This is a genomic window from Dongia sp. (assembly GCF_041905885.1).
GTDB lineage: Bacteria > Pseudomonadota > Alphaproteobacteria > Dongiales > Dongiaceae > Dongia.
Window position 1 is genome coordinate 220,798 of record NZ_JAYRKD010000004.1, and the last position, 57,381, is coordinate 278,178.

At 66.5% G+C, this 57,381-nt stretch carries 48 protein-coding genes and 1 tRNA gene (1 of these 49 only partly in view); 34 read left to right on the forward strand and 15 right to left on the reverse strand.

The genetic code is table 11. The annotated features are described in order from the left end of the window. The first annotated feature begins 189 nt into the window (after nt 1–189). From ACH2CY_RS05955 to ACH2CY_RS05965, 3 genes are all read left to right on the forward strand, one after another. Nucleotides 190–777, forward strand: coding sequence for a LemA family protein (locus ACH2CY_RS05955; RefSeq protein ID WP_395017033.1), 588 nt, complete (start codon nt 190–192; stop codon nt 775–777). Between the two features lie 72 nt (nt 778–849). Then, entirely contained in the window at nt 850–1,878 is a 1,029-nt protein-coding gene (locus ACH2CY_RS05960; protein WP_395017036.1) for a M48 family metallopeptidase, read from the forward strand. Between the two features lie 245 nt (nt 1,879–2,123). Beyond that, entirely contained in the window at nt 2,124–2,780 is a 657-nt protein-coding gene (locus ACH2CY_RS05965; RefSeq protein WP_395017038.1) for a flavin reductase family protein, read from the forward strand. A gap of 340 nt (nt 2,781–3,120) precedes the next feature. Here the strand turns inward: ACH2CY_RS05965 and polA are convergent, their stop codons facing one another. Together polA and ACH2CY_RS05975 are read right to left on the reverse strand one after the other, a co-directional pair. After that, on the reverse strand, nt 3,121–5,982 hold the full coding sequence (polA, locus tag ACH2CY_RS05970) for a DNA polymerase I (protein ID WP_395017041.1): 2,862 nt from the start codon (nt 5,980–5,982) through the stop codon (nt 3,121–3,123). A gap of 1 nt (nt 5,983) precedes the next feature. Further along, on the reverse strand, nt 5,984–6,166 hold the full coding sequence (locus ACH2CY_RS05975; protein ID WP_395017044.1) for a zinc-finger domain-containing protein: 183 nt from the start codon (nt 6,164–6,166) through the stop codon (nt 5,984–5,986). 146 nt (nt 6,167–6,312) lie between these two features. Between ACH2CY_RS05975 and ACH2CY_RS05980 the strand changes: the two genes are divergently transcribed. Then, nucleotides 6,313–7,269 carry an ABC transporter ATP-binding protein gene (locus ACH2CY_RS05980; protein WP_395017046.1) on the forward strand — a complete coding sequence of 319 codons (957 nt, stop codon included), beginning with the start codon at nt 6,313–6,315 and terminating at the stop codon, nt 7,267–7,269. A gap of 25 nt (nt 7,270–7,294) precedes the next feature. On the opposite strand, the gene ACH2CY_RS05985 is transcribed toward ACH2CY_RS05980, so the two are convergent. Together ACH2CY_RS05985 and ACH2CY_RS05990 are read right to left on the reverse strand one after the other, a co-directional pair. Continuing rightward, the gene (locus ACH2CY_RS05985) at nt 7,295–8,092 is read right to left on the reverse strand and encodes a M55 family metallopeptidase (RefSeq protein WP_395017047.1); all 798 of its coding nucleotides are present in this window, start codon (nt 8,090–8,092) and stop codon (nt 7,295–7,297) included. 9 nt (nt 8,093–8,101) lie between these two features. Continuing rightward, nucleotides 8,102–8,395, reverse strand: coding sequence for a DUF3572 domain-containing protein (locus ACH2CY_RS05990; RefSeq protein WP_395017050.1), 294 nt, complete (start codon nt 8,393–8,395; stop codon nt 8,102–8,104). A 132-nt stretch (nt 8,396–8,527) separates the two neighbouring features. Between ACH2CY_RS05990 and ACH2CY_RS05995 the strand changes: the two genes are divergently transcribed. From ACH2CY_RS05995 to ACH2CY_RS06040, 10 genes are all read left to right on the forward strand, one after another. Then, complete coding sequence (locus ACH2CY_RS05995) at nt 8,528–9,100, forward strand: TIGR00645 family protein (RefSeq protein WP_395017051.1); 573 nt, start codon at nt 8,528–8,530, stop codon at nt 9,098–9,100. 83 nt (nt 9,101–9,183) lie between these two features. Further along, a tRNA-Arg gene (locus ACH2CY_RS06000) sits at nt 9,184–9,260 on the forward strand. Between the two features lie 104 nt (nt 9,261–9,364). Further along, nucleotides 9,365–10,450 (forward strand): alpha/beta fold hydrolase, encoded by a 1,086-nt coding sequence (locus ACH2CY_RS06005; protein ID WP_395017053.1) that lies wholly within the window; start codon nt 9,365–9,367, stop codon nt 10,448–10,450. Between the two features lie 81 nt (nt 10,451–10,531). Continuing rightward, nucleotides 10,532–11,551 (forward strand): Ldh family oxidoreductase, encoded by a 1,020-nt coding sequence (locus ACH2CY_RS06010; RefSeq protein WP_395017055.1) that lies wholly within the window; start codon nt 10,532–10,534, stop codon nt 11,549–11,551. A gap of 80 nt (nt 11,552–11,631) precedes the next feature. After that, a complete protein-coding gene (locus tag ACH2CY_RS06015; RefSeq protein ID WP_395017057.1) occupies nt 11,632–12,945 on the forward strand; it encodes a PQQ-dependent sugar dehydrogenase in 1,314 nt (437 codons plus the stop codon). A 253-nt stretch (nt 12,946–13,198) separates the two neighbouring features. Then, entirely contained in the window at nt 13,199–13,501 is a 303-nt protein-coding gene (locus ACH2CY_RS06020) for an HU family DNA-binding protein (protein ID WP_395017059.1), read from the forward strand. 269 nt (nt 13,502–13,770) lie between these two features. Beyond that, entirely contained in the window at nt 13,771–14,784 is a 1,014-nt protein-coding gene (locus ACH2CY_RS06025) for an alpha/beta hydrolase (protein ID WP_395017061.1), read from the forward strand. 12 nt (nt 14,785–14,796) lie between these two features. Further along, nucleotides 14,797–17,028, forward strand: a complete 2,232-nt coding sequence (locus tag ACH2CY_RS06030) for a propanediol/glycerol family dehydratase large subunit (RefSeq protein WP_395017063.1) — start codon at nt 14,797–14,799, stop codon at nt 17,026–17,028. After that, nucleotides 17,018–17,443: a diol dehydratase small subunit gene (locus tag ACH2CY_RS06035; protein ID WP_395017065.1), complete on the forward strand. Its 426-nt coding sequence runs from the start codon at nt 17,018–17,020 to the stop codon at nt 17,441–17,443. The genes ACH2CY_RS06030 and ACH2CY_RS06035 overlap by 11 nt, the downstream gene beginning before the upstream one ends. A gap of 50 nt (nt 17,444–17,493) precedes the next feature. Beyond that, nucleotides 17,494–18,006 (forward strand): hypothetical protein, encoded by a 513-nt coding sequence (locus ACH2CY_RS06040; RefSeq protein ID WP_395017066.1) that lies wholly within the window; start codon nt 17,494–17,496, stop codon nt 18,004–18,006. Here the strand turns inward: ACH2CY_RS06040 and ACH2CY_RS06045 are convergent, their stop codons facing one another. The 6 genes from ACH2CY_RS06045 to ACH2CY_RS06070 all read right to left on the reverse strand — a co-directional run bounded on the left by ACH2CY_RS06045 (nt 18,007) and on the right by ACH2CY_RS06070 (nt 27,136). Next, nucleotides 18,007–18,351 (reverse strand): cupin domain-containing protein, encoded by a 345-nt coding sequence (locus ACH2CY_RS06045; protein ID WP_395017068.1) that lies wholly within the window; start codon nt 18,349–18,351, stop codon nt 18,007–18,009. A gap of 2 nt (nt 18,352–18,353) precedes the next feature. Continuing rightward, a complete protein-coding gene (locus ACH2CY_RS06050; RefSeq protein WP_395017071.1) occupies nt 18,354–20,321 on the reverse strand; it encodes an NAD(P)-binding protein in 1,968 nt (655 codons plus the stop codon). Continuing rightward, entirely contained in the window at nt 20,318–22,396 is a 2,079-nt protein-coding gene (locus tag ACH2CY_RS06055; RefSeq protein WP_395017073.1) for an FAD-dependent oxidoreductase, read from the reverse strand. The genes ACH2CY_RS06050 and ACH2CY_RS06055 overlap by 4 nt, the downstream gene beginning before the upstream one ends. Nucleotides 22,397–22,468: 72 nt before the next feature. After that, on the reverse strand, nt 22,469–24,076 hold the full coding sequence (locus ACH2CY_RS06060; RefSeq protein WP_395017074.1) for an MBL fold metallo-hydrolase: 1,608 nt from the start codon (nt 24,074–24,076) through the stop codon (nt 22,469–22,471). Continuing rightward, nucleotides 24,073–25,563: a thymidine phosphorylase family protein gene (locus ACH2CY_RS06065; protein ID WP_395017076.1), complete on the reverse strand. Its 1,491-nt coding sequence runs from the start codon at nt 25,561–25,563 to the stop codon at nt 24,073–24,075. Before ACH2CY_RS06065 ends, ACH2CY_RS06060 begins: the two co-directional genes overlap by 4 nt. A gap of 145 nt (nt 25,564–25,708) precedes the next feature. After that, nucleotides 25,709–27,136 carry an APC family permease gene (locus ACH2CY_RS06070; RefSeq protein WP_395017077.1) on the reverse strand — a complete coding sequence of 476 codons (1,428 nt, stop codon included), beginning with the start codon at nt 27,134–27,136 and terminating at the stop codon, nt 25,709–25,711. Nucleotides 27,137–27,396: 260 nt separating this feature from the next. On the opposite strand from ACH2CY_RS06070, the gene ACH2CY_RS06075 reads away from it, so the two are divergent. The 9 genes from ACH2CY_RS06075 to ACH2CY_RS06115 all read left to right on the forward strand — a co-directional run bounded on the left by ACH2CY_RS06075 (nt 27,397) and on the right by ACH2CY_RS06115 (nt 36,299). Next, nucleotides 27,397–27,972, forward strand: coding sequence for a MarR family winged helix-turn-helix transcriptional regulator (locus tag ACH2CY_RS06075; RefSeq protein ID WP_395017079.1), 576 nt, complete (start codon nt 27,397–27,399; stop codon nt 27,970–27,972). A gap of 111 nt (nt 27,973–28,083) precedes the next feature. After that, nucleotides 28,084–29,547 (forward strand): aldehyde dehydrogenase, encoded by a 1,464-nt coding sequence (locus ACH2CY_RS06080; protein ID WP_395017081.1) that lies wholly within the window; start codon nt 28,084–28,086, stop codon nt 29,545–29,547. Next, the gene (locus tag ACH2CY_RS06085) at nt 29,540–30,436 is read left to right on the forward strand and encodes a hypothetical protein (protein ID WP_395017084.1); all 897 of its coding nucleotides are present in this window, start codon (nt 29,540–29,542) and stop codon (nt 30,434–30,436) included. Before ACH2CY_RS06080 ends, ACH2CY_RS06085 begins: the two co-directional genes overlap by 8 nt. Before the next feature lie 13 nt (nt 30,437–30,449). Continuing rightward, nucleotides 30,450–31,304 (forward strand): fumarylacetoacetate hydrolase family protein, encoded by an 855-nt coding sequence (locus ACH2CY_RS06090; protein WP_395017087.1) that lies wholly within the window; start codon nt 30,450–30,452, stop codon nt 31,302–31,304. 4 nt (nt 31,305–31,308) lie between these two features. Further along, entirely contained in the window at nt 31,309–32,100 is a 792-nt protein-coding gene (locus tag ACH2CY_RS06095; RefSeq protein WP_395017088.1) for an acetoacetate decarboxylase family protein, read from the forward strand. A gap of 17 nt (nt 32,101–32,117) precedes the next feature. Next, nucleotides 32,118–33,380, forward strand: coding sequence for a cytochrome P450 (locus tag ACH2CY_RS06100; RefSeq protein ID WP_395017090.1), 1,263 nt, complete (start codon nt 32,118–32,120; stop codon nt 33,378–33,380). Nucleotides 33,381–33,428: 48 nt separating this feature from the next. Continuing rightward, on the forward strand, nt 33,429–34,715 hold the full coding sequence (locus tag ACH2CY_RS06105; protein ID WP_395017092.1) for a hypothetical protein: 1,287 nt from the start codon (nt 33,429–33,431) through the stop codon (nt 34,713–34,715). Between the two features lie 16 nt (nt 34,716–34,731). Then, nucleotides 34,732–35,049 (forward strand): 2Fe-2S iron-sulfur cluster-binding protein, encoded by a 318-nt coding sequence (locus tag ACH2CY_RS06110; RefSeq protein ID WP_395017093.1) that lies wholly within the window; start codon nt 34,732–34,734, stop codon nt 35,047–35,049. After that, nucleotides 35,049–36,299: an NAD(P)/FAD-dependent oxidoreductase gene (locus tag ACH2CY_RS06115; RefSeq protein ID WP_395017096.1), complete on the forward strand. Its 1,251-nt coding sequence runs from the start codon at nt 35,049–35,051 to the stop codon at nt 36,297–36,299. Before ACH2CY_RS06110 ends, ACH2CY_RS06115 begins: the two co-directional genes overlap by 1 nt. Before the next feature lie 87 nt (nt 36,300–36,386). On the opposite strand, the gene ACH2CY_RS06120 is transcribed toward ACH2CY_RS06115, so the two are convergent. Continuing rightward, nucleotides 36,387–37,628, reverse strand: coding sequence for an ATP-binding protein (locus ACH2CY_RS06120; protein WP_395017098.1), 1,242 nt, complete (start codon nt 37,626–37,628; stop codon nt 36,387–36,389). A gap of 676 nt (nt 37,629–38,304) precedes the next feature. On the opposite strand from ACH2CY_RS06120, the gene ACH2CY_RS06125 reads away from it, so the two are divergent. The 6 genes from ACH2CY_RS06125 to ACH2CY_RS06150 all read left to right on the forward strand — a co-directional run bounded on the left by ACH2CY_RS06125 (nt 38,305) and on the right by ACH2CY_RS06150 (nt 46,331). Continuing rightward, nucleotides 38,305–38,394, forward strand: coding sequence for a K(+)-transporting ATPase subunit F (locus ACH2CY_RS06125; RefSeq protein WP_395017100.1), 90 nt, complete (start codon nt 38,305–38,307; stop codon nt 38,392–38,394). A 28-nt stretch (nt 38,395–38,422) separates the two neighbouring features. Continuing rightward, nucleotides 38,423–40,153, forward strand: coding sequence for a potassium-transporting ATPase subunit KdpA (gene kdpA, locus ACH2CY_RS06130; RefSeq protein WP_395017101.1), 1,731 nt, complete (start codon nt 38,423–38,425; stop codon nt 40,151–40,153). 60 nt (nt 40,154–40,213) lie between these two features. Then, nucleotides 40,214–42,241: a potassium-transporting ATPase subunit KdpB gene (gene kdpB, locus ACH2CY_RS06135; RefSeq protein WP_395017153.1), complete on the forward strand. Its 2,028-nt coding sequence runs from the start codon at nt 40,214–40,216 to the stop codon at nt 42,239–42,241. A 10-nt stretch (nt 42,242–42,251) separates the two neighbouring features. Further along, nucleotides 42,252–42,824, forward strand: coding sequence for a potassium-transporting ATPase subunit KdpC (gene kdpC / locus ACH2CY_RS06140; protein ID WP_395017104.1), 573 nt, complete (start codon nt 42,252–42,254; stop codon nt 42,822–42,824). Between the two features lie 76 nt (nt 42,825–42,900). After that, on the forward strand, nt 42,901–45,642 hold the full coding sequence (locus ACH2CY_RS06145) for an ATP-binding protein (RefSeq protein WP_395017105.1): 2,742 nt from the start codon (nt 42,901–42,903) through the stop codon (nt 45,640–45,642). Further along, complete coding sequence (locus ACH2CY_RS06150) at nt 45,639–46,331, forward strand: response regulator (RefSeq protein ID WP_395017107.1); 693 nt, start codon at nt 45,639–45,641, stop codon at nt 46,329–46,331. Before ACH2CY_RS06145 ends, ACH2CY_RS06150 begins: the two co-directional genes overlap by 4 nt. Here the strand turns inward: ACH2CY_RS06150 and ACH2CY_RS06155 are convergent. The 4 genes from ACH2CY_RS06155 to ubiG form a co-directional block, all read right to left on the reverse strand. After that, complete coding sequence (locus tag ACH2CY_RS06155) at nt 46,328–46,834, reverse strand: PAS domain-containing protein (protein WP_395017110.1); 507 nt, start codon at nt 46,832–46,834, stop codon at nt 46,328–46,330. The genes ACH2CY_RS06150 and ACH2CY_RS06155 overlap by 4 nt on opposite strands. Then, the gene (gene betC / locus ACH2CY_RS06160; protein ID WP_395017112.1) at nt 46,831–48,327 is read right to left on the reverse strand and encodes a choline-sulfatase; all 1,497 of its coding nucleotides are present in this window, start codon (nt 48,325–48,327) and stop codon (nt 46,831–46,833) included. Before betC ends, ACH2CY_RS06155 begins: the two co-directional genes overlap by 4 nt. A gap of 97 nt (nt 48,328–48,424) precedes the next feature. After that, on the reverse strand, nt 48,425–49,105 hold the full coding sequence (locus ACH2CY_RS06165) for a lipid-binding SYLF domain-containing protein (protein WP_395017114.1): 681 nt from the start codon (nt 49,103–49,105) through the stop codon (nt 48,425–48,427). Nucleotides 49,106–49,230: 125 nt separating this feature from the next. Next, nucleotides 49,231–50,007, reverse strand: a complete 777-nt coding sequence (ubiG, locus tag ACH2CY_RS06170; protein ID WP_395017116.1) for a bifunctional 2-polyprenyl-6-hydroxyphenol methylase/3-demethylubiquinol 3-O-methyltransferase UbiG — start codon at nt 50,005–50,007, stop codon at nt 49,231–49,233. 229 nt (nt 50,008–50,236) lie between these two features. Between ubiG and ACH2CY_RS06175 the strand changes: the two genes are divergently transcribed. The 5 genes from ACH2CY_RS06175 to ispG form a co-directional block, all read left to right on the forward strand. Then, complete coding sequence (locus tag ACH2CY_RS06175; RefSeq protein ID WP_395017119.1) at nt 50,237–51,511, forward strand: aspartate kinase; 1,275 nt, start codon at nt 50,237–50,239, stop codon at nt 51,509–51,511. Between the two features lie 14 nt (nt 51,512–51,525). Next, nucleotides 51,526–52,578 carry an NAD(P)H-dependent flavin oxidoreductase gene (locus ACH2CY_RS06180; protein WP_395017120.1) on the forward strand — a complete coding sequence of 351 codons (1,053 nt, stop codon included), beginning with the start codon at nt 51,526–51,528 and terminating at the stop codon, nt 52,576–52,578. Between the two features lies 1 nt (nt 52,579). After that, nucleotides 52,580–54,850, forward strand: a complete 2,271-nt coding sequence (gene ptsP / locus ACH2CY_RS06185) for a phosphoenolpyruvate--protein phosphotransferase (protein ID WP_395017122.1) — start codon at nt 52,580–52,582, stop codon at nt 54,848–54,850. 95 nt (nt 54,851–54,945) lie between these two features. Next, nucleotides 54,946–56,118 carry a helix-turn-helix domain-containing protein gene (locus ACH2CY_RS06190; RefSeq protein WP_395017124.1) on the forward strand — a complete coding sequence of 391 codons (1,173 nt, stop codon included), beginning with the start codon at nt 54,946–54,948 and terminating at the stop codon, nt 56,116–56,118. 160 nt (nt 56,119–56,278) lie between these two features. After that, nucleotides 56,279–57,381, forward strand: the 5' portion of a protein-coding gene (gene ispG, locus ACH2CY_RS06195; RefSeq protein ID WP_395017126.1) for a flavodoxin-dependent (E)-4-hydroxy-3-methylbut-2-enyl-diphosphate synthase. It continues 34 nt past the right edge of the window; the window shows 1,103 of its 1,137 coding nt (coding positions 1–1,103); the start codon lies at nt 56,279–56,281; the stop codon falls past the right edge of the window.

Consider the following 57,381-nt stretch of genomic DNA (forward strand, 5'->3'; position numbering starts at 1 on the left):
CGGAGAATCAATGGCCAGTTAGCGCCCAAACAGTGAACAGGGCGTTACCGCGCCAAACCGAATCAACCCGTTTTTAGACAAACCCTGCCGATCCCGGCGGAAGTATGACGCCGGCCACTGCGCGCCGCCTTGCGGCACCGCGCGCTTTCCGGCACCCTTCGCCGTGGGGAACATCAGGGGGAAGCACCCATGACCGCGCTCATCGTCATCGTCGTACTCGTCGTCCTGATCATCGGCTGGGTGATCATGACCTATAACCGGCTGGTCGCCTTGCGCACCCAGGTGGCGAATGGCTGGGCCCAGATCGACGTGCAGCTGAAGCGCCGCTATGATCTCATCCCCAACCTGGTTGAGAGCGTCAAGGGCTACATGGGCCATGAGCAGGACACTTTGCGCCAGGTGATCGAGGCCAGGAACAAGGCCGCATCGACCAACGCGGGCGTTCCTGCAACGGGTGCCACGGCGGCGATGATCTCAGCCGAGACCGCGCTCAGCGCCTCGCTCGGCAAGATGTTCGCCCTGGCCGAGGCCTATCCGGACCTCAAAGCCAACCAGTCGGTGCAGCAGCTGATGGAAGAGCTGAGCTCCACCGAGAACAAGATCGGCTTCGCGCGGCAGTTCTACAACGACGCGGCCACCAACCTGAACACCGCGGTGCAGAGCTTCCCCGGCAATCTCATCGCCGGCCAGTTCGGCTTCCAGAATGCCGAGCTCTGGCGCGTCTCCGAGGCCGAGCGCGCCGCGGTCGAAGTCGCGCCCAAGGTCAGCCTGCGCTGAGCCATGAAGGGTCCCTGGGACCAGGCTGAAGAGGCGCACTCGCAAGCCGCGCCAGTGGAAGCCGCACCTGCAGTGCCGGAGGCGCCACATGTCCCGGTCACCGAGGCGCGGGTCAACGGCACCGACTTCCTGGCCGCGCAACGCGACAACCGCGCCAAGACCTGGGTGCTGATCCTCTCGCTGATCATCATCGGCTTCCTGCTCGGCTATGTGCTGGGCTGGGCGCTCGAGGCCTGGAGCACCGATGCCAGCCGATTCAATCTCTTCGCGGTCAGCGGTCTCGGCGTGCTCGGCGGCGCGGGCTTGGCCGGCATCGGCGTGATCTCGGCCGGCGTCACGCTCGCCTTCGGCGACAAGGTGGTGCTCTCGATGAACGGCGCCCGTGAGGTGACGGCGGAGCAGGAGCCGAAGCTCCACAACGTGGTCGAGGAGATGGCGATCGCCGCCGGTCTGCCGAAGCCCAAGGTTTACGTCATGGAGAGCGAGGCTTTGAACGCCTTTGCCACCGGGCTCTCGCCGCAGAAATCGGCGATCGCCGTCACCCGCGGCTTGATGAAGGCGCTGAACCGCGAGCAGCTGCAGGGCGTGGTCGCGCATGAGATGGGTCATGTGCTCAATCTCGACACCCGCTACATGGTTGCGGTCGGGATCATGGTCGGGCTGATCGCCCTGGTCTCCGACCTGGTGCTGCGCTCCTTCCGCTTCGGCGGCAGCAGCAGTTCCAGCAGCTCGCGGCGCAGCAGCAGAGACAGCAAGGGCGGCGGCGGCGCGGCGATCATCGTCGTCGTCATCATGGTCGTGTTCCTGATCCTGGCGCCGATCGCCGCGCAGCTCGTCCGCTTCGCGGTCTCGCGCCAGCGCGAATACCTGGCCGACGCCACCTCGGTGCAGCTGACGCGCAACCCGGTCGGACTGATCGGCGCACTGGAGAAGCTCGGCGGCGGCAACACCAAGGCGCCGGAAATCGGCAACCGCGCGACCCAGCATCTCTTCATCGTCAACCCGCTGAAGAACTTCGGCGAACACGCCAGCGCGCTCATGGCGACGCACCCCTCGATCCAGGAACGCATCGAGAGGCTGCAGAATTTGGGCAAAGTGTAGCGCAACCGGCGCCGCCTCAAGCAGCGTCAAGACCCTCACCCCGGCCCTCTCCCTCCGGGCGAGGGAGCGCAGCGAGACGGAAGGCTCGTGCCACAGCGTTCCTTCTCCCGTAGGGAGAAGGACAGGATGAGGGGCTTGACGCTGCGTGAGGCGCCTCAGGAAAACCCATCGCGCTCCCAGCTTTTTCAGATGTGCGTGCCTTTGCGTCAGCACCTAGGCTGGTCCCCACCAGCGAGGAGCGCCCCATGCACTACAACCCATCGACCGACCGCCACGGCCTCAAATTCAATCCGTTCAAGAGCTGCACGGTGCCGCGGCCGATCGGCTGGCTCAGCAGCGTCAGCCCCGAGGGCATCTGCAATCTCGCACCCTACAGCCAGTGGCAGAACCTGACCTTCGATCCGCCGATGGTGATGTTCGCCGCCAACCAGTATCCCGATGGGCGGCGCAAGGACACGGTGCTGAATGCCGAGCGCTCCGGCTGGTTCGCCTGGAACATGGCGACCTACGATCTGCGTGAAGCGGTCAACATCAGCGCGAGCGCGGTGGCCACCGAGATCGACGAATTCGATCTCGCCGGCGTCACCAAGGCCGCCTGCATCGATGCGCCTTGCCCGCGCGTCGCCGAGTCACCCATTCACTTCGAATGCCGGTATCTCAGCACGCACCGGCTCCAGGGCAACTCGCCGGAAGGCACGGTCGACATCGTCTTCGCCCGCGTCGAGCGCATCCATATCAAAGAGGAGGCGATCGGCGCCGACGGCAAGATCGACGTGAAGAAACTCCGCCCGATCGCGCGGCTCGGCTATTACGACTACACGGTGGTCAACGAGATCTTCGAAATGAAGATGCCCGGCGCCACCGCTGCCGAACTCGCGGGCCTGGAAGGGACGCCGCGTTAGGCTTCGCGCCTGACTAGCAGCGCTGTTTGTGGTATCATCGCTCTGCTGTTTGAATTCGTGAATCTTGAGTCGAACTTGCGCGCTCTCTGATGCCGTCTGTGCTGCGCTGCATCGCAGACCGGACGCAGACCGGAAATTTTTCTGCGCACCGCGCACCGCCGTCTGTGCTGCACTGCATCGCGGACAGGACCCGGACGAAACACCAAATCCGCCACCCGGCGACGGCGGGAAAGATTTTCACCACCAAAGGCTTGAGCGATTCTGCGGCGGCGAGGCGTCCGCTTCGAGATGCTGCACCTGCAACACGGACCGGACGCGGACAGAACGCAGACGACCGCGGCTAATGCGCCTCGGCCCAGTTGTCGGCGATGCCGGCTTCGGCGATCAGCGGCACGGAGATCTGCCGCGCCGGCAGGGCGGCGCCTTCCATCACCTTGCGGGCGAGGTCGGCGGTTTCCTCGGCCTGTGACTCCGGCGCTTCGAACACCAGCTCGTCATGCACCTGCAGCAGCATGCGGGCGTCAAGCTTGGCCTTGGCGAAGGCTTCCGGCATGCGGACCATGGCGCGCTTGATGATGTCGGCGGCGGTGCCTTGCAGCGGCGCGTTGATCGCCGCCCGCTCCATGAAGCTCTTGCGGGCCGGGTTCTTGTCGTTGATGCCGGGCACATGGCAGCGGCGGCCGAACAGGGTGGTGACGTAGCCCTGCTCGCGCGCGATCTGCTTGGTGCGCTCCATGTAGTCGCGGATGCCGGGGAAGCGGCCGAAATAGGCGGCGATATAGGCCTTCGCATCCGCCTGCGGAATGCCGAGCTGGGCCGCAAGCCCGAACGGCGAGATGCCGTAGATGATGCCGAAGTTGATCGCCTTGGCGCGGCGGCGGACCATCGGGTCCATGCCCTCGATCGGCACGCCGAAGACCTGGCTCGCGGTCATGGCGTGAATGTCGAGATTGTCCTGGAAGGCCTGTTTCAATGCCGGGATGTCGGCCATCTCGGCGGCGAGGCGCAATTCGATCTGCGAATAGTCGACCGAGATCAGCTTCATGCCCTTCTCGGCCACGAAGGCATGGCGGATCTTGCGCCCTTCCTCGGTGCGGATCGGGATGTTCTGCAGGTTGGGATCGTTGGAAGAGAGGCGTCCGGTCGAAGTCGCCGCCAGCGCGTAGGAGGTATGGACGCGGCCGGTCCTCGGGTTGATCTCGTCCTGCAGCGCGTCGGTATAGGTGCTTTTGAGCTTGGTGAGCTGGCGCCAGTCCAGCACTTTCTGCGGCAGCGGATGGCCGGAGGTCCCGGCCAGCTCTTCGAGGATGTCGGCGCCGGTCGAATAGGCGCCGGTCTTGCCCTTCTTGCCGCCGTCGCCCAGCTTCAGCTTCTCGAACAGGATGTCGCCCAGCTGCTTGGGCGAGCCGATGTTGAACTCGGTGCCGGCAAGCTTGTGGATCTCGCTCTCGAGCTCGGCGCAGCGCCCGCCGAAATCGTTGGAGAGCCGCTTCAGCTCCGCGACGTCGACCTTGATGCCGGCCAGCTCCATCGCGGCGACGACGGAAATCAGCGGCCGCTCGATGGTTTCGTAGACGGTGGAAAGATGCTCGGTCACCAGCCGCGGCTTCAGCATATGGTGCAGCCGGAGCGTGACGTCCGCATCCTCCGCGGCATAGTCGCGCGCCTTCTCCACCGGCACCTTGTCGAAGCTGACCTGCGCCTTGCCGGTGCCGGTCACGTCCGCATACTTGATGGTGTCGATGCCGAGATGGAGGCTGGCCAGCTCGTCCAGGTTATGGGCGTGCAGCGCGCCTTCCAGCACATAGGAGATCAGCATGGTGTCGTCGATGGGGGCCAGCTTGATGCCGTGCTTGGCCATCATCGCGACGTCGTATTTGATGCTGTGGCCGACCTTGAGGACGCCCGGATCCTCCAGCAGCGGCTTCAGCATCTCCAGGACCCGCCGCAGCGGCAGCTGTTTCGGCGCCGCGGCGCCGCCGCCCAGGAGATCGCCCTCGGTGCCGGTATGCCCGACCGGGATGTAGCAGCCGTCGTTGGGCGCGATCGAGAGCGAGATGCCGACCAGCTCCGCGCTCGCCACCTGTTTCGCGGTGGTCTCGGTGTCGAAGGCGACCTTCCGCGCGTAAGTCGCATCGGCGATGCAGCGCGCCAGGGCGGCCTCGTCGGTGATGAGCTGGTAGTTCTCGCGGCTATGCGCCTGCGGCTCGGCCTTCTCGGCGACCTGGTTCTTGATGATCTTCACGACCGGGGCCGGGCGCGGGGCCGCGCCTTGCACCACCTGCACCCCGCCGCGCTCGGCCAGCTTCTGCTGCACGCGGGTCAAGGTGGTGCGGAACTCGTTGTGGCGCAGGAAGCCGAACAGCGTCTCCGGGTCGAAGCCGCGCTTGGCGAAGCCGGAGAGCGGCTGCTCGACCGGCACGTCATGCTTCAGCGTCACCAGCTGCTTGCTGATCCGCGCCAGCTCGGCGTTGGTCTCGAGGGTCTCGCGGCGCTTCGGCTGCTTGATCTCGCCGAGCGAGTCGAGCAGCTTCTCGAGCGTGCCGTAGCTGTTGATGAGCTCGGCGGCGGTCTTGACGCCGATGCCGCGGACACCCGGCACGTTGTCGGTGGAATCGCCGCACAGCGCCTGGACGTCGATCACCTTGTCCGGCGTCACGCCGAACTTCTCCTGCACTTCCTCGGGACCGATCGGGCGGTTCTTCATCGGGTCCCACATCTTGATGCCGGGACGGATGAGCTGCATCAGGTCCTTGTCGGAGGAGACGATGGTGACGTCGGCGCCCTGCTCAACCGCATGGTCGCCGTAGGTGGCGATGAGATCGTCGGCCTCGTAGCCGTCCATCTCGATGCAGGGCAGGTTGAACGCCTTCACCGCCTCGCGGATCAGGGGAAACTGCGGGATCAGGTCTTCCGGCGTCTCGGTGCGGTTGGCCTTGTATTCCTTGTAGATCGCGTCGCGGAAGGTCTTGCGCGAGGCGTCGAAGATGACCGCGACATGGTCGGCATCGGTCTCCTCCAGCAGCTTCCACAGCATGTTGGTGAAGCCGAGCACGGCATTGGTCGGCGTGCCGTCGCTCCGCGTCAGCGGCGGCAGCGCGTGATAGGCGCGGAAGATATAGCCGGAGCCATCGACCAGATAGACGTGGCGCGGTTTCGTGGCCGCGGCGCTCTCGGCAGCCGGCGTGCTGGATTTTGCCAAATCAGTGGGCCGCGGCTTTGGCGCCGGCTTTCAGCACAAAGCGCTTGCCGCAATAGGGGCAGTCGATCGCCCCATCCTTGGCGAGGTTCAAATAGACCTTCGGATGGCCGGCCGCACCCGGTCCGCCGTCACAGGCGACGCTGGCGGTGCTGACTTCGACGGTTTCCACGGGTTGGGAAGACATGGCAGGCATAACCCTCAAGAGGATGCGGGGAATCGGCCTCGCAAGGGGCGGCCCGATTGACCCTGATGGGCCGCGATGATACCCATGCGCGGCGGCAAATCAACCGCGGCTAACCGCTTCAAAATCGAAGGCTTCTGGCCACTCCCATGCCCGACGACTCCCATCCGCCGCTGCCCGAGATGGCCGTCTCGATTCGCGGCCTGGTGAAGCGCTATGCGCAGAAGGGCGCCGCGCCGAAGCTGGCGCTGGACCACGTCGATCTCGACATCCCGCGCGGCGAGATCTTCGGCCTGTTGGGACCCAACGGCGCCGGCAAGTCCACGATGATCAACATCATGGCCCAGCTGGTGATCAAGACCGAGGGCAAGGTCGCGATCTGGGGCATCGACCTCGACCAGGATCCGCGGCACGTAGCCGCCGCGATCGGCATCGTGCCCCAGGAACTCAACATCGACCCCTTCTTCACGCCGAAGAAGCTGCTGGATCTCCAGGCCGGGATGTACGGCGTGCCGAAGCGCGAGCGCCGCACCATGGAGATCCTGGAAGCTTTGTCGCTGGCCGACAAGGCGGATGCCTATGCGCGCTCGCTGTCCGGCGGCATGCGCCGACGCCTGATGGTGGCCAAGGCGATGGTGCACAACCCGCCGATCCTGGTGCTCGACGAGCCGACCGCCGGCGTCGATGTCGAGCTCCGGCAGCAGCTCTGGGCCTACGTTCGCAGGCTCAACGAGAACGGCGTCACGGTGCTGCTGACCACGCATTACCTGGAAGAGGCGGAAGAGCTCTGCGACCGGATCGCCATCATCAACCACGGCAAGGTGATCGCCTGCGAGCCCAAGGCGAAGCTGCTGGGCCGGATCGACGCCAAGGAATTGCTGCTGACCCTGACACGCGATCTCACCGCGATCCCGGAGGCTCTGGCGCCGTTCAAGCCGGAGCTGACCAGTGCACGGCTCTTGAAGCTGCACTACCGGCCGAACCAGACGCCCTTCGCGCAGATCCTGAACGCGGTCGAGGAGGCGGGGCTGGAGATCGCCGATCTCTCCACCGTCGAGTCCGATCTCGAGGACATCTTCCTGCAGCTGACCCGGCGCAGCGCCTGACGCCACGCCTTTTATCAAGGGCGCGTCAGGCCATGAACTTGATGGCGCGCAGCACCTCGAAATAGTCGGTGGACAGGAACCGCACCACCCGCGGTTCCGTGAGCGTGGCGCCCGGATACCAGGAGGCGCGGTAGGCGTCGACCGGCGTGGTGAACTTGATCTCGAGTGTGAAGTGCTTCGGCAGCTCGATGTGGCAGGCGGCGTGATTGCCGCGGAGCGCGCGGGACGCGCCTTCGCGGATCTCCTTCAGCGCAAGGCTCGGCGCGATGCTCAAGGTCGAGGGCCCGATGCCGCGGCTGACCGGTACGGTGACGATGGCGGGCACCAGCTTGCGCGCGTCGGCGCAGATCCCGGCATCGCCGGAGAGGAAGATGCCGGGCACCTTCACCAGGGCCGCCGCGTAGGAATAGATCTGAAACTCCGAGGCGATCTCGCCGTTGATCGCGAGATGGGCGACACGTAGCCGCAGCGTGTGGGCCAGCGGGTTGTCGTCGCTGCCGGCCTTGGAATGATAGCCGACGAACAGCAAGGCATCGAAGCTCGCGTCCAACTCCTGCACCATGCTGAAGGGATGGCCGCTCCAGCCACGGATCAGCTTGGCGCAGTCCGGCAGGCGGCCGGCGATGATGTTGCGGCCGCTGTCATGGGCGTCCTTGATCAGGATCTCGGTGGCGCCGGCCTCGATCGCGCCCTCGCAGGCCGCGACCACCTCGTCGGTCATCCGCTCGCGGAACTCGGGGTAGGTGGCATGCGGCTTCTCGGCTTCGTCCCAGTGGGTGATGCCGGTGGTGCCTTCGATGTCGGCGCTGATATAGACCTTCATGATTCCTGCCTAGCTCGGGTCATAGTTGTTCTCGCCGCCCGGCAGCTTGCGCCGGGCGACCGCGATGCTCTCGGGCTTCAATTCTTGCGCTTCGGCAAATTCCAGCAGCAGCGGTTCCCAGCCGAGCAGGTAGTCGAGCACCGAGCCCAGTCCCGCCGGATCCTGCGCCAGGGCGCGGAGCTGGGCCGGGTCGATGCCGGTCAGGCCGATAAAGCGCTCCAGCCGGTCGTCGTCGCCGGCGATGAAGGCCAGGGCCTGGAGGGCCAGGGTCTCGGGATCGGGGGGCAGAATCTTGGGCGGCATCGCGCCAATCTATCCGGCCGCGCGCCGGCATCCCAGGCAAAAACCAGGGTGAAAATCCGCCGGAACGCCTTGCGGATCGGCCGGTTTTCCTTATCTAGAGCACCAGCCCTGCAATCCTTCGAAACGGTGTCCATGAGCAAAGAGCCCGTCGCCGGCCGCGCCCGCAGCCTCAATCTCCAGCCCTTGCCGGCGATCATCTTCGGCTCGCGCTGGCTGCAGCTGCCGCTTTATCTCGGGCTGATCGTGGCGCAGGGCGTCTATGTCATCCAGTTCCTCAAGGAGCTGTGGCTCCTGGTCAGCCATGCCACCAGCTTCACCGAGCAGCAGATCATGCTGGTGGTGCTCGGCCTCATCGACGTGGTGATGATCTCCAACCTGCTGGTGATGGTGATCGTCGGCGGCTACGAGACCTTCGTCTCGCGGCTGCGGCTGGAGGGCCATCCCGACCAGCCGGAATGGCTGAGCCATGTGAATGCCAGCGTGCTGAAGATCAAGCTCGCCATGGCGATCATCGGCATCTCCTCGATCCACCTGCTGCGGACCTTCATCGAGGCCGGCAGCGTCGGCACGGACGGGACCCGCTACACCGTCACCGGCATCATCCTGCAGACGGCGATCCACACCGTGTTCATCCTCTCGGCGCTGGGCATCGCCTGGATCGACCGGATCTCGCAGCCGCCGATCCCGGAGAAGGCGGCGGCCTGAGGCCCGTTGAGACTTTGACGCCCTTGGGGTTGAAGGCCCGGAACGGCTCCTGTATGGTCCCGCCCATTCGATCTGGCCCAAATGCACCCGTAGCTCAGCTGGATAGAGCGTTGCCCTCCGAAGGCAAAGGTCGTACGTTCGAATCGTATCGGGTGCGCCAGATTTCCCGCAGCGGACTGTCCGCTAAATTACTGAAATCTCTGTAAGATTTTGCGCGTCGTGGCAAGCGGGGCGGCCGCGGGCATGGCAATCGGGGGCTCGGTCATGGATGTCGCAGGCAGGCTGGTTCCCAACGCCAGGACAGGCGTGGCGCAGCTCGCGACCGGGATCGATTTGGCCTATCTCGAGGTCGGCCCCGCAGACGGTAAGCCACTCCTGCTCATTCACGGTCTGACCGACAACATCCGCTCCTGGTCGCTCGCCATGGCTGAGCTGCACCGGCTGGATCCGGCATTGCGCATCTTCGCGGTCGACCTGCGCGGCCATGGCGGGAGCAGCATGCCCGATGCGCGGCAATGCGCCCGGGCGCCGGAGCAAGGCTTCACCTTGGCGCGACACGCCGCCGATATCCTTGCCTTCATGGACCTGCACGGCCTCGCGACCGTGGATCTGGCCGGGCATTCCTTGGGCTCGTTCATCGTCCAGGAGATCGCGCTCGAGCATCCGGCGCGCGTCTCCCATGCGATCCTGGTGGCGACGGCGGCGAGCTCGGTCGGCAACGTCGCCCTCACCGACGCGATCCTGAAGGAACCGGTCGAAGGCGCCTGGAAGCGGAAGCTGGAAGCGGAAGGCAAGAAGTATCCCGATGACTTCTACGCGCTGACGCCGACCGATGCCGATCCCAATGTCGCCGACTGGCTGGCGCAATACTGGGTCGTCGATCCGACCGCCGATCCGGATTTCCTGAAGCCCTATCTTCCGGAGACGGCGCGCGTGAAGCTCGGCACCTGGATCGGCGCGACCAAGGCCCTGCTGGCGCAAGACAACGGCGAGCGGCTGAAGCGGCTTTCCGTGCCGACGCTGATCTTGTGGGCGACGCAGGATTCGATCTACCTGAAGTCGGACCAGGACGCGATCATCGCTGCACTGACGGTTGCCGCAGCGAAGGGCAATGCGCGGCTCTATTGGAAGGAATACGGCGCCGCACCGTTGCCGGCATCCGGTGCGCAGGAAACCGACATCGGGCATAACATCCAGTGGGCCGCCGGCGCGATGGTCGCGGCGGATATCGACGCCTTCATCAAGACCGGCCAGCCGACAGCGGATTTGGTGCGCAGCGCGAGCGCAAGCCAGGTCGGGAAGCTGGTGGTCGAGCCGGGCAAGGCCGAGGTCATCCACCTGGGCCATTGAGCCCTTTCGGCGCGCGCCTCGATCCGCGCCGACGGGCGTTGTATCGTTGCACCGCCTTGTGTCCTGTCCGGGGAGCGCCGCGTGCCGTCATCCAATCTCAAGCTTTCGCCGAAGGCAGCGCGCCGGCTGATCTTCGCTGCCCTGACCGGTGCGGGAACCCGGCCGGCGAATGCGGAGTATTTCACCGACGCCATTCTCGATACCGAGCTCAGCGGGCTCGAGGGACATGGCTTCTATTGGCTGCAGTATTACTGCGAGCATGTGCGCAGCGGTAAGGTCGATGGCAAGGCGGTGCCCAAGGTGACGCGGCAATCGCCGGTCGCCTTCCGTGTCGATGCCCGGCGCGGCTTTGCCCATCCGGCGATCGAGAAGGGCTTCGGCAAGCTCGTTCCCGCGGCGCGGAAATACGGCATCGCCGCGCTCGCGGTGCACAACTCCTATAACGCGGCGACGCTCGGCTATCACACCGGCACCCTGGCGCGGCAGGGGCTGCTCGCCTTCGGCTTCACCAATGCGATGCCCGCGATCGCGCCGGTCGGCGGCCGCAAGCCGGTGATCGGCACCAACCCGATCTCCTTCGCGGTGCCGGGACCGAAAGAAAAGATCGCCTTCCTGATCGACCAGTCCGCCTCGGCGGTGACCTGGACGGCGGTGAAGCGCGCATCGGAGGAAGGGCGCAAGATTCCGCTCGGCTGGGCGCTCGATGCGGCGGGCAAGCCGACCACCGATCCCAGCCTGGGCCTGGCGGGTTCGATGGCGCCCGCCGGCGGCTATAAGGGATTCGGGATCGGCCTGATCGTCGAAGTCATGTGCGCCGCCCTGGCCGGCGCGCGACGCGGACCGGAGATGGGCTCCTTCATGGCGAATGACGGCAAGCCGATCGGCTGCGGCCAGTTCTTCATCGCGATGAATCCGGAAACTTTCTCCGGCGGCCAGTTCGCCAGGCAGATCGCCGCCCTTGCGCGCACGATCACCGCACAGCCCGGCGCCCGCCTGCCGAACGCCAAGCGGGCGGAGAACCAGAAGCGGCTGGCGAAGCAGGGACTGTCGATCGATCGCGCGCTGCACGATCGCTTGCAGGGCTTCGCCGCCGGTCGATAGAAGTCGCATCCCGCGCGCGCTCCGGTTCCAACGCCGGCGGGCTTCGACTAGACTGCGCCGCGCAGGCACAGGGAGACATCATGGGTTTATCGGATTTGTTCGCGCGGCTGGTCGCGCTGGTTGGCGCGGCGGCGATCTTCTGGCGGCGGCTGCAGGGCGGCGGCGCACATGCGCCGGCCATCGGCAGCAGTCCCGCAATCCCCGCGGCGCGGCCGCAGGGCAGCATCCCAACACTGAAGATGCCGACCGCCAGGGGCTGGAGGCCGGGGCAGACGCCGGTGGCCGCGCCCGGTCTCAAGGTCAACGCCTTCGCCGCAACCGGTCTCAAGCATCCGCGCTGGATCCACGTGCTGCCCAACGGCGACGTCACCGTCGCCGAGGCCCTGTTCCTGCCCGGCGGGATCAGCAATCTCTTCGACTACGCCATGGTCAGCACCATGAAACGCGCCGCCGCCGTGGGGGTCAGCCCCAATCGCATCACGCTGCTGCGCGACGCGGATGGCGACGGCGTGGCCGAGATCCAGGAGCGGTTCCTGGAAGACCTGAAGCAGCCCTTCGGCATGGCGCTGCTGAGCGACACCTTCTATGTCGGCAACACCGACGGCGTGGTGGCCTATCCCTACAGCAGTGGCGCCACGCGCATCACAGCGCCGGGCCGGCAGCTGAACACGCTGAAGCCCGGCGGCCATTGGACGCGCAGCCTGTTGCCGAGCGCCGACGGGCAGAAGCTGTTCATCGGGGTCGGGTCGTTGAGCAACATTGCCGACGAGGGCATGGCCGCCGAGGAGGGCCGCGCCGCCATCCACGAGCTCGATCTCAGCAGCGGCAAGACCCGCATCTTCGCCGGCGGCCTGCGCAACCCGGTGGGCCTGGCCTTGGAGCCCCGCACCGGCATGCTCTGGACCGTGGTCAACGAGCGCGACGGCTTGGGCGACGAGACGCCGCCCGACTACCTCACCTCGGTGCGCGAAGGCGGCTTCTATGGCTGGCCCTATTGCTACTGGGGACAGACGGTGGACGACCGGGTGCCACAGGATCCGGCCAAGGTGGCGACGGCGATCCAGCCGGACTATGCGCTGGGCGGGCATACCGCGTCGCTCGGCCTCTGCTGGCTGCCGGCCGGATTCTTCCCGGGATTTCCGGAAGGGATGGCGATCGGACAGCACGGCTCCTGGAATCGCAGCACGCTCAGCGGATACAAGGTCATCTTCGTGCCGTTCGAAAACGGGCGGCCGGCCGGGCCGCCGCGCGACATTCTCTCGGGCTTCCTGGCGCCGGACGAGCGCGAGTCCTACGGGCGACCGGTCGGCGTCACGATCGGCCCCGATCGTCGGTCGCTGCTGGTGGCGGACGATGTGGGCGACGTGATCTGGCGCGTGACCGCCGGGCTCTAGATCGTCGCGCGCGGCGGCGAATCACCTGCGACGGGTGGCTGTGGATAGTTGAACGGAAGGGCGCCGAATCGGCGCGGAATGGGCGTCCATGCGCTTTGCTGCAGGTCCCGGTCGAAAAAAATCGTGATTTGAAGCATGCGACTCGGGCGTTCACTCGCGGTAAGGCTTGAATTATCGCGCCTTCAGTGGCTCATTTGTTGGGCAACTTTCAACGAGCCGCGAGTCGCGGTTTAACCAGCTAAGGATAGGAAACATGGCAAAGGCTGCAGCCGCGACGCAGGTCGTCATCTCCCTCAAGCATCTCGCTGCCGAGGTCGCGGAAAAGCATGAGCTGCCCAAGAAGCAGGCCGAGGCGATCCTCGGCGACGTCGTCGCTTCGATCGGCAAGCAACTGAAGAAGGGATCGAAGATTCGCATCGCGGGTCTCGGCATCCTGCAGGTCCGCAAGCGGGCCGCCCGCATGGGCCGCAATCCGCAGACCGGCGAAGCGATCAAGATCAAGGCCTCGAAGAAGATCGCCTTCCGCGCCGCCAAGGAACTGAAGGACTCGATCTAACAAGCTGGCCTAGACCTCTAGCTTTCACGCCCCCGGGTCGGATCCCGGCCCGGGGGCGGACTAGCCTCTCCGATCCCCCGCCTTGCGCGCCCTGCTGACCAAAGCCACAGCCATCTGCTGATCGGCGTGCATACCTCGACCAGTCTGTTCGCGGGCGACTACCTTTTGCAATTCGACCTTGTCGCATTCGTGCCGCCGCAGCGCTGGCGAATTGCCCTTTATTTTCTCGAATGTTATCAAGTCGGTGTGGGGATTTCGCCGGGTCACGCATGCCACCAGTCAAGATCCTGTTCGTCGCGCTCCTGGCCTTAACCGGCTGTGCACCGCGACTCCAGGAGCTCGGCCCGGCCGTCGATGCGCCGTCCTTCAGCGATACGCTGTTCCACACCGCCGATGGCGTGGACCTGCCGGTCAAGACCTGGGTGCAATGGCATGGCGACGAATCGCGCGCGCCCGCCGGCATCATCCTGGCCCTGCATGGCTTCAACGATCACTCCGGCGGGCTGGCGCTGCCGGGCAGCGGCCTCTCGCGGCGCGGCTTCCGGGTCTATGCCTATGACCAGCGCGGCTTCGGCGAGACGCCGCAACGCGGCATCTGGCCCGGCAGCGAGCAGCTGATCGTCGATCTCAAGACCGCGGTGCGGCTGTTGAAGCAGCGCTTCCCGGACCAGCCGCTTTATGTGCTGGGCGAGAGCATGGGTGGCTCGGTGATGATGGCGGCCGCGGTCGAGCCGGATCCGCCGCCGGTCGACGGCATGATCCTGGTTGCGCCGGCGGTCTGGGGCTGGCAGACGCAGAACGGCTTCAACCGCAACGTCCTCGAGCTCGCGGCCCATGCGGTGCCCTGGATGACGGTGGTGCCGACTGGCCTTCGGCTGCGCGCCTCGAGCAGCAACCGCGCGCTGGTCGCCCTGGCGCGCGATCCGCTGGTGATCAAGCAGACCCGGGTCGATACGGCCTATGGCCTGGTCGATCTGATGACCCGCGCCTATGACGCGGCGGGCGTGCTGAAGGCGCCGCGCTGCCTGATCCTGTTCGGCGCCAACGAGGCGATCGTGAGCCGCAACGCGGTCTCGATGATGCTGGAGCGCCTGCCCGAGCTGCCGCCCAGCGAGTTGCGGGTGGCGCTCTACGCCAAGGGTTATCATCTGCTGCTGCGCGACTGGATCGCGCTCAGCGTCTATGACGACATCGCCGCCTGGATCCACGATCCCGCCGCGCCGCTGCCGAGCGGCGCCGACGTGAAGTCCAGCACCGGCGCCGACGTGATGCAGCCGGAATAGCGGAGGGCCTCCATGACACGGTCCAAGAGGTTCGAGAAGCGGGAGGCGCGCGCGGTCAACCGCGACACCTTCGTGCAGGAAGAGGCCAGCCTCGGCCTCATGGTCATGGACAGCCCCGACGATCCGAAGCCGAGCCTCCGCCTGGAAGCGGGCCGGGTGGTGGAGATCGACGGCCGGTCGGAAGCCGAGTTCGATGTCATCGACCGCTATATCGCGCGCTATGCGATCAACACGAAGAGCGCCGAGGAGGTGATGGCGACGGATTCGCTGGCGCTGGCCCGCATGCTGGTCGATATCAACACGCCGCGAGCGCGGCTGGTGCAGTTGCTCTCCGGCTGTACCCCCGCCAAGCTCTGTTCGATCGTCTCGCATTTGAACGTGGTCGAGATGATGATGGCGCTGCAGAAGATGCGGGCGCGCCGCCGGCCCGGCAACCAGGCGCATGTCACCAACTGGCGGGAGAACCCCGCCCTGATGGCAGCCGACGCCGCCGAGGGCGCCCTCCGGGGCTTCGACGAGCTGGAAACCACCTGCCGCGTCGCGCGGATGGCGCCGTTCAACGCGCTCGCGATTCTCATCGGCTCGCAGACGCCGCGCGGCGGCGTGCTCACCCAATGCGCGGTCGAGGAAGCGCTGAACCTGCGCCTCGGACTGAAGGGCATCACCTCCTATGCCGAGACCTTGTCGGTCTATGGCACGGATGAAGCCATGCAGGACGGTGACGACACGCCCTGGTCCAAAGGCTTCCTCGCCTCCGCTTATGCTTCGCGCGGAATCAAGATTCGCTTCACGTCGGGTACCGGCTCGGAAACCTTGATGGGCCACGAGGCCGGGCGTTCGATGCTCTACCTCGAGGCACGCTGCCTGATGATGACCAAGGGTGCAGGTGCCCAAGGCGTGCAGAACGGCTCGATCTCCTGCGTGGCCTTGCCGTCGGCGCTGCCGGGCGGCGTGCGGGCGGTCCTGGCGGAGAATCTGATCGCGGCTTCGCTCGGGCTGGAGGTCGCTTCCGGCAACGACGCGATGTCGTCGCATTCCGACATGCGCAAGGCGGCGAAGCTGATGCTGCAATTCCTGCCCGGCACCGATTTCATCACCTCGGGCTACAGCTCGATGCCGCGCAAGGACAACATGTTCGGCGGCGGCAATTTCGACGCCGATGATCTCGACGACTGGATGATCATCCAGCGCGACATGCGGGTCGATGCCGGAATCGAGCCGGTGCGCGAGGCGGAGGTGCTGGCGGCGCGCCGCCGCGCCGCGCAGGCGATCCAGGCGGTGTTCAAGGCGCTGGACTTCCCGGAGATCCGCGACGACGAGGTCGAGGCGGCCACCACCTGCTATGCTTCCGACGACATGCCGGAGCGGGACCTGGTCCAGGACCTGGCGGCGGCCGATGCCTTCCTCGACGGGCCGCTGACCGCGCTCGACGTGGCGCGGGCGCTGGACCAGGCCGGCTTCACCGACATCGCCGAGAATATTCTCGGCATGCAACGGGTGCGGGTCGCCGGCGAATACCTGCAACCGGCCGCGGTGCTGAACAAGGACTTCGCCACCGAGAGCGCCTTCACCGACGGCAACGACTATCTCGGTCCCGGCACCGGCTTTCGCCTGGAAGGCGAGGAGTGGCGCAAGATCGCCGCCATCCCGCAGGCGCGCTCGGCCGAGGAGATGGTGCCGATCTCCAGCGGCAAGGCCGGCATCCGGCTGCGCGAGAAGGGCGCGTCGAAGCCCGGCACGGAATCCGAAGTGGTGGTGGCGGTGGGGCCGGCCTTTGCGGCGGGCCTCGACACGACACTCTGCGGCCTCTCGCATGGCGACGTGTTGCGCGAGATCGTCGCCGGGATCGAGGCCCAAGGGACCAAGGCGCGGATCGTCAAGGTCTTCGCCACGGCGGATTGCGGCCTGATCGGGCATGAAGGCGCCAGGCTGAGCGGCTCCGGCATCGCCATCGGGCTGCAGTCCAAGGGCACCGCCGTCATCCAGCGCAAGGGGCTGGCGCCGCTGAACAACCTGGAGCTCTTCGCCCAGGCGCCGCTGCTCTCGCGCGAGGCCTATCGGCAGATCGGCTCGAATGCCGCGAGCCATGCCTTGCGCCGGCCGCCTTCGCCGGTGCCGGTCACGGTCGACAACATGGCGCGGCTGCGGATGATCGTGCACGCGCTGCTGATGCATAAGCGCGAGGTCGCGCATGTGCAACGCGACCGGGCCGCCTGCGACCTGGAGATCCTGCATGACGCGTGAGCCGGAGGAGATCGATCCGCGCCGCAAGGTATCGGGCGCCGATCCGGCGGCGCTGACCCTAGAGCGACTGCGCGCCGGCCAGATCGCGCCGGACGACGTCACGATCAGCCGCGAGACCCTGCTGGCGCAAGCCGCCCGGGCCGAGCAAGAGGGCTATCCGCAATTGGCGCGGAACTTTCGGCGCGCCGCGGAGTTGACCGCGATCCCGAACGAGGTGCTGCTGGAGACCTATGAGAAGCTCCGGCCCTATCGCAGCACCTATTACGCGCTGCTGGCGATGAGCCAGGAAATCTCCGCCCGCTACGACGCGCCGGAAACCGGCGAATACATCCGCCAGGCAGCGGAAGCCTATCGCGCCAAGGGGCTGCTGGCCGAGGAAAGCGATGACAAAGGCGTGACCAACGTCACGGAATGATTCTGCGTCTCGGTCGTTAAGACCGGGTGGCTGATTTCAGGTGAAGAAACATGCGACTGCTGCTGCCGGTTTTCGTCGGTCTGCTTCTCTCAGGGCTGTCCGGAATTGCGCCCGCCGCGGCGCAGTCAGAACCGGGCGCCGCGCCACCGGCCGGGCCGAGTGTTGCCGACATCGTCATCGACGAGGCCGCGCGGCACATCCTGCGCAACTACTATGAGCGCAATGCCAATGCCTGGGTGGTCGCCCATCCGGATGACTATGACAACGACGGCGGCAACGGCAACGGCAACAACAAGAAGAACAAGAAGAATAAGCAGAAGCACAAGGACATCCCGCCCGGCATCGCCAAGAAGGGCAGCCTGCCGCCGGGCATTTATAAGCAGCTGGTCCGCAATGGGCAGATTCCGCCCGACGTGCATTATCAAACCCTGCCGCCCGACCTGATCGTGCAGCTGCCGCCGCTGGCGCCGGCCTATCAGTATGTCATCGTCGACGATCGGGTGCTGCTGATCCAGGCCGCGACCCGAGCGATCATGGACGTGCTGCAGGTTCCGGCGCTCTAGTTAGCCGGGCAGCAGGACGTAGACCTTCCGCAAAGTCTCGGTCACGGTCCAGACCGTATGCTGGCCGGCATGCAGCCGGGCGACGGCGCCGGGCTCGAGGGTGATCTTGCTTCCGTCCTGAAACTCCACGACCGCCTTGCCGGCGAGCACGGTGAGGATCTCGTCCACCTCGACGTCGCGCATCACGCCCGGGGTCATTTCCCAGACCCCGACCACCGTGCCGCCGAATTTCTCGATCTGCACCGAGCCGGTCTTCGGCGCACCGCTGATGCGCTGCTCCGCAGTGACGTCGCTGAGCGGGATCTGGATCTCGCCGGCGGCGAGCTTCTGCCAATCTTCGAGCATGCTTAGAGTCCAATCTCTTCGCGCGGCGGGCCGGGGAAGTCGGCATAGGCCGGCAGGTTGCCCGGATCGCCCAGCAGTTCGCGCACCGCACGCGCCGCCTGGTCGATCGCCGAGTGGGCGTAGGCATAGGCGCCGGAATCGGAGTTGGCGATGGCGATCCGGCCCCAGGGCTTGCGCGCCTTCACGATCGGCAATTCGCCGTCGGGCCAGAACGGATCCCAGGGCCGCATGTATTCGTAGGCATAGCCGTGGGACCAGCGGTTGCAGGTGATCGCCTCGATGTCGCGGGCGGGGTCGAAGCCGCCCTCGGCCAGCGCGCGGCCGAGCATGTCGCGGATCTGCCGCTCCATCTCCTCGAAGCTGAGTTCGACCAGGCTGCGCCGCCCGGCCAGGGCCTGCTCGCGCGCCGAGACCCCGCGCTCGCCGGAGACCACGACCTTGGAGAGATGCAGCAGCACCGGATCATCCGGCGCCTGGGCGAACTTGTATTCGCCCATGCTGACCGGGTAGTCGATGGAAGCGCCTTCCCAGAAGCCGGAGGGCATTTCGAAGCTTCCGATGCCCAGTTTCTCGAAGGCGCGCCAGTTCTTGATCAGCACGCTGGTGTAGATCAGCGGCACCTTCTGCTGGTCCTGCAGCGCCGCGACCTGGTCCTCGCCGAGCTCGTCGGTGAGATAGGGGATGACCCGGTGCCAGCAGGCGAGCACGACATGCCCGGCCTGCACGGTCTTGAGCCTCTCGTTCTCGACATAGGTGACGGTCACCGACTTCGCCGCATCGGGCGCGCCGTCATGCTTCACCTTCACCACGGAAGCATTCAGGCGCAGCCGCACCGGATCGCCGGCGACGTCGAGCTTGTCGTAGAGCGCGGCGGTGGTGGCCAGGCTTTCCATGCCCGAGCCTGGCAAGGCGGCCGGAATCAGCGCCCGCACCAGCGCGCGGGCGAGACCGGCATTGCCGTCCGGGAAGTGATAGATGTACTCGTCGGGATCGGTGAGGGCGAGGCGGCCGCTGGGGCTCATGGTCTTGTAGGGCTGCTCGCCGAGATCCATGGCGTCGAAGCCGGGATTGCCGTTGCCCCAGGCATCCGCCGCCGTCACGCCGTCGATGCCGACGCCGAAATAGGCCTGGGTGGAAGACTGGAAGAACTCCACCAGCTGCCGGTCGTAGCCGCAGATCTCGGTCAGGAACTTCTCATAGGTGGTCTCGGAGAGAATCTTCAGGGCATCCTCGCGCGGCTTGCCGTCGAGATAGTCGCGCGGGTCGTCGAGCATCTCGATGAGATCGCGCTTGGCCTGGTCGTTGAGCGGCGTCTGCGGCACCCAATCCGCCGCCTTCTCGGTCATCTTCACCAGCTTGTCGACGCCGAACACTTCCTTGGAGAAGAACACCGCCTCGCCGAGGCCGCGTTCCTCGCTCCATCCGGCGTCATAGAAAGTCTCGAACTTGCTGGTCTCGATGCCGACATCCTTCAGCAGGGCTTGCACCGCCGGCGTGAAATAGCTTGGTGACTGCAGCGATTCCGAACCGCCATAGCCGATGAGTTTCGCACCATTGCTCGCGGTGAACTCGTTGCGCCGGGCATGACCGCCGAAATCGTCGTGGTTCTCCAGGATGAGGACCTTGGCCTTGCCGCCGGATTGCTGGCGATAGAGGAAAGCCGCGGCCAGACCGCTGATGCCGCCGCCGACCACCACCAGGTCATAGGATTCGCCGCTCACCTCCGCTGCCCCGGCCTTGTCCCAGAACGAGCCGTCGCGGATCGCGTGCATGACATTCATGGCGCCGAGGTTGTGGCCGCGCAGGCCGGTGAGCGATGGCGGATAGGCGGCACCCTCGGCCCGCGCCGCGCGGATACCGAGGCTGCCGGCGCCGATCGCCGCGACACCGAGCGCCACGCCGTCCAGAAAGTCGCGCCGGCTGATCTTGCGGTCCATGCCCAGGGCGCGGTCCTTCGGCGACATCGTCATGCTCTCACCTCCCCCTGTTCGAGCGCCATCAGCTCGCGCTTGAACGGCACTTCGTCGTTGCGCGGCGGCGCATCCATTTCCCTCGCGTAGCGATGACCGGAATAGACCGCCGCGGCGATGGTCGACGGCGACAGGCAATCGCCGATCCGCGTCAAGGACGTGATGCCGGCATCCTTCAGCCGCCCGGCATCCGCATCGAGTTCACGGTAGAGATCGTCATTCGGCAGCCGCATGGTGACCAGCACGAGCGAGGCACAAGGCAGTGACCGTTCACGGCCGCTGCCGGTATGGGTGATGCGGATCTCATTCCTGGCGGCGCCGGCGATTTCGTGCTTTTCGACCACATCGACGCCGAGCTCGTAGAGGCGGGCCTCGACCCAGGGCTGCTCCAAGGTGTTGGAGGCCCAGCTCGAGACATCCGAGGCCGGGGTCACCAGGGTGACATCCAGGCCTTGCTGGCGCAGCTGCTCGGCCAGGACGCCGCCCATATAATAGCGGTCGTCGTCGTAGATCACGACCGGGCCGGGGATGGGCCTGCCGGCGAAGACATCTTCCGGCGTGAAGACGGCGACCTGGTCGAGGCCGGGGATGGCAGCGTCATGCGAGCGGCCAATGCCGTCGCGCCGCCAGGTCGCGCCGGTCGCCAGCACCACGCGCGGAAATCCGTAGTCGAGGATGTCGGCCGCGGCGAGCGCACTCCCGAGATAGGTCTCGACATTGGGCATGCGCTGGATCTGCAGCACGCGGTAGTCGCGCACCCGGCCCCAGGTGGCGAGGCCGGCGAGGCGGCTCTCGTCATGCACCCGGCCGCCCAGCACGTCGCGCCCCTCGGCGAGCGTGACTTCGTAGCCGCGGTTGCCGAGCGAACGCGCCGCTTCCAGGCCGGAGGGTCCGGCGCCGACGATCAGCACCCGGTCGTCGGAGCCCTTGGCCGGGATGATCTCCGGGTGCCAGTCCTTGCGCCATTCCTCGCCGATGGTCGGGTTCTGGGTGCAGCGCATCGGCACCATGGTGAAGTCAGAGGTCACGCACATGTTGCAGCCGATGCATTCGCGGATGTCGTCCCGGCCTTTCTCGATCTTGCTTGGCAGGAAGGGATCGGCGATCGAGGGCCGCGCCGCGCCGATGAAATCGAGGATGCCGCGCCGAATCTGCGAGACCATGGTGTCGGGCGAGGTGAAGCGGCCGACGCCGACCACTGGCTTGGTGGTCAGCTTCTTCACGAAGGAGATGAACTCTTCCTGCGAGCCTTCCGGGCCGAAGCGCGAGGGCATGGAATCGCGCTGCCAGCCGCGGATGTTGACGTCCCAGAGATCGGGCAGCTCGGCCAGGGCCTCGACGATCTGGCGCGATTCCTCCATATCGGGCTTGCCGTCGGCGCCGATTTGCTCGTCGACCACGTAGCGGAGGGCCACGGCGACGGTGTCGCCGACCGCTTCATGGGTGTCCTCGATGACCTCGCGCAGCAGGCGCATGCGGTTTTCGAGACTCCCGCCGTATTCGTCGCTGCGCTTGTTCCGGCGGTTCAGGAAATCGCCGTTCAAGGAGCTGCCGGCATGGCAATAGATGGTGATGAGGTCGAAGCCGGCGCGCTTCGAGCGCAAGGCGGCCTCGCGGTGCCAGCGGCGGTAATTGCGGATATCGGCACGGTCCATCGCGCGGGCCTGGACCGGATAGTCGCCGGCCCAGACCGGCGTGTGATCGACGGCGAGCGGCACTTCCCGGCTGTAGAGGCAGGCATCGCGCGGCCCGGTATGCGAGAGCTCGATCCCGGCCAGCGCGCCATATTTGTGCACGCCCTCGTTCATCCGGGCGAAGACCGGGATGTCGTGGTCGTCCCACAGCCGGCCCTCGACCAAAGGCGACATGTCGCCGGAGGGGTGGATGTCGGTCTCCTCGGTGCAGATCACCGCCCAGCCGCCTTCGGCCTTCATGCGGCGCATCGCGGCCATCGAGCTTGGGAAGCTCATGCCCATGCCGTTGCAATGCGGGACCTGGAAGAAGCGGTTCTTGGCGGTGACCGGACCGATCTGCATCGGCTGGAACAGAATATCGTAGCGTGGATCGCGCGGCATGACTCCCCCGTAGCCGGATTCGCGGCCGCATCTTGGCGTATGGCGCGCGAACCCGCCAGAGCGTCCGACGCACTATTCTTTCAGCGCGTCGCGAAGCCGGCGGAGCAGGACCTGGCGGTTGCGTTCGTCCGCCGCCAGCGCCAGCCGGTCCTGCAGATCGATGAGGAAGCTCGCATAGTCGTTATGCCAGTCGCGGCCGGCGCGGATCGCATCGGTGGCCGCCCGGTCGAGCCGCGCCGGCTTCTCGGCCTCGGTCACGCGCGGCGTCTCCGCCGGGTGCAGGATGAAGGTCTGGTCCAGCTGCGGGATCACCACTTCGGCCTTCGGCAATCCCTTGGCCAGGATGCCTTCTTTCAGCGCGGCGAGCGCGGTTTCCTCGCCATGGGTGATGAAGACGCCGCGGGCGATCGGCAGCCGGGCCTCCAGCCAGGCCATGAGCTCGTTGCGGTCGGCATGGCCGGAATAGGTGTCGATGCTGCGGATCTTGGCCGCGACCTTGACCTCCTGGCCGTGGATGCGGACCGAGGCCACGCCGGATTTCAGCAGCGCCCCCATCGTGCCCGGCGCCTGATAGCCGACCAGGAGGACGGTGGCGTCGCTGCGCCAGAGATTGCTCTTCAGATGGTAGCGGATGCGGCCGGCATCGCACATGCCGCTGGCCGAGATGATGATGGCACCGCCGGCGATGCGGTCCAGCGCCATGCTCTGCTCGGCGGTGGTGACATAGTGGATGTGCGGCGCCTGGAACGGGTCGCTGACATCCGCCGGCAGGCGAAGCGCGCCGCGAAAGCGCCGGAACACCTGGGTCGCCCCGACCGCCAGCGGCGAATCGAGGAAGGTCGGCATGGCCGGAATCTCACCCCGCGCGGTCAGGGCGATGAGATCGGCCAGCAGCTCCTGGGTGCGCTCGACCGCGAAGGCCGGGATGATCAGGTTGCCGCCGGTGGCACGGGCCTGGTCGATGACGGACTTCAGCACCGCCCGCCGTTCGTCGTCGTTGAGGCGCGGGCGGTCGCGATCGCCGTAAGTCGCCTCGATGACGACATAGTCGAAGTTCTCGGATCCTTCCGGGCCGGAATGGAACGGCTTGATATCCGGCCCGACGTCGCCGGAGAACAGGATGCGCAGCATCCGCTGCTTGGGATCGTCGGTGACGACCTCGAGCTCGATCGAGACGGCGCCGAGGATATGGCCGGCGTCGCGGAAACAGGCGCGGACCCCCGGCATGACCTCCGACCAGCTGTCCTGCTCGAGCGCGCTCAGGCGCGGCAGCATTGCTTCGGCGTCGGCGCGGGTGTAGATCGGCTCGACCTCGGCGCGCCCGCGGCGGGCGTTGCGCTGGTTCAGGCGCTGCACCTCGCCTTCCTGGATCGCGCCGGAATCCGGCAGCATCCATTCGAGCAGGGCGTTGGTCTCCGCCGTGGCGATGATCCGGCCGGCAAATCCGGCGCTGCAGAGCTTCGGCAGCAGGCCGGAATGGTCGATATGCGCATGCGTCACCAGCACCACGTCGATCTTGGCCGGATCGAAGGGCAGGGTGCCGTAGTTCAGCTCGCGCAGCGTCTTCGGCCCTTGGAACAAGCCGCAGTCGATCAGGACGCGGCCGCGCGGATGGGTCAGCAGATAGCAGGATCCGGTCACGGTGCCGGCGGCGCCGCAGAACTTCAGGGAGATCGTCATGATGCCGTGCTCAGGGTGAAGCCGGAATCCTGGCCGGCCATCTCGGTTGCGAAGTGGAAGTCTGTCGCATGCTCCGCATGGATGCGGTAGAGCGGCTCGCCGGCCTCGACCGGGCTGCCGACCTTCTTGAAGAGGTCGACGCCGGCGCCCTTGTCGGTCGGCGCCCCGGCGATCCGCGCGACCCGCGCGATGCGGTAGCAGTCGATCCCGGTGACCACGCCGGAATGCGGCGCCAAGACGTCCTCGACCATCGCCCCGGGGGCGACATGGGGTGAGGGACCTTGCGCCGCGATGATGCGCTCCATCTGGCGTGACGCGGTGCCGGAGGCGAGCAGTTCGGCGGCACGCTGGCTGCCTTTGCCGCCACGCAAGGCCGGGTCAAATTCCAGGATCCGCCCGGCCAGCAGCAAGGCGCGGTCGCGCAGGTCGCCGGGCGCCGCGGGATCGCCGTTGAGGACGCGAAGCACGTCGCGCGCCTCCAGGGCCGGACCGACGCCGTTGCCGATCGGCTGGCTGCCGTCGGTGATCTCGACCTGCAGCGAGAGGCCGATCTGGTCGCCGACGAACTCGAACAGCTTGCGGAGCCGGATGGCCTCGGCCAGCGAGCGCACCTTGGCCGAAGGACCGATCGGAATGTCGATCACCAGGTAACTCGACCCGGCGGCCAGTTTCTTGGAGAGGATCGAGGCCACCAACTGCTCGCGGGTGTCGATGCCGAGCTGGCGCTCGACCGAGATCAGGATATCGTCGGCCGGCGAGAGGTTCACATGCCCACCCCAGACGATGCAGCCGTTGACCGCGCGGACGATGTCCTGCATCTCCTCGGCGCTGATCTCGACCCGGGCCAGCGTCTCCATGGTATCGGCGGTGCCGGCCGGCGAGGTGATGGCGCGCGACGAGGTCTTCGGGATCGCCAGGCCATGGGCGGCCACGATCGGTACGACGATCATCGAGGTGCGGTTGCCGGGAATCCCGCCGATGCAGTGTTTGTCGACCACGGTCTGGCCCGGCCAGACCAGGCGGCTGCCGACCGCGGCCATGGCGCGGGTCAACGCCAGCACTTCCTCGGTGGTGAGGAAACTGGCCGAGGCGATCAGGAAGGCGGCAATCTCCATCTTGGAGTAGCGGTTGGCGACAATGTCGCGAATGACCGACTCGAACTCGGCATAGCCGAGGCGCGCGCCGGTCACCTTGGCGTGGATCGCCTCGCGGCTGGCCGGCGGCCCGGCCTGGGCGACCGCGACGTCGCTGCCCTCCGCCAGGCCGAGCTGCCGGAAGGCCTGTTCGGAGAGGCCGAGCTCGTCGGCATGGAGGAGCTCTGCGTCGTCGCAGATGTTGAGCACCGCCAGGACCGAGCGGCCGTTGGCCGAGACCTCGATCTTGGCCAGGCCCTGGAATTTCTCGGCGCGATAGATCGGGCATTCCCGCGCGAGATAGACGACGTTCTCGCGCGGCGTGTCGATGGCGACGCGACGCAGTTTCAGCATGTGGTTCGACTTCTCCGGCCTCGGCTGCGTTCATTCGAGCCGGACCTCGGTGGCCATGCTTTGATCATGGTCAGTCCGGTGCCGGGACCGCAAACAAAAAAGGCCGGGGCTGGCGGCCCCGGCCTGCTTCTGTCGATTAGCCCGTCTATTCGGTCTGGTGCGCACCCAATTCGGCGAAGCGGGCGCCCGACTGCTGCTTCAGCTGCTTGGCGACGAAGGCGCCGAGCAGAGCGGCGATCGGCACCAGCACGACGAGCCCATAGGCGATCGCCTTATTGGCGCCGGTGAGGTCGGGGAAATGCACCACAACCATGACGCCGATGATCGCCAACAGTGCACCGCCGATCAGCGGGGCGATGCCGGACTTGAAGCCGGAGGGCTCGAGTCCCGGGTTCTTGCGGAAGAAGGCGATCACCGCGAAGGAGACCAGGGCCATCAGCGTGATCACGCTCAGAGTCGCCAGATTGGTGAGCCAGGCGAACAGGCCCAGCACCGGATCCTGTCCGGTCACGATGAAGATGCCGACCACGACCAGGGCCAGGACGGTCTGCAGGATCGAGCCCAGATGCGGGCTCTGGTGCGAGTCGTGGGTCTGGCCGAGACTCGCCGGCAGCAGCCCTTCGCGGCCGAGTACATAGAAGTAGCGCGCAGCGGCGTTGTGGAAGGCCAAGAGGGCTGCGAACACGCTGGTGATCAGAAGCAGGCTCATGATGGTGGTCAGCCAGCCGCCGACATAGCGTTCGGAGAGCGCGAAGATGAAGGTGGTGGGATCCATGCCGCCCAAGGTCGTCATCAGCTTGTCGGCGCCCTCGCCGTTGACCATGGCCCAGGTCGAGATCGCATAGAAGATGCCGATGATGAGTACCGAGGCGTAGGTTGCCCGCGGCACGGTGCGGCCGGGATCCCTGGCTTCCTCGCTGTAGATCGTGGTCGCTTCGAAGCCCATGAAGGCGGCGAAGCAGAGCAGCATGCCGATCACCGGCGAGCCGCTCATGAAGGCGTCGTACGTGAAGCTGACCATGCTGTTGCCGCTGTCGCCGCCGGTGCCGACGATGGCCAAGTCGAGGATCAGGACCGCGATGTATTCGGCGATCACCAGGACCGCCAGCACCTTGGCCGAGAGATCGATCTTCATGTAGCCGAAGACGCCCACGATCGCCATGGCGATCAGCGCCCAGACCCACCAGGGCGCGACCAGCCCGTATTCGCCGAGCACGCCCGCCGTGACGGCGCCGAACAGGCCGTAGAGGCCCATCTGCATGGTGTTGTAGGCGAGCACCGCGATATAGGCGGCGGAGCCGCCCATCACGCCGCCGAGGCCCCGCGCGGTGAAGGCGAAGAAGGATCCGGCATTGGCAATGTGCCGCGCCATGGCCGTGTATCCCACCGAGAAGATCAGCAGGATCAGCGTGGTCAGCACGACCGCCGCCGGAACGCCGGCGCCGTTGCCGAGCAGCATCGCAATCGGATAGCCGCCGGCGACGGCGGTCAATGGCGCCGCCGCCGAGACGACGAAGAAAGTGATCGCGGCGACGCCCAAGGCGTTGCGCCGGAGTGATCCGGTCTGTGACATGGCTTCAAGCCTCCCCTCTGTCCCACGGCGGCCTCAAGTGCCGCCGTCATCGCTGCGTTGTTGCATGCCGCAATCCCAGTTGCGGATGCCTCGCATTTTTCGTTCGATGTCGAACGATAACCCAGATCAAGATGAGGGGCAAGGCGGTCGTTCGGCGAGGAACGATCCGATCTTGGGAATTGCGGCCGGCTTCTGGCGCGAGTCGCCGGGATGCTATAAGACGGCCCCCTTATTCCCTGGGCGGCTTTGAGGAGACCCTGGTGGCCAAACCTGCGCGCAGCGCACGCACCAAACGTCCGGCGGCGACGCCGAAGCTGCACCCGCATTCCAAGAAGCCGCTGGGAGAGGTCCTGGGCGAGCGCCGGGTCGCCAGCCTCGGGGTCAACCTCGACTCGATGGCCCTGGTCTCCAACATCCACCGCGCCTCGGCGGCGATTCGCGAGCATTTCGAGCACTGCGTGCTGACCGAGGCTAACCTGCACTGGTCGGCCTTCACCACGCTCTGGTGCCTGTGGATCTACGGCGAGCTCGAGACCCGCAAGCTCGCGGTCGAAGCCGGCGTCGCCAAGAGCACGCTCTCGGGAATCCTGAACACGCTTGAAGGCCGGAAACTGGTGAAGCGCCGCACCAACGAAGCGGAGCGCCGCCTGGTGATCGTGAACCTCACTTCGGCCGGCGATGCGCTGATCACCAGCCTGTTCCCGCGCTTCAACGCCGAGGAGACCCGGATTGTCGGCGGCCTCTCGGCCAAGCAGATGCTCGCCGCCACCGAGGTGCTGCGCGCGATCCTTGCCACGATCGAGAAGATCGACGGGCCCCTCCACGAAATCGACTAGGCACGAAATCGACTGATTCCCGCCAGGGCGCTTGACTCGGATCAGGTGCTGGCTAAATTATTCGACGTCGAACGATCGGCCGAATGAGAAGCCGACGAAGCGGGAGGCGGGATGACGGCGAAGGTCGAAGGCGTCGAAATCGACACCAGGCATTGGATCGGCGGCAAGCGCGTGGACAGCGCCGACCGCTTCCAGACCATTTCGCCGATCGACGAGGCAGCCATTGCAGATCTGGCGAGCGCGGGTGCTGCCGAGGTCGACCAGGCGGTGAACGCGGCCCATGCGGCGTTCAAGACCTGGGGCCGGACCAGCCGCGAGGAACGCGCGCGCCTGCTGCACAAGATCGCCGACGGGGTCGAGGCGCGGGTCGAGCAGCTCGCCCAGGTCGAGACCCGTGACAACGGCTCACTGCTGCGCTCGCAGCGGCGCGGGGTGATGCCGCGGGTCGCGCATAATTTCCGCTTCTTCGCCGACTGGCTGCTGCAACTCGACCACCCGGACTTCGACACCCGCGGCCATCGCAACCATGTGAGCTGGGATCCGTCCGGGGTCGCCGCCATCATCACGCCGTGGAACGCGCCGCTGATGCTCGGCACCTGGCGGATCGCGCCGGCGCTCGCCTCGGGCTGCACGGTTGTCTACAAGCCGCCCGAATGGGCGCCGCTGACCGCCTCGCTGCTGGCCGACATCACGGCCGAAGCCGGGCTGCCCGAGGGCGTGTTCAACGTCGTGCAAGGCTTGGGCAAGACCGCCGGTGCGGCGCTGACCAAGCATCCCAAGGTGCGGCGGATCAGCTTCACCGGCTCGGTGCCGACGGCGAAGACCATCGCCGCTGCCGCCGCCGAGAACCTGGTGCCGCTGTCCTTCGAGCTCGGCGGCAAGTCGCCGTTCATCGTCTTCGCCGATGCCGATCTCGACCTCGCGGTCACCACGGCGGTCGGGCAATACGACAATGCCGGCCAGGTCTGCCTGGCGGGCACGCGGATCCTGGTCGAAGAGTCGATCCGCGAGACCTTCATCGCCGCCTTCATCGAGAAGGCGAAGAAGATCCGCCAGGGGGATCCGCGCGACGAGGCGACCGATATCGGCCCGCAGATCAGCCGGCCGCATTTCCAGCGGGTCGATGGCTTCGTGAAACGCGCGAAAGAGGCCGGGTTGAAGCCGGTGCTCGGCGGCGGCCCGAACGAGGAACTGGGCGGCATCTACTATCGCCCGACCCTGTTCCTCGACCCGCCGAATGATTCCGAGATCCTGCGCGAAGAGGTGTTCGGGCCGGTGCTCTGCCTGCAGTCGTTCAAGACCGAGGCGCAGGCGATCCAGATGGCCAATGACACCGAATACGGCCTGGCCGGCGTGGTGATGACCGGGGACGAGGCGCGGGCTAAGCGCGTCTCGGCGCAGATCAATGCCGGACTGGTTTGGAACAACTGCTTCTTCGTGCGCGACTTGCGCCAGCCGTTCGGCGGCAACGGCAAGTCCGGGATCGGCCGCGAGGGCGGCACCTGGTCGTTCGATTTTTACTGCGATGTGAAGGCGAGCATCTTCTCGCCCAATGGATGGAGCAAGAATGGGTGAGGTCGTCGGCTGCGGATTGATCGCGCATGTCCCCACGGTCATGCTGCCGAAAGAAGTCCGCTACGAGCTCAACAAGGGCCGCGAGTTCTCGGTCGTGACCGGTCTCAACCGGCTTCGCGACGAGGTGCTGTCCAAGCTCGACTATGATTTGGTCATCGTCTTCGACTCCCACTGGTTCACCACGGTCGAATTCGTGATCACCTCCCACGCGCGGCGGTCGGGCAAATACACCTCCGACGAGCTGCCGCGCGGCATGTCGCAGGTGCCCTATGATGCCAAGGGCGATCCGGACTTCGCCCGCGCCGCGGCGGCGCTCGCCGGCAAACATGGGACCTGGATCACGCCAATCGACGATCCCTATCTTCCGATCCAGTATGCGACGGTCAACCTCATCAAGTATCTGCAGAAGGGCGACGAGGCTTGGGTCTCGGTCTCTTGCGCGCAGACCGGCGAGACCGACGACTTCCTGCGGGCCGGCCGTGCGATCGGCGAGGCAATCCGCAACAGCGACCGCAAGGTGTTGCTGCTCGCCTCCGGTGCGATGAGCCACAAGTTCTGGCCGCTCTCCAAGCTGCGCCAGCATGAAGCGGGCGACGTAGAGCATATCTTCAGCCCGGAGCATGCCAAGGCCGATCTTGAGCGCCTCGACTGGATGAAGGCCGGCGATCATGCGCGGGTGCTGCAGACCATGCCGGAATTCCTGAAGTTCAAGCCGGAGGCGAATTTCGGCCATTACGTGATGATGGCGGCGGCGCTCGGCGAAGGCGAATGGCGGGCGCCGGGCCGGCTCTACAGCGAATACGAAAACTCGGTCGGCACCGGGCAAGTCCATGTCTGGTTCGATCGCCCGGCCGATGGCTGGCAAGCGCGGCGCAAAGCGGCGCAATAGGGGAGGCAAGCAATTGCGGGAGACACGGCGGATTGTTCTGGCCGGCGCCACGGTCGAGGTGGAGCGGCAGGGCGAGGAACTGGTGGCGGATGACGGGCGCCGGGTGAAGATCGCCGATGCGATCCATCTGCCGCCGGTCGTGCCGACCAAAATCATCTGCGTGCACCTGAACCATGTCAGCCGGGTCAAGGAATTCCAGATCAAGCTCTCGGCGACGCCGACCTATTTCCAGAAGCCGACCTCGTCCTTGAACTCGCATCGCGGCGAGATCGTGCGCCCCAAACGCTGCAAATGGCTGAACTACGAGGGCGAGGTCGCGATCGTGATCGGCCGCCGCTGCCGCAACATCTCGCAGAAGGAAGCGGGGGACTACATCCGCGGCTATACGGTTGCCAACGACTATGGCCTGCATGATTTCCGCGACACCGATGCGGGCTCGATGCTGCGGGTCAAGGGCAGCGACACGCTCTGTCCGCTGGGGCCTGGGCTCGTCGAAGGCTGGGACTTCCGCAACAAGTATCTCCGCACCTATGTGAACGGGCAGCTGAAGCAGGACGGCAACACGGCGGAGATGACCTGGGACATGCACTACCTGGTCGCCGACATCGCCCGCAACATCACCCTGGAGCCCGGCGACGTGCTGCTCTCCGGCACCCCGGCCAACTCGCGGCCGGTGCAGCCGGGCGACCTGGTCGAGGTAGAAGTCGAAGGCCTGGGCCGTCTCTCCAACACCATCGTCGAGGGACCGGAGCCGATCCGCGACGACGTCGGCGCGCAGCCGAGCGAGTCCGAAGAGGTGCTGTCCACGGCACAAGGTGGAGATTGGGAATTCCGCGGCATCCGTCCGCCGAAGAAGCCGGGAGCCTGAGGCGATGAAGGGATTCTTCTATCCGCGCAGCGCCACCGGCCGTTCGTCGCTCCTGCCGCCGCCGCCCTGGCATTACTCCGGCGACCTGCTGACTATCGAATACCGCACCGATCCGACGAAGGTCGCGGCCCTGTTGCCGGCGCCGCTGACGCCGGCCGACGAGGATCCGGGCGCGGTGGCGCTGATCTGGGCCGACTGGCAGTCCTGCGGCGACAGCAAGGAGGAGCTGCTCGACCCGATCCGCGCGCAATACAAGGAAGCCTTCGCGGTGGTGCGCTGCAAGTTCGAAGGCCGCACCTACTCGCGCTGCATCTATATCTGGGTCGATAAGGATTTCGCGATGCTGCGCGGGATCCACCAGGGCTATCCGAAGAAGCTGGGCTCGATCCACATGACCCGGCCGCATCCCTATGGGCCGGCGCCGCGCTTGGCTCCGGGCGCGGTGTTCGGCGCAACCTTGGCGGCGGCGGATCGGCGGATCGCCGATGCGGTGATCACGCTGCGCGGCGAGGCCGAGAAGAACGGCTTCGTGAACGGCCATCCGATGGCGCATCACCGCTGGCTGCCGGCGATCGACAGCAAGGGTGGTGACGCGCATAGCGAGCTCATCGAATCGACCGCGGCGAAGTTCGAGGGCGGCAAGCCCTGGGCGGCGGACGTGGAGAGCTTCAAGCTCTACGATGTGCCGACCGAGGAACTGGCCGGGCTCGAGGTCAAGGAGATCATCGGCGGCTATTACCGCCAGATCGGCGTCACCTGGAACGGCGGCCGCACCCTGGTCCCGTCGCCCCGATAGAGAGAGCCTGCCCCACCATGACGACCTTCACGCCCACCGACGACGGCCATGCCGATCTCTCCAGCCACGATTCCTTCCTGCGTGGCGCGCCCTGCAACACCTTTGCGCGGCTGCGGCGCGAAGATCCGCTCGCCTGGTGCGACTATAAAGGCGGGCAGGGCTTTTGGTCGGTGACTCGGCATCACGACATCCTGGAACTGAACCGCGACAGCAAGCTGCTGAGCTCGGCGCGCGGCATCCGGATGGAAGACCAGACCTATGAGGAATATCTGGCGCGCCGCACCTTCCAGGAGACCGATCCGCCGGAACACACCCGCACCCGCATCCTGGTGGCCAAGGCTTTTTCCCAGCCGGTGATCGCGCAATTCGGCGAGCAGATCCGCAAGCTCTGCGACGACATCCTCGATACCGCGCTCGCCAAAGGTTCATTCGATGCCAACAAGGAGATCGCCCGGCAATTGCCGATGCGCATGCTGGGCCAGATCCTGGGCACGCCGGACGAGGATCTCGACTGGCTGGTGGAGAAGGGCGACCAGCTGATCGCCAACACCGACCCGGAGTTCACCAAGCATGTGCTGGACCAGGCCGACACCGAAGCCTATCGGCTGATGCCGTTCCGCTCGCCGGCCGGCGCCGAGCTCTATGAATATGCCAAGAAGCTGATGGCGGAGAAGCAGGCGAAGGGCGATACCAAGGGCGTGCCGCACCTGATCCTGCAGCCGGATTCCCATGGCAATGTCATCTCGGAGCTGGAGTTCCGGAACTTCTTCTGCCTGCTGGTGGCGGCCGGCAACGACACCACGCGCTATTCGATCGCGGCCTCGCTCTTCGCGCTCGCCAACCGGCCGGCGCTGATGGAGCAGCTCAGGAACGGGGGCGATGCGATCTGGGAGACGGCGCCGGACGAGTTCATCCGCTGGGCCTCGCCGACCATGCATTTCCGGCGAACCGCGACCCGCGACTTCGAGCTGCACGGTAAGACGGTCAGGGAAGGCGACAAGGTCATCCTCTGGTTCGTCTCCGGCAACCGCGACGATGAGGTCTTCGCCAACCCGTTCGAGCTCGACCTCGCGCGGACCCCGAACCGCCATATCGCCTTCGGCCAGGGCGGGCCGCATGTCTGCCTCGGCATGTGGCTGGCGCGGCTGGAGGTGCGGATTCTGTTGCAGGAGTTCGTGAAGCGGGTGAAGGTTCTGGAACAGGCCGGCCCGCACGAGTTCCTGCGGTCCAACTTCATCGGCGGCATCAAGCGCCTGCCGGTGAAGGCGGTGCTGCAATAACAATAACGCTCAACAAACAAGAATGATGAGAATACGGGGAGACTTCTGATGGGGACGACGGACCGACTCCGTCTGCTGTTCTGCGATCACCTCAGCATCGCGCGCGGCAAGTATATGCCGGCGAGCAAGATCGGCGACGGCGAGACGCGGTTCTGCCAGGGCACCTTCGCGCTGACCTACTGCAAGGAGATGGCGCCCGCACCCGGCGGCACCATGCTGGAAGGCCTGCCGGACATGGAGGCGCATTATATCGGCGCCGACATCCGCGACGGCTGGGAGCCGAACACCAAGGTCGTGGTCGGCGATCTTTACGACAACAAGGGCGCGCCGCTCGGCATCTGCGGCCGCGGCCGGCTGAAGCAGGCGGTGAAGGACTGGCAGGCGATGGGGCTTTCGCCCAAGGTCGGGCTGGAGCTCGAAGCCTTCGCCTTCCAGCGCAACGCCGACGGCAAGCTGGTGCCCTATGACACGCCCGGTGCCTATGTCTACAGCACCGGGCGCTTCGCCGATCCGCTGCGCTTCACCGACGCAATCTGGAGCAAGGCGAGCGAGCTCGGCTTCCGCATCGATTGCATCACCTCGGAATATGATTCACCGCAGTTCGAGTTCACGCTCACCTATGACGATGCGGTGAAGGCGGTCGACGACATCTTCCTGTTCCGGGTGCTGGCGCGGGAGATCGCGCTCGACCACGGCATCGTCTTGACCTTCATGCCGAAGCCGATCCTGAACAAGGGCGGTAGCGGGCTGCATGTGAATTTCAGCTTCTCCGATGCCAACGGCAAGAACGTCTTCGGCAATTCGAAACAGGGCGAGATGACCGATCTCGCCAAGGGCTGCATCGCCGGGCTGATGCACCATCACCGCGGCATGGCCGGCCTCATCGCGCCGACCGTCAATTCCTACGAGCGGCTGAAGCCGGCCAGCCTTTCCGGCTATTGGCGCAACTGGGGCGTCGATCACCGCGGCGTCACGACGCGGCTTTCCGCCGAGACCGGCGTCAAGGCGCGGCTCGAGCACCGCATGGCGGATGCCGCGGCCAATCCCTATACCCTGGTCGCGACCGTGCTGCAGGCGGCCCGGCTCGGTGTCGCCAACAAGTACCACCTGCCGCCGGCGGAGACCGCCGACTGCATCATGGACCACGACGCCAAGGACGGCACGCCGGACAACCTCGCCGACGCGCTGAAGGAGCTCGCGGCCGACACCGCGCTGGTTTCGGCGGTTGGGGAGTTGCTGGTCGCCAATCATATCGGTATCAAGGAGCTCGAACTGGAACGCACGGCTGCCCTGGAAGGCGATGCCTTGCGCGACTACTACATCCACTACGTTTGACGAGAGAGCCTGCCTGATGCCGAAGGTCACCTGGATCCTCAAGGACGGGAAAGAGATCACCGCCGAAGTGCCGGTCGGTCACAACCTGATGGAGGCCGCCGTCGCCAAGAACGTGCCGAACGTGATCGGCGAATGCGGCGGCTGCCTGTCCTGCGCCACCTGCCACGTATATGTCGAGCCGGAGTGGTACGGGAAGACCGGCGCGCCCGACGACATGGAAAGCGAGATGCTGGAGATCACCGTCGCCGAGCGGAAGCCGACCAGCCGGCTCTCCTGCCAGATCAAATCCGCGCCGGAGCTCGACGGCCTGGTGCTGCGCGTCCCTTACATCTGATGCCCGATCCGATCGTCATCGTCGGCGCCGGGCAGGCCGGCGTCGCGCTGGCGGCGAAGCTGCGGGCGCTGGGCTATGCCGATCGGCTGATCCTGATCGGCGACGAGACGGTGCCGCCCTATCAGCGGCCGCCGCTTTCCAAGAAATATGTCTCCGGCGAGCTTGACGTCGAGCGGCTGCTGATTCGGCCGCGCGACTGGTATGCCGAGCAGAATGTCGAGCTGCGCCTGGATCAGCGCGTAACCTCGATCGCGCCTGCTGCACATGAACTGACCCTCTCGGACGGAGCGCGGCTGCGCTATGGCAAGCTGGCGCTGACCACCGGCGCGCGGCCGCGCAACCTTCCCGCCGAGATCGGCGGTGCATTGCCGGGCGTGGTGACCATCCGCGGCCTCGCCGACGCGGACGCGATCATGCCGCTGCTGAAACCCGGAATGCGGCTCGTGGTGGTCGGCGGCGGGTATATCGGCCTGGAGGCGGCGGCGGTCACGGCATCGAAGGGGATGCAGGTGACGGTGATCGAGGCGGCGGAGCGGATCCTGCAGCGCGTCGCCGCGGCGGAGACCTCGGCCTTTTTTCGCGACCTGCACCAGCGGCACGGCGTCACCATCCGCGAGGCCACCGGACTCGACCGGCTGGTGGACAGGGATGGGCGCGTCGCCGCGGTCACGCTGCGCGACGGCACGTCGCTGTCGGCGGATCTCGTGATCGTGGGGATCGGCGTGCTGCCGAACGACCAGCTCGCCCGCGATGCGGGGCTGCTGGTCGAGAACGGCATCACCGTCGATGCGCAGGGCCGCAGCTCCGATCCGGATATTTTCTCCGCCGGCGATTGCGCGAACTTCCCGTGGCAGGGCCAGCGGACGCGGCTGGAATCCGTGCAGAACGCGATCGAGCAGGCTGAGCATGCGGCGGCGGCGATGCTGGGCGGCACGGAGCACTACAATCCGGTGCCCTGGTTCTGGTCGGACCAGTATGACGTGAAGCTACAGATCGCCGGATTGAACCGCGGCTATGACCAGGTCGTGACCCGGCCGGGCAAGCGGCCGGGCAGCCAGTCGGTCTGGTACTACCGGCAAGGCGCGCTGATCGCGGTCGATGCGATGAACGACGCCCTGGCCTACGCCTTCGGGAAGAAGGCGCTGGAGAGCGGGAAGTCGATTGCGCCCGAAAAGGCCACCGATCCGGCGGTCGATCTAAAGACCGCGATCGAGTATAATCTTGCGCTCGCCACCTCTCGAAAAGCGTGATGCGGCAAGGCATTAGCGCCCTCTTGACTATACTCACACTGGGGTGTACGGTCTTGACGACCTGAGGAGCGGCGAGACGAAATCCGTCTAGCGCCCGGTCCCCGTCGCGCGGAGCGGCAATTCCTTCACAATCGAATGGTGCGGATGCGCGATGCAGCGCGCCGTCGGCATGGTGAAGGTGACGGTGGTGCCGCGGCCTTCGACGCTGGCGATCGCGACCTGGCCGTCATGCAGCTCGATCAGCCGCTTGGAGATGGCGAGGCCGAGGCCGGTGCCTTGCGGCTTCTGCACGCGCGGCGACTGCGCCTGATGGAACGGGCGGAACAGGTTCAGGAGCTCCGATTCCGGAATGCCGATGCCGGTGTCGGAAACGCTGATCTGCATGCCGCCGTCCGGCGTGGCGCCGGCATTGACCAGCACCGTGCCGGTGCTGGGCGTGAACTTGATGGCGTTGGAGAGCAGGTTCAGCAGCACCTGCTTCACCATGCGCTCGTCGGCGTGGAGCAGGGGCAGCTCGGCGTCGATGCTCTGGATGATCTTGATGCCCACTTCCTGGGCGCGCTGGCGCACAAATTTGATGGATCCGGAGATCAGGCTGACGACATCGATATCGGTCGGCTGGAGCACCGCCTTGTTGGCCTCCAGTTTTGACATGTCGAGGATGTCGCTGATCAGGTCCAGCAGCAGGATCGCGCTGTCGTGAATGTCGCCGGCATATTCCGAGGTCTTCTCCGGCGAGGCGGCGAACATCCGGTCGCGGATCACCTGGGAGAAGCCGATGATCGCGTTCAACGGCGTGCGGAGCTCGTGGCTCATGTTGGCGAGGAACATCGACTTCGCGACATTGGCCTCTTGGGCCCGATTGCGCGCCTCGATCAGCTCCTGCTCGAAGCGGCGCTGGTCGGTGATGTCGAAGCCGATGCAGACCACCAGCATGACGCCGCCATGGCCGTCATCCAGCGCGACATTCGACCATTTCATCAGCCGCCGCTCGCCGGACTTGTTGACCCACTGGTTGATGTGCGGCTTGGGGAAGTCCGAGAGCTTCGGCTTGGAGAGGAAGTTCACGACGCCGGCATAGTCCTCCGGCGGAATGATCTGCTTCCAGGTGTCGGGATTGCAGAGCTCGGCTTCGGTGAAGCCGGAGAGCCGCTGCGCGCAGCGATTGGCGCGGATCAACCGGCCGTCGCGGTTATAGACGGTGATCGCGGCATCGACGCTGTCCAGCACCAGGCTGACGATGGCGCTCTGCGCAACCGGCGAGGCGCGGTCGCGCCGCAGGCGCTGCACGCCCAAGACGCCCAGCCCACCGGCCAGGATGCCTCCCATCAATGCGCCCAGTTCCAGTATCATCCCAGCGCCGTTCTGTCGGCGAAGCGCAAGCGCGACGCTTGCAACAGTTCTCTGCCTCAAAGCGTGAACCTTCAGTCAAAGCCCTGAAGGATTGGTTAAAATCCGCAGCAACGTCGGCCATCTTGAACATAGGAGTGTGAGGAGGCTGCGCGGATCGGCCTCGGCGGCGCAGGTCGCGCCGGCCGGCGGCCGATCCATTCCAATTCCATAAATTGAACTTCAAAAGCACGGCTACAACTCCGGGCCGGGTTGGTCTCCTTACGGAATCCTTATTCCCTCCCCCGCAGTTCCGCATGGAAGCCCAACGGGCGTCGGCGCCACATTCAGCCGCATCTCCTGGTCTCACCCGCGCCGGAACGCGCGGGCCTCACCGCCGGGGGGAAGGATCATGCTGGATGTAATCCTGGATGGCTTCGGTGCGCTGCTGCTGTTCGGCCAGGTCGCCTTGTTCCTGGCGCAGGGCGAGATCGTCCCGACGCGCTGAGCCCATTCCAATTTCCACGACAGAGCAAATGCCAAGCGGCCCGGCTCCAGCGCGGCCGCTGCAAGGAGACCCGACGGATGTTCGATCTGGCCATGATCGCGATCGGCTGCGCCTCGTTCGCGATCCTCATTCTCTACACCCACGTCTGCGACCGGATGTGAGGCGGCCATGACCCTCGACCTCGCGCTGGGTGCCGTCGTCTCGCTCGGCCTGCTGGCCTATCTCGTCTACGCCCTGATCCGCCCCGAACGGTTCTAGGTCGCGCGATCGCAAGGAGCCTTTGACCATGAATTTGAACGGATGGATCCAGATCGCGATCTACTGCGCGCTGATCCTGGTCTGCGTGAAGCCGCTCGGCCTCTACATGGCGCGGGTCTTCAACGGCGAACGCACCTTCATGACGCCGGTGCTGCGGCCGCTGGAGCGCGGGATCTATGCCGTCTGCGGCGTCGATGAAGCGCGCGAGCAGCACTGGACCCGCTATACCACCGGCATGCTGATCTTCAGCCTGGCCAGCTTCCTGTTCGTCTACGGGCTGCAGCGGCTGCAGGCGACGATCCCCCTGTTCAACCCCGCCGGCATGGCGGCCGTCGCTCCGGACAGCGCCTTCAACACCGCGATCAGCTTCGCGACCAACACCAACTGGCAGGGCTATGGCGGCGAGACCACCATGAGCTACCTGACGCAGATGGCCGGCCTCACCGTGCAGAACTTCGTCTCCGCGGCGGTCGGCATAGCGCTCGCCATCGCGCTCATTCGCGGCTTCGCGCGGCGCTCGGCCAGCACGGTCGGCAACTTCTGGGTCGATCTCACCCGCGGCACGCTGTATGTGCTGCTGCCGATGTCGATCGTGGTCTGCCTGGCGCTGGTGGCGCTCGGCGTGCCGCAGACCTTCGGCGCCTATGTCGATGCGACCACGCTCGAGGGCGGCAAGCAGATGATCGCGGTCGGGCCGGCGGCGTCGCAGATCGCGATCAAGCAGCTCGGCACCAACGGCGGCGGCTTCTTCAACGCGAACTCGGCGCATCCCCTGGAGAATCCGGGCGCGCTCTCGAACCTCATCGAGATGTGGTCGATCCTGGTGATCAGCGCGGCGCTGACCTACACCTTCGGCCATATGGTGAAGAACACCCGCCAGGGCTGGGCCATCTTCGCCGTGATGGCGGTGCTGTTTCTCGGTGGCCTGACCGTCACCTACTGGGCGGAATCGCAGGGCAACCCGACCCTGGCGGCCCTGGGCATCGACCAGATGCCGGGCGCATTGCAATCCGGCGGCAACATGGAGGGCAAGGAAGTCCGCTACGGCATCGTCAATTCGACGATCTGGGCGACCGCGACCACCGATGCCTCCAACGGGTCGGTCAATTCCATGCACGACAGCTACACGCCCCTGGGCGGCCTCATCCCGATGCTGAACATCCAGCTGGGCGAGATCATCTTCGGCGGCGTCGGCTCCGGCCTCTACGGCATGCTGCTCTTCGCCGTCGTCGCGGTCTTCGTCGCCGGACTGATGGTCGGGCGCACGCCGGAATATCTCGGCAAGAAGGTCGAGGCGCGCGAGGTCAAGATGGCGATGCTGGCGATCCTGGTCCTGCCGGCCGCGATCCTCGGCTTCACCGCCCTCGCTTCCGCCATCCCGCAAGGCCTCGCCAGCCTCAACAACGCCGGGCCGCACGGTTTCAGCGAGATCCTCTACGCCTTCACCTCGGGCGCGGGGAACAACGGCAGCGCCTTCGCCGGCCTCAACGCCAACACGCCGTTCTACAACGTCACCATCGGCCTTTCGATGCTGGTCGGCCGCTTCGCGGTGATCGTGCCGGCGATGGCGATCGCGGGGTCGCTGGCGGCGAAGAAGATCGTGCCCCCTTCGGCCGGCACCTTCCCGACCACCGGCGTGCTCTGGGTCGGCCTCTTGATCGGCGTGATCCTGATCGTCGGCGGCCTGACCTACTTCCCGGCGCTCGCCCTCGGCCCGGTGGTCGAGCACCTGGCGATGAATGCCGGAAACCTGTTCTGAGGACCCGAGGAAATCATGGCTGTGATCCCTACACTGTCGGGCAGCAAGATCCGCAAGCGGATGCCGGTTGCCACGCTGACCGATCCGAAGATCCTGCTGCCCGCGATCGGCGCCTCGTTCCGCAAGCTCGACCCCCGGGTCATGATGCGGAACCCGGTGATGTTCGTGGTCGAGGTGGTGGCCGCGCTGACCACCATCCTCTTCATTCGCGATGTCGTCACCGGCGCCGGCAATCTCGGCTTCTCGTTCCAGATCAACCTCTGGCTCTGGTTCACGGTGCTGTTCGCCAACTTCGCCGAGGCGGTCGCCGAAGGCCGCGGTAAGGCCCAGGCGGCGACCCTGCGCAAGACCAAGACCGAGACCATGGCCAAACGGCTCGCAAACGGGGCCGCTTGGACGCAAGTGCCGGCGACCGCGCTGAAGGTCGGCGACGTGGTGCTGGTGGAGGCGGGTGACCTCATTCCCTCCGACGGCGAGGTGATCGAGGGTGTCGCCTCGGTCAACGAGGCGGCGATCACCGGCGAGTCCGCGCCGGTGATCCGCGAATCCGGCGGCGATCGTTCGGCGGTCACCGGCGGGACCCAGGTGATCTCGGACCAGATCAAGGTCAGGATCACCGCGGCGCCGGGCTCGACCTTCCTCGACCGCATGATCTCCCTGGTCGAGGGTGCTTCGCGCCAGAAGACGCCGAACGAGATCGCGCTCAACATCCTGCTGGCCGGCATGACGCTGATCTTCGTTTTTGCCGTGGTGACGATCCCGAGCTTCGCCGCCTATGCCAGCGGCAACATCCCGGTCCTGGTCCTGGTGGCGCTGTTCGTCACGCTCATTCCGACCACGATCGGCGCGCTGCTCTCCGCCATCGGCATCGCCGGCATGGACCGCCTGGTCCGGTTCAACGTGCTCGCCATGTCCGGCCGCGCGGTCGAGGCGGCGGGCGACGTCGATACGCTGCTCCTCGACAAGACCGGCACCATCACCCTCGGCAACCGCCAGGCGACCGAGTTCGTGCCGGTTCAGGGCGTCAGCGACCGCGACGTGGCGGAAGCGGCGATGCTGGCCTCGCTTTCGGACGAGACCCCGGAGGGCCGCTCGATCGTCGCGCTGGCCGGCGAAAAATATGGCATCCGCCCGCAGAGCTTGGTCGATGCGGTGTTCGTGCCGTTCACTGCCCAGACCCGCATCAGCGGCGTGGACAGCGGCGGCGCCTCGATCCGCAAGGGCGCCGTCGATGCGGTACTGGCCTATGTTCGCGCCACCAGCAGCGACCCGGTCGCCCGCGAGATCAGCGCCGCCGCCGAACGCATCGGCAAGGCGGGTGGCACGCCGCTGGCCGTGGCGAAGGACGGCAAGCTCCTGGGCGTCATCCACCTGAAGGACATCGTGAAGGGCGGGATCCACGAGCGCTTCGCCGCCTTGCGCGCGATGGGCATCCGTACGGTGATGATCACCGGCGACAACCCGCTGACCGCCGCCGCCATTGCAGCCGAGTCCGGCGTGGACGACTTCCTGGCCCAGGCGACGCCGGAGGCGAAGCTGAAGCTCATCCGCGACGAGCAGGCGCAGGGCAAGCTGATCGCCATGTGCGGCGATGGCACCAACGACGCGCCGGCGCTCGCGCAAGCAGATGTCGGCGTGGCGATGAACACCGGCACCATGGCGGCGCGCGAGGCCGGCAACATGATCGACCTCGACAGCGATCCCACCAAGCTGATCGAGATCGTCGAGATCGGCAAGCAATTGCTGATGACCCGGGGTGCGCTGACCACTTTCTCGATCTCGAACGACGTGGCCAAGTATTTCGCCATCATCCCGGCGATGTTCGTCGTGATCTACCCGCAGCTCCAGGCGCTGAACATCATGCATCTCGCGACGCCGCAGAGCGCGATCCTGTCGGCGATCATCTTCAATGCGCTGATCATCATTGCGCTGATCCCGCTGTCGCTGCGCGGCGTCGCCTATCGCGCCGTCGGCGCGGCCAGCGCCCTGCGGCGCAACCTGCTGATCTACGGCCTCGGCGGCCTGATCGTGCCGTTCATCGGCATCAAGCTGATCGACATGATCGTCACCGCCATCGGGCTTGCTTGAGGAGAGAACAATGAACCAGATCCGCCCCGCCGTCCTGATGTTGGTGATCATGACCGTCATCACCGGCTTCGCCTATCCGCTGGCGATGACCGGGATCGCCCAGGTCGCGTTCCCCAGCCAGGCCAATGGCAGCCTGATCGAAAAGAACGGCTCGGTCGTCGGCTCGGCGCTGGTCGGCCAGAATTTCATGTCGGAGAAGTATTTCCATGGCCGCCCGTCGGCCACGTCCGATGCTTACAACGCCGCCGCCTCTTCCGGCTCGAATCTGGGGCCGACCTCGCAGAAGCTCGTCGATCGCGTGAAGACCGATCTCGAGAGGCTCAAGGCAGAGAATGCGTCGGCCCCGGTGCCAGCGGACCTGGTGACCGCCTCGGCCAGCGGCCTCGATCCGGACATCACCCCGGCCGGCGCCCTGTTCCAGGTGCCGCGCGTGGCCAAGGCGCGCAACCTGCCGGAGGACAAAGTCCGGCGGCTGGTGGCGGAGCATACCGAAGGCCGCCTCTTCGGCGTGATCGGCGAGCCGACGGTGAACGTGCTGGCGCTCAACCTCGCATTGGATGCGTTCTCTGCCGTTCCGCAATGAGCAAGGCTCGAGCCGGGCTTGGGGCACCCCCACCCCGACCCTCCCCCGAAGACGGGGGAGGGGGTAACATGCCGCGATGACCGACGACCAGGAGCCATTGCGTCCCGAACCGGAGGCGCTGCTGCTTGAAGTCCTTCGCGAACAGGAAGGGCGCGGCAACCGCGGCCGGCTCAAGATTTATCTCGGGATGGCGCCGGGCGTGGGGAAGACCTATGCGATGCTGGAAGGCGCACGGGCGGCGAAGGCCGCCGGGCGCAACGTGGTGGTCGGCGTAGTCGAGACTCACGGCCGGGCCGAGACGGCGGCGCTGCTGCAGAACCTCGAGGTTGCTCCGCGCCGCTCGATTGCGCATCGCGGGCACATGCTGCAGGAATTCGATCTCGCCGCCGTGCTGGCGCGCAAGCCGGACCTGGTGCTGGTCGACGAGCTGGCGCATACCAACGCCCCGGACAGCCTGCATCCGAAGCGCTGGCAGGACGTGGCCGAGCTGCTGTTCGCGGGCATCAACGTCTATTCCACCTTGAACGTCCAGCATCTCGAGAGCCTGAACGACGTGGTGGCGCGGATCACCGGCGTGCGGGTGCGCGAAACCGTGCCCGACAAGATCCTCGAGCAGGCGGACGAGGTCGAGCTGGTCGACCTGACGCCGACCGAGCTGATCGACCGCCTGCACCAGGGCAAGGTCTATGCGCCGGAGCTCGCCGGCCGCGCGCTGGAGAAATTCTTCAATCCCGGCAACCTTGCGGCCCTGCGCGAGCTCGCCCTGCGCCGCACCGCCGACCGGGTCGATGACCAGGTGGTCGGCTATATGCGCGCGCATGGAATCGAAGGCCCGTGGCAGGTCAACGAGCGGATCCTGGTCTGCATCGGCCGCGATTCCAACAGCGGGCTCGCGGTCCGTGCCGCACGGCGCCTCGCCGACCAGCTGCAGGCACCCTGGGTTGCGCTGCACATCGAGCGGCCGAACGCGGCACTGCCGGAGAGCGACGAGAGCGATCCGGCCGAGGCGGCGCTGAAGGCCGCGGCCGATCTCGGCGCCCGGGTCGAGCGCGTCTCGGGCCGCGATCTCCCAGCGGAGATCCTGCGCTTCGCCAAGCGCAACAACATCACCCAGATCGTGATCAGCCGTTCGCGCTCGAGCTGGCTGAAGGAGATTCTGCGGCGCTCGCTGCCGCATGAGCTGGTGCGCCGCGCCAACGGGATCGCGGTGCATGTGCTGACCGCGGATGCGGTGCGGCAGAGCGGCCGGCGCTGGCGGCCGCGCCTGCCGCGCGGCTGGCAGCCCTGGGCCTTCAGCCTCGGCGGCATCGCGACGGCGGTGGCGGCCGGCAAGATCATTCCGGACCTCGACCGGCCGGGCAACATCTCCACGCTGCTGATGGCGGTCGTGGTCTTCTCGGCGATCATGTGCGGGCGCACCGTCGCGACGATCACCTCGGTGCTGGCCTTCCTGGCCTATAACTTCTTCTTCCTCGATCCGCTGCTGACCTTCCATGTCACGCATCTGGTCGATCTCGTGACCTTGATGCTGTTCCTGATCATCGCGATCGCGACCGGGACATTGGCCGGCACCGTGCGCGAGCAGGCGCAGGCGGCCCAGGACCGGATCAAGGCGATGCGGGCACTCTATGACTTCGCCAGCCGGCTCGGCGCCACCTTCCGGCGCGACGACCTGGTCCATGCGGTCGCGATCCACGCCAACCGGGTCGCCGACCACCAGGCCATGGTGATGCTGGCCGAGGGCGACGAGCTGGTCATCAGCCATGCCTGGCCGCCGGAGGACAGCCTGGAGCCCAGCGGCTGGGCGGCGGCGCGCTGGGCGCGCGAGCATGCCGAGCCGGCCGGCTTCGGCACCGACACCCTGCCGACCGCGGAATGGCATTTCCGCCCGATCCGCACCAAGGATTCGATCGTCGGCGTGGTCGGCATCCGACGCAGGGGCGAGGAACGCGCGGCCTCGGGCGAGATGCTGCGCACTCTCGACGCGGTGCTCGATCAGGCCGCGGTCGCGATCGAGCGCATCGACTATGCGGAGGAAGCGGCGAAGGTCGAGGCGCTCGACGCCACCGACCGGCTGCGCGGCGCGCTGCTGTCCTCGGTCTCGCACGATCTCAGGACGCCGCTCACGGCGATCCTGGGCTCGGTGACCACGCTCCGTCAGCAAGGCGACCAGTTGAGCGAGAGCGGGCGAAAGGACTTGCTGGCCACGATCGAAGAGGAGGCGGATCGGCTGGATCGCTTCGTCGGCGATCTTCTCAACATGACGCGGCTGGAATCCGGCGCGCTGGAGACCAAGGCAGACTGGATCGACGTCGCCGACCTGGTCGATTCCGCGATCCGGCGGGTGGCGCGCCGACCGCATGCGGGCCTGCTCAGCCGCAAGGCGCCGAACGACCTGCCGCTGATCCGCGCCGACTTCGTCCTGCTGGAGAACGTGCTGATGAACCTGATCGACAACGCGCTGAAGCATGCCGAGGGCGCGACGCGGATCGAGATCGCGGCCGGTCGCCGCGACGGCCGGGTCGAGATGTCGGTCACGGATGACGGGCGCGGCATCGCCGCCGAAGATCTGCCGCATCTCTTCGACAAGTTCTACCGCGCCGGCCAGGCAGATCCGAAGCGGGCCGACGCCGGCAGTGCGGGCGCGGGACTCGGTCTTTCCATCTGCAAGGGGCTGGTGGAGGCGATGGGCGGCGCGATCACGGTCACCAGCCCGACCGGGATCGGGCGCGGCGCGCGCTTCGCCGTCTCCTTCGCGGTGCCGGCCCAGCCGGCCTCCATGAGCGCAATCGAGGCGGAAGCCAGGGTCGAATCATGACCGACACCGCCCGCGTCCTGGTGGTCGACGACGAGCCGCAGATCCTCAGGTTCCTGCGCGCCAGCCTCGGCGCCAGCGGCTTCGCGGTGATCGAGGCCGAGACCGGTGCGGAGGCGCTGAAGCGCGCCGCGGCGGATGCCCCGGAAATCATCCTGCTCGATCTCGGCCTGCCGGATATGGACGGCAAGGACGTGATCAAGGCGCTGCGCGAATGGTCGGAGATCCCGATCATCGTGCTCTCGGCGCGGGCGCGCGAGGCGGAGAAGATCGAAGCGCTCGACCTCGGCGCCGACGACTATGTCAACAAGCCGTTCGGCATCGGCGAGCTGCTGGCGCGGCTTCGCGCCGCCCTGCGGCATCGCCTCCGGCAACAGGGGGCGACGCCGGTGGTGAAGGCCGGCGATCTCAAGATCGACATCGCGCGGCGCAAGGTCACGCGCGGCGAGGCCGAGATCCACCTGACGCCCAAGGAATTCGACCTGCTGCGGCTGCTCGCGCAGAACGCCGGCAAGGTGGTGACCCATCGCCAGCTGCTGCAGGCGGTCTGGGGCCCGGCGCATCTCGAGGACACGGCCTATCTCCGCGTCTTCATCGGTCAGGTCCGGCGCAAGATCGACGCCGACGACGGCGCCGGATCGCTGATCGAGAACGCGGCCGGCGTGGGGTACCGGTTGCGGGATGACGGTTAGAGCTTGAGCGCGACGCCCCAGTCGATCGGGTCGGGCTGGGGGCCGAGCGGGCCGTAGTCTTCGATCGAGATGCACTGGCGGACTTCGCCGTTGACCTTGAGCGGAAACAGGCCCATCCAGACCAGCCGCACCAGATCGCGGTCGTTGGGCCAGTGATAGGCCTCGATCACCGCCTGGCCGGTCTCGCGGCAATGCGCATAGCAGCGCTGGATGCCTTCGACCACGGCGCGAAACTCGCCGGTGGCGAACTCGTCGAGATGACGGCCGGTGATGTTGAGGCCGGTCATCTCATCGACCTTGGTGCCGGTCAGCCGATAGCGCACCCGGAACGGATCGTCCTCGAACTGGATGATGAGAAGGTAAGGCAGCAGTTGCAGGATCGCGGCCGGATCGAGCAGCTCGCGCTCCGGCGCCGTTCCGCCGCCGAGGCTCAGCCAGTATTCGGCCAGCTGCCGGACTCGTTCCGGCGTTCCCTCTGGGATCTGCCGGCCGGCGTCGTTCACGGGCGCGCCCGCGGCAGGCGCAGGGCGCGGTCCGGATCCGGCCGGTTGTCACCATAGTTCCGCCAGTATGATCCGGCGGCATTCTCGCGCCGCTCGAAATCCCAGGGTGCCACGCGGCCCTGGGTCAGCGCCGCGTGGATCAGGCGGCGGCGCCGCTGGCTGGCCAGCACCGCCGCGCGCAAGCCGGCGAGATCCCAGCGCCGGCGCACTTCGTCGCGCAATGCACGGCCTTGCTCGCTGTCGGCGGTGTTGGTGCGCTCCAGCGGATCCGCGGCGAGGTCGTAGAGGAAGCTGCCGTCGGCCTCGGAGTGGATGAACTTCCAGTTCTCGCGGCGGAGCATGATCAGCGGGTGATCGTAGCCCTCGCCCATATACTGGCCGACCACTTCGCGCGCGGCATCGCGCTCTCCCTGCAGCAGCGGCAGGAGACTGCGGCCGTCGCCCGCGGTCTCTGCGCGGGCGATCGCGGTGAAGCTGGGCAGGAGGTCGAGGTGGGAGACCGGGTCGCTGACCCGCTTGCCGGCCGGGATGCCGGGGCCGGCGAAGACCAGGGGCACGCGGATCGCGCGCTCGAAACACACCATCTTGTACCAGAGACCGCGCTCGCCGAGCATGTCGCCGTGATCGCTGGTCACGACGACCACGGTGTCCTCGCTGAGGCCGAGCAGCTCGAGACGATCGAGAAGGCGGCCGAGCAGGGAGTCGCAATAGCTCAGCATGCCGTAATAGGCGCGGCGCGCTCGCAACACCTGCTGCGCATCGACCGGGATTTCGCCGCGGTCATAGAGCCGGTACATGCGTCGGCCGAAGACGTCGCGCGCGTCGACGGGATTGCCGTCATCCTGCGGCGCCTCGATCTCGGCGCCTTCATACCAGTCCCAGAATTGCCGCGGCGCCTGGTAGGGGTCGTGCGGGTGCATGAAGGAGACGGTGAGCGCGAAGGGTCGTGCATCCGCCTCGCCGCCGCGGCGGTGCAGCCACTGGATCGCCTTGTAGCAGGCGTCCTCGTCATATTCCATGTTGAGGGTGTAGTCGCAGGGCCCGGCCTCGGCCACGCTCGCCATCGAGTGCGACCAGGACAGGACCGCGTCGGGCCGGTCCCAGTCCGGCACCCAGCCGAAATCCGAGGGCGAGAGATCGGTGGTCAGGCGCTCCTCGTAGCCGTGCAGCTGGTCGGCCCCGGTGAAATCCATCTTGCCGGAGAGGCAGGTGCGATAGCCGAGCGCGCGCAGGCGATGCGCCCAGGTCGGCTGGTCGGACGGCAGCTCGGTGGCGTTGTCATAGGCGCCGATCGCCGAGGGATAGCGTCCGGTCATCAACGCGAAGCGCGCCGGCGAGCAGAGCGGGGCGTTGCAATAGGCGTTCTCGAACAGCGCGCCGCGCCGGCTGAGCTTCTCCAGGTTCGGCATGCGCACCAGCGGATGGCCGTAGACGGGCAGCGAAAGCGCCGCCATCTGGTCGAACATCACGAAGAGAAAATTGGGTTTACCCACCGCCGCCGGATCCCGACCCTGCCCTTGCTCTCAGGGCAAGGGGATATTCCAGCCGGACCTTGCGGCTGTCACGCGGAATCAGCCAGGTCGGCGACCCTTAGTAAGGTGCCAGGCTGTTCAACAGGCTCTGGGTGTTCGGGTTGTTGAACTTGCGCTCGATGACGATGCCGTAGGGCGTCGCGGTCGGGCCGTAATAGGCGTGGTTGTCCTCGTCGTCCTTGAGGATGCCGGCGCCGTTGAACGAGATGCCGGCAAAGGCGCCCGCGGTCTTCGAGAAGGAATAGACGTCGGACGAGAAATTGGTGGTGGTGTCCGACCCGATTCCCTTGCCGTTCGGGCCCGCGGCCACCGACATGTCGCCGCCGAACTTCATCTGGTTGTCCAGGATGGCGTCCAGCGCCTTCTGGCTCATGATGGTGAATATGGTCTCGGAGGACTGGCCGCCGATCTGCAGGCCCAGGCTGCCCTCGGCCAGGTTGTAGAAGGCCGGCTGGCTCCAGCCCTTGGCGCCGTCGCGGACCAGCAGCAGGCCGCTGCCGCCCTGGCCGCCGATCACCAGCCCGGCCTTGAAGATGTCCGGGAAGATCATGATCGCCTTGGCCTTCTTCACATAGCCCGGCAGCTCGCCGAACTCGAGGGCGGTGATCAGCTTGTCGAAAGTGATCCGCGCTTCATCGACCAGCTCCTGCTGATCGGTGAGGGCGAGGGCCGGTCCGGCCTTAGCCAGGACAGGCGCCAGCGCCAAAGCAGCAATTGCGGTCCGACGGTTCAAGCGCATCGCGACGATCTCCTGCGACTCGGGAATGCAAACCTTAACCCACACATAACTGCGCGGGTTCCGGCGTGCAATCACCTCACGCGGATTTCACCGAGTCGACTCGGCGCAATTGTGGCGGGATCGCCTTAACGGTGAACGGCGACCGACATGTAGTTGACCCCGCAATCGCGGCCCAGAGAGAAGCTGTCGCCGATCGGATCGTAGGACACGCCGGCCAGTTCCTGCATCTCCAGCCCATGGCTGCGCAGGTGGCGCGCAAGCTCGGACGGCCGCATGAAGCGACGCCAGTCGTGGGTCCCGCGCGGCAGCCAGCGCAGAACATATTCCGCGCCGACGATGGCGAAGGCAAAGGACTTCACCGTGCGGTTCAAGGTCGCGACGAACATCGTGCCTTCGGGCTTCAGCAGGCCGGCGGCGGCTTTGAAGAAGGCGTCGAGATCGGCCACATGCTCGACGATCTCCATGGCGAGCACGGCGTCGAATTTCTTACCTTGCGCCGAGAGGTCCTCGGCGGTGCAGGGGAGGTAGGTGACCTTGGTGCCGACGGATTCCGCGTGGCGCCGGGCGATCGCGATGTTGCGCTCGGCGGCATCGATCCCGGTCACCTCGGCGCCCAGCCGGGCGAGCGGCTCGGCCAGCAACCCGCCGCCGCAGCCGATGTCCAGGATGGAGAGACCCCGCAACGCTTCGGGCTCTTCCGGATTGCGGCCCAGCCCCGCCGCCAGCCGGTCGCGGATGAAGCGGACGCGGACCGGGTTCAGGCGGTGCAGCGGCTTGAACTTCCCCGTCGGGTCCCACCAGGCATCGGCCATGGCCTCGAATTTCGCGATCTCGGCCGGGTCGACCGAGCCGCCGCCGGACCGGGCGCGCGCTTCGCCGGGGGAGATGCGAGAAGGCTCCATGGAATGCCCGCCAAATGATTGAAGAATCAGCCCGGAAGCCGTGTGAATGCTTGCCTCTCCGGCATCGAATGAGTATGGATACGCACCGCTGGCAAAACAATCCATTTCCCTTTGATTTCCGGGGCAGGATTCCGGTCGAGGCAGCCTAAAATGGCCGCCATCGGGCCGTCGCCATGGGCAAGATATGGGCTGGGGCCGGCGGCTCGGCTTGATTAAGGATCTACATTCTATGGCTCAACTCGGGGCTCAATCGGGGGCGCAATCCAGGCCAGGCAACGGCCGCAAGACCCGGATCGTCATGAAATTCGGCGGCACTTCGGTCGCCAACATCGAGCGCATAAACGCGGTCGCCGCGCGGGTCAAACGCGAGGTCGATGCCGGACATGAAGTCGCAGTCGTGGTCTCGGCCATGTCCGGGCACACCAACCAGCTGGTCGCCTGGTGCAGCGAGATCTCGCCGATGCACGACGCGCGGGAATACGACACCGTGGTTGCGTCGGGCGAGCAGGTGACCGCGGGCCTGACGGCGATCGCGCTGCAGACGCTCGGCGTCAACGCGCGCTCCTGGCTCGGCTGGCAGATGCCGATGCTGACCAACGACGCCCACGGCAAGGCGCGGATCATGTCGATCGACGCCGAAGGCTTCGAGAAGCGCTTTGCCCAGGGCCAGGTCGCGGTGGTTGCCGGCTTCCAGGGCATCGGCCCCGACAACCGGATCACCACGCTCGGGCGCGGCGGCTCGGACACCTCGGCGGTGGCGCTGGCGGCCGCGCTGAAGGCCGATCGCTGCGATATCTTCACCGACGTGGACGGTGTGTACACCACCGATCCCCGGATCGTCGCCAAGGCGCGCAAGCTCGACAAGGTCACCTACGAGGAGATGCTGGAGATGGCGTCGCTCGGCGCCAAGGTGCTGCAGATCCGCTCGGTCGAGATGGCCATGAAGCATGGCGTCCGGGTGCAGGTCCTCTCGAGCTTCGAGGACAAGCCGGGTACGCTGGTCGTGAATGAGGATGAGATCATGGAACAGGAACTGGTCAGCGGCATCGCCTACAGTCGCGACGAGGCAAAGATCACGCTGGTGGCGGTGCCGGATCGCCCGGGCGTCGCCGCCTCGATCTTCGGCCCGCTTTCGGATGCCAACATCAACGTGGACATGATCGTCCAGAACGTCTCCGAAGACGGCAAGAACACCGACATGACCTTCACCGTGTCGAAGGGCGACTTCGAGCGGGCGAAGCAGGTGCTGACCGGCAAGCAGAACAGCTTGAACTTCCGCACCCTGATCTCGGACTCCAACGTCGTGAAGGTTTCGGTGATCGGCGTCGGCATGCGCAGCCATGCCGGCATCGCCCAGCGCATGTTCAGGGCGCTGGCCGAGAAGGGGATCAACATCCAGGTGATCTCCACCTCGGAGATCAAGATCAGCGTGCTGGTCGCGGAGGAATATACCGAGCTCGCGGTGCGTGCCCTACACACCGCCTACGGCCTGGACGCGGAGTAAGGTTCGGCTCGCACATGGACCGCAAAGCGGCAGAAGCCCATCTGGACGAGCTCTGGCAGCGGGGAAAGGACTTCCTCGGCAGCCGCTACGCCATCATGGCCGGCGCCATGACCTGGGTCTCCGAACGGCACCTGGTCTCCGCCATCTCGAATGCCGGCGGCTTCGGCGTGATCGCCTGCGGCTCGATGACGCCGGACCTGCTGCGCAAAGAGATCAAGGCGACGCAGGGGCTCACCAGCAAGCCGTTCGGCGTCAACCTGATCACCATGCATCCGGCGCTGCTGGAGCTGATCGACGTCTGCCTGGAGACCAAAGTCGGCCATGTGGTCCTGGCCGGCGGCCTGCCGCCGGGCGGTGCCATCCAGCGGCTGAAGGACGGCGGCGCCAAGGTGATGTGCTTCGCCCCGGCCGTGGTGCTGGCGAAGAAGCTGGTGCGCTCCGGCGCCGATGCGATCGTCATCGAGGGCATGGAAGCGGGCGGCCATATCGGCCCGGTCTCGACCAGCGTGCTCGCCCAGGAGATTCTCCCCGCGATCCGCGACGTGCCGGTTTTCGTCGCCGGCGGTATAGGCCGCGGCCAGGCCATGCTGGGCTATCTCGAGATGGGCGCCTCCGGAGTCCAGCTCGGCACCCGCTTCGTCTGCGCGACGGAGTCGATCGCGCATCCGAACTTCAAGAAGGCCTTCATCCGCGCTTCGGCGCGCGACGCCATGCCGTCGGTGCAGCTTGATCCGCGTTTTCCCGTGATCCCGGTGCGCGCGCTGGTCAACGACGGCGTCAAGAAGTTCATGGAGATGCAGCGCCAGGTGATCGACAAGTTCGACGCCGGCACGCTCGACATGAAGGCGGCGCAGCTCGAGATCGAGCATTTCTGGGCCGGGGCCTTGCGCCGCGCGGTGATCGACGGCGATGTCGAGAGCGGCTCGGTGATGGCCGGCCAGAGCGTCGGCATGGTCTCCAAGGAACAACCGACCGCCGAGATCATCCAGGATCTGATCGAAGAAGCGCTCTCCGCCCTTTCGGACCGCCACGAGCTGGCGGACCGCCGCAGATCCGCGGAGCGGTAGGATGAGCCAGAGCGGCAGCCCCTCCGGCGCGCGACTGCTGCTCAAACGACTGCGCAACATCATGGCGCAGCCGGGGACGCCGCAGACGCGTCTCGACCAGATCGTGCGCATCATCGCCGGCGACATGGTGGCCGAGGTCTGCTCGACCTATGTGATGCGCGCCGGCCAAGTTCTCGAGCTCTTCGCCACCGAGGGCCTGAAGCAGGAAGCCGTGCACCAGACGCGGCTGCGGGTCGGCGAAGGCCTGATCGGCGATATCGCCAGCCATGCCCGGCCGCTCGCGCTCGCCGACGCGCAGCATCATCCGCAATTCGCCTATCGTCCGGAAACCGGCGAAGAGGTCTACCAGTCGCTGATGGGCGTGCCGATCCTGCGCTCCGGCCGCGTGCTCGGCGTCTTGGCGGTGCAGAACCGCACCCGCCGCCATTACACCGAGGAAGAGGTCGAGACCCTCGAGACGGTGGCGATGGTGCTGGCCGAGCTCATCATCAGCGGCAACGTGGTCAGCCAGGCGGAGCTGGCGCCGGAGGAAGGCATCGCCGTCGTCGCGATGCGTCTCGACGGCACCACGCTGGCACCCGGCATCGCCAAGGGCGTCGCGGTGCTGCACCAGCCGGATATCACCATCACGCAGCTGGTCGCTGAAGATCCACTGAAGGAGATCGAGCGGCTCGACGATGCGATGGGGGCGATGAAGCTCGCCCTCGACGAGATGCTGGCGACCACCGACGTCGCCGCCGGCGGCGAGCACCGCGAAGTGCTGGAAACCTATCGCATGTTCGCCGAGGACCGCGGCTGGGCCAGCCGCATCGTCGAGGCGATCGAGAGCGGCCTCACCGCCGAAGCCGCGGTGCAGAAGGTGCAGAACGACACCCGCGCCCGCATGCGCGAGATCACCGATCCTTACTTGCGCGAGCGCCTGGCGGATCTCGACGACCTCGCCAACCGGCTGCAGCGCCACCTGCTCGGCCAGGCCGACATCCAGCAGCCGCGCGAACTCCCCGACGAGACCATCCTGGTCGCGCGCAACATGGGCCCGGCCGAGCTGCTCGACTACGACCGCAAGAAGCTGAAGGGCGTAGTGCTGGAGGAAGGCACCGCGACGGCCCATGTCGCAATCGTCGCGCGCGCGCTCGATGTCCCGGTGCTCGGCCGCTGCCACGACCTGATGGCCAAGGTGCTGCCCGGCGATCCGCTGATCGTCGACGGCGACAACGCCCAGCTCTACGTGCGGCCGGCCGAGGACATCCAGCAGACCTATGCCGAGGCGATGCGCCAGCGCAGCGAACGCCAGCAGGCCTTCGCCGCGATCCGCCATCTACCGGCGGTGACCTTGGACGGCACCGAAGTGACGCTGATGATCAATGCCGGTCTGCTGATCGACGTGCCGCAGATCGAGGCCCAGGGTGCCGCCGGGATCGGGCTCTATCGTACCGAGATCACCTTCATGGTGGCGCAGAGCTTTCCCGACGTGGCGCGGCAGCGCGATGTCTACAAGCGGGCGATGGATGCCAGCAACGGCAAGCCGGTCATCTTCCGCACGCTCGATATCGGCAGCGACAAGGTGCTCTCCTACTGGCAGCGCGATTCCGAGGAGAATCCCGCGATGGGCTGGCGGGCGATCCGCATCTCGCTCGATCGGCCGGCCTTGCTCCGGCAACAGCTGCGCGCGCTCATCCTCGCCGCTGAGGGCCGGCCGCTTTCGGTCATGTTTCCGATGGTGGCGGAGGCCTGGGAGTTCGAGGAAGCGCGCGCGCTGCTGAAACTCGAACTGGATCGAGCGGCACAGGCCGGCCAGCAGGTGCCGAGTGCGGTCAAGGTCGGCGCCATGATCGAGGTGCCTTCGCTCTATTTCCAGCTCGATACTCTGCTCGATCGCCTCGACTTCGTGTCGGTCGGCAGCAACGACCTGAAGCAGTTCCTCTACGCAGCGGATCGCGGCAACCCGCGTCTGGCCGACCGTTACGACACACTGGCCCCCGCGATGATGAAGCTGCTCGGCATGATCGCCGCGGCCGCCAATGCCCAGGGCAAGTCCTTGAGTCTTTGCGGCGAGATGGCCGGCGACCCGATCGCGGTCATGGCCCTGCTCTGCCTCGGCTTCCGCCAGCTCTCCATGGCGCCGACCTCGATCGGCCCGGTCCGCGCCATGATCCGCAGCCTGGACCTGGGCCGCCTTCTGTCCTATTGGGCAGAGTTGCAGGCCCGCCCGGTCTCCGACCTGCGCAGCCGGCTGCTGGTCTTCGCCCGGGACCACGGCGTTGCCCTGTAATTGCTGCAAGTTGCAGGCTTTTCAGCAATTGCGCCGGTGCGAGCCCAAAGTTATAACGGGCCGAATCCCTACGACGATGCCTTCAGGGACCATGGATGGCGCAACGCAGAGCCAATCTGTTCAACTCAGGCGAGACCGAAATGCCGGATGACGGCCGTTTCGGTGGCGTCGGCGCCCTGCTGCGCCGTCGGCGCGAAGAGATCCAGCAGGATGTCGAGGACGTCTCCCGCCAGCTTCGGATCCGCTCGGCCTATATCCGGGCGATCGAGGAGGGCAAGTTTCAGGAACTGCCCGGCAACGCCTATGCCATCGGCTTCGTGCGCGCTTATGCCGACTATCTCGGCCTCGACGGCAACAATGTGGTCAGCGATTACCGGGACGAGCTGGCCCGGCGTAGCCGGCAGAACGACTTGGTCTGGCCGACCGAAGGCGGTGAATCCCGCTTCCCCGGCGGCGCGATCCTCGGGGTCTGCCTGCTGCTGGCGGTTGCCATCTATGGCGGCTGGTATTACGCGAGCCAGTCCGGCGGCACCGGCATCAAGCTGATCGACCAGGTCCCCGACTACATCAAGAAACAGACCGGCTTCGGCGAAAGCGCAGAAAACGAGCCGCCCGCCGAGCCGACCCGGACCGAAGCGCAGGCCGCGACCTCCACCGCCGAGCCTGCGGCGCCGAGCCCGGCCCCCGCGCCGGCCGCCACCGAAACGGCGCCGGCCGCCGAGTCGGCGCCCAGCACGCAAACCGCCGCTGCACCGACTCCACCGGCGCCGGCGGTCGTGGCCACGCCGACCCCCAGCAATGCACCGGCCGCCGTCGCCCTGGGCCAGGGACAGCCTGAGCCGGCGCCCGCGGCCCCCGCGACGCCGACCCCCACCGCGCCCGCCAGCAGCGAGCCGGCTTCGGAGCCGAGCGGGACTGCGGCGGTCAGCCCCGCTCCGGCCGCCACCGAACAGGCTTCCACCACGACCGAGCCAGCGACCGTGCCGCCCGCGGCCAAGGTGGTGATCCGGGCCAACCGCGACAGCTGGATCGAGATTCGGGACAAGGACGACGCCGTCGTGCTGCAGCGGGTGCTGCGCCAGGGCGAGACCTTCAGTGTGCCGGACCAGAAGGGGATGGTCATGACCACCGGCAATGCCGGCGGCATCGTGATCGAGCTGGAGGGCCGGCCGCTCCAGGCCCTTGGGTCGCTCGGGGTCGTGAAACGCGGAATCAGGCTCGATCCAACCGCGCTCTCCGACGGGTCAGCCTTCAACACCGAGGAGTAGCGTCCAAGCCTTTGATCGGGCGCGATTAATTTTCATTGCTGCGGCGAGGGAACGCGCCTGCGGCACTTGATCTTTTAACCTCTACAGCGCATGTTCCGCACTTGCGGCGTCGCAACGGCGACAGCCCTGCCTTTTTCACCAGCAGCGAGTCCCAAGGATCATGAGCGTTCGTCCCTATCGCGACATCCTACGGCGGAAATCCCGCCAGATCCGCGTCGGCTCGGTGCTGGTTGGTGGCGATGCCCCGATCTCGGTCCAGACCATGACCAACACCTTGACCCAGGACGTCGCCGCGACGGTCGCCCAGATCAAGGCAGCGGAAGCCGCCGGTGCGGACATCGTGCGCGTCTCCTGCCCCGACGAGGAGTCGACCGCCGGGCTGAAGGAGATCGTGAAGCAGGTGACGGTGCCGATCGTCGCCGATATCCACTTCCATTATAAGCGCGGCATCGAGGCCGCCGAGGCTGGCGCCGCCTGCTTGCGGATCAACCCCGGCAATATCGGCAGCGCCGACCGCGTCCGCGAAGTCGTGAAGGCGGCCAAGGATCATGGCTGCTCGATGCGGATCGGCGTCAATGCCGGATCGCTGGAGCGCGATCTCTTGGAGAAATACGGCGAGCCTTGCCCCGAGGCGATGGTCGAATCCGCGCTGGATCACATGAAGATCCTCCAGGACCATGACTTTCACGAGTTCAAGATCAGCGTGAAGGCTTCCGATCCCTTCCTGGCGGTCGCCGCCTATCAGGGCCTGGCCGATGCTTGCGACTACCCGCTGCATCTCGGCATCACCGAGGCGGGCGGTTTGCGCACCGGCACGGTGAAGTCCTCGATCGGCCTCGGCTCGCTGCTCTGGGCCGGTATCGGCGACACCATCCGTGTCTCCCTCTCCGCCGACCCGGTGGAAGAGGTGAAGGTCGGCTTCGACATCTTGAAGTCGCTGAACCTGCGGCACCGCGGCGTGAACCTCATCTCCTGCCCGTCCTGCGCCCGGCAGAACTTCGACGTTATCAAGACCGTCGAGGCTTTGGAGAAGCGCATCGCCCATATCACCACCCCGATGTCGGTCTCGATCATCGGCTGCGTGGTCAATGGTCCGGGCGAGGCGCGCGAGACCGATATCGGCTTCACCGGCGGCGGCAACGACACCCACATGGTCTACATGGCGGGCCAGCAGCATCACCGGTTGAAGAACCAGGATATCGTCGAGCACATGGCCGAGCTCATCGAGAAGAAAGCGGCGGAGATCGAAGCCGCCAAGGCAGC

What these genes read in the sequence shown, in the direction of transcription:
- kdpC (WP_395017104.1), top strand. Translation starts at nt 42,252, where the DNA reads ATGAACCAGATCCGCCCCGCCGTCCTGATGTTGGTGATCATGACCGTC.
- ACH2CY_RS06080 (WP_395017081.1), top strand. Translation starts at nt 28,084, where the DNA reads ATGACGGCGAAGGTCGAAGGCGTCGAAATCGACACCAGGCATTGGATC.
- ACH2CY_RS06005 (WP_395017053.1), top strand. Translation starts at nt 9,365, where the DNA reads ATGGATGTCGCAGGCAGGCTGGTTCCCAACGCCAGGACAGGCGTGGCG.
- ACH2CY_RS06085 (WP_395017084.1), top strand. Translation starts at nt 29,540, where the DNA reads ATGGGTGAGGTCGTCGGCTGCGGATTGATCGCGCATGTCCCCACGGTC.
- ACH2CY_RS06165 (WP_395017114.1), bottom strand. Translation starts at nt 49,105, where the DNA reads ATGCGCTTGAACCGTCGGACCGCAATTGCTGCTTTGGCGCTGGCGCCT.
- ACH2CY_RS06125 (WP_395017100.1), top strand. Translation starts at nt 38,305, where the DNA reads ATGACCCTCGACCTCGCGCTGGGTGCCGTCGTCTCGCTCGGCCTGCTG.
- ACH2CY_RS05995 (WP_395017051.1), top strand. Translation starts at nt 8,528, where the DNA reads ATGAGCAAAGAGCCCGTCGCCGGCCGCGCCCGCAGCCTCAATCTCCAG.
- ACH2CY_RS06100 (WP_395017090.1), top strand. Translation starts at nt 32,118, where the DNA reads ATGACGACCTTCACGCCCACCGACGACGGCCATGCCGATCTCTCCAGC.
- ACH2CY_RS06105 (WP_395017092.1), top strand. Translation starts at nt 33,429, where the DNA reads ATGGGGACGACGGACCGACTCCGTCTGCTGTTCTGCGATCACCTCAGC.
- ACH2CY_RS06035 (WP_395017065.1), top strand. Translation starts at nt 17,018, where the DNA reads ATGACGCGTGAGCCGGAGGAGATCGATCCGCGCCGCAAGGTATCGGGC.
- ACH2CY_RS06050 (WP_395017071.1), bottom strand. Translation starts at nt 20,321, where the DNA reads ATGACGATGTCGCCGAAGGACCGCGCCCTGGGCATGGACCGCAAGATC.
- ACH2CY_RS05990 (WP_395017050.1), bottom strand. Translation starts at nt 8,395, where the DNA reads ATGCCGCCCAAGATTCTGCCCCCCGATCCCGAGACCCTGGCCCTCCAG.
- ACH2CY_RS06045 (WP_395017068.1), bottom strand. Translation starts at nt 18,351, where the DNA reads ATGCTCGAAGATTGGCAGAAGCTCGCCGCCGGCGAGATCCAGATCCCG.
- ACH2CY_RS06015 (WP_395017057.1), top strand. Translation starts at nt 11,632, where the DNA reads ATGGGTTTATCGGATTTGTTCGCGCGGCTGGTCGCGCTGGTTGGCGCG.
- ACH2CY_RS05965 (WP_395017038.1), top strand. Translation starts at nt 2,124, where the DNA reads ATGCACTACAACCCATCGACCGACCGCCACGGCCTCAAATTCAATCCG.
- ptsP (WP_395017122.1), top strand. Translation starts at nt 52,580, where the DNA reads ATGAGCCAGAGCGGCAGCCCCTCCGGCGCGCGACTGCTGCTCAAACGA.
- ACH2CY_RS06120 (WP_395017098.1), bottom strand. Translation starts at nt 37,628, where the DNA reads ATGGGAGGCATCCTGGCCGGTGGGCTGGGCGTCTTGGGCGTGCAGCGC.
- ACH2CY_RS06150 (WP_395017107.1), top strand. Translation starts at nt 45,639, where the DNA reads ATGACCGACACCGCCCGCGTCCTGGTGGTCGACGACGAGCCGCAGATC.
- ACH2CY_RS06025 (WP_395017061.1), top strand. Translation starts at nt 13,771, where the DNA reads ATGCCACCAGTCAAGATCCTGTTCGTCGCGCTCCTGGCCTTAACCGGC.
- ACH2CY_RS06110 (WP_395017093.1), top strand. Translation starts at nt 34,732, where the DNA reads ATGCCGAAGGTCACCTGGATCCTCAAGGACGGGAAAGAGATCACCGCC.
- ACH2CY_RS05980 (WP_395017046.1), top strand. Translation starts at nt 6,313, where the DNA reads ATGCCCGACGACTCCCATCCGCCGCTGCCCGAGATGGCCGTCTCGATT.
- ACH2CY_RS06175 (WP_395017119.1), top strand. Translation starts at nt 50,237, where the DNA reads ATGGCTCAACTCGGGGCTCAATCGGGGGCGCAATCCAGGCCAGGCAAC.
- ACH2CY_RS06180 (WP_395017120.1), top strand. Translation starts at nt 51,526, where the DNA reads ATGGACCGCAAAGCGGCAGAAGCCCATCTGGACGAGCTCTGGCAGCGG.
- ACH2CY_RS06070 (WP_395017077.1), bottom strand. Translation starts at nt 27,136, where the DNA reads ATGTCACAGACCGGATCACTCCGGCGCAACGCCTTGGGCGTCGCCGCG.
- ACH2CY_RS06145 (WP_395017105.1), top strand. Translation starts at nt 42,901, where the DNA reads ATGACCGACGACCAGGAGCCATTGCGTCCCGAACCGGAGGCGCTGCTG.
- ACH2CY_RS06055 (WP_395017073.1), bottom strand. Translation starts at nt 22,396, where the DNA reads ATGCCGCGCGATCCACGCTACGATATTCTGTTCCAGCCGATGCAGATC.
- ACH2CY_RS06190 (WP_395017124.1), top strand. Translation starts at nt 54,946, where the DNA reads ATGGCGCAACGCAGAGCCAATCTGTTCAACTCAGGCGAGACCGAAATG.
- ACH2CY_RS05955 (WP_395017033.1), top strand. Translation starts at nt 190, where the DNA reads ATGACCGCGCTCATCGTCATCGTCGTACTCGTCGTCCTGATCATCGGC.
- ACH2CY_RS06060 (WP_395017074.1), bottom strand. Translation starts at nt 24,076, where the DNA reads ATGACGATCTCCCTGAAGTTCTGCGGCGCCGCCGGCACCGTGACCGGA.
- kdpB (WP_395017153.1), top strand. Translation starts at nt 40,214, where the DNA reads ATGCCGGTTGCCACGCTGACCGATCCGAAGATCCTGCTGCCCGCGATC.
- ACH2CY_RS05985 (WP_395017047.1), bottom strand. Translation starts at nt 8,092, where the DNA reads ATGAAGGTCTATATCAGCGCCGACATCGAAGGCACCACCGGCATCACC.
- ubiG (WP_395017116.1), bottom strand. Translation starts at nt 50,007, where the DNA reads ATGGAGCCTTCTCGCATCTCCCCCGGCGAAGCGCGCGCCCGGTCCGGC.
- ACH2CY_RS06115 (WP_395017096.1), top strand. Translation starts at nt 35,049, where the DNA reads ATGCCCGATCCGATCGTCATCGTCGGCGCCGGGCAGGCCGGCGTCGCG.
- ACH2CY_RS06065 (WP_395017076.1), bottom strand. Translation starts at nt 25,563, where the DNA reads ATGCTGAAACTGCGTCGCGTCGCCATCGACACGCCGCGCGAGAACGTC.
- kdpA (WP_395017101.1), top strand. Translation starts at nt 38,423, where the DNA reads ATGAATTTGAACGGATGGATCCAGATCGCGATCTACTGCGCGCTGATC.
- ACH2CY_RS05975 (WP_395017044.1), bottom strand. Translation starts at nt 6,166, where the DNA reads ATGTCTTCCCAACCCGTGGAAACCGTCGAAGTCAGCACCGCCAGCGTC.
- ACH2CY_RS06030 (WP_395017063.1), top strand. Translation starts at nt 14,797, where the DNA reads ATGACACGGTCCAAGAGGTTCGAGAAGCGGGAGGCGCGCGCGGTCAAC.
- ACH2CY_RS06020 (WP_395017059.1), top strand. Translation starts at nt 13,199, where the DNA reads ATGGCAAAGGCTGCAGCCGCGACGCAGGTCGTCATCTCCCTCAAGCAT.
- ACH2CY_RS06095 (WP_395017088.1), top strand. Translation starts at nt 31,309, where the DNA reads ATGAAGGGATTCTTCTATCCGCGCAGCGCCACCGGCCGTTCGTCGCTC.
- ACH2CY_RS06040 (WP_395017066.1), top strand. Translation starts at nt 17,494, where the DNA reads ATGCGACTGCTGCTGCCGGTTTTCGTCGGTCTGCTTCTCTCAGGGCTG.